The sequence below is a fragment of the Sporosarcina contaminans genome (assembly GCF_042679045.1).
In the GTDB taxonomy this organism is placed as follows: domain Bacteria; phylum Bacillota; class Bacilli; order Bacillales_A; family Planococcaceae; genus Sporosarcina; species Sporosarcina contaminans.
Genome location: NZ_JBHTLT010000131.1, coordinates 1 through 56,862, shown reverse-complemented (window position 1 = coordinate 56,862; position 56,862 = coordinate 1). Strand labels below are relative to the sequence as shown.

Genomic DNA, 56,862 nt, shown 5'->3' with positions numbered 1-56,862 from the left:
GTTCATAGATAAATTGATTTTCATTCATTCGAAGCACCCTCCTCGATTAATTGATTGACTCCTTCAGTAAAGCTGCGCCATTCTGATAGTTGCTCATGTAAGTATTCACGTCCGGCTTCCGTCAGTTGATAATACTTTCGAGGCGGACCTTCAGAAGACTCTTGCAAATACGTTGTAAAATAGCCTTCTTTCGTTAATCGACGCAGCAAAGGGTAGACGGAACCTTCCGAAATGGAGATCCGATCTGAAATTTTTTGAACTAATTCGTAGCCATACCGATCTTGTTTATCTAACAGCACGAGTACACATAAATTTAAGACGCCTTTTTTAAATTGGATATTCACCATATAGCCTCCTTTCGCTACTATATATAGAACGGTACTGACTTATAGTAAGTAGTAACATCAATATATCATATGGTATTGTTCATTGCAAGGTACTGAATTTATTTATTTTCGGAACTTTATACATCTTCAAACGTAGTAGTAAGTAGACTTTGGAGGTGCATCTAATTTGTTTGGCAAGCCAAAATATCGTAATGAATTTTGGACAGACGAGTTGATGGATGCAGCAAATAATGTAGGGACTACTTTACCCTTATTGCAAGACGAGTTTGATGATAAACAGTTGGTCATCCTTTTCAGCCGATTTCAAAAGGTCGAAAAAGACAAAGCGCTGTTTATGATTAATGAAATAAATTATGAAGCGATTCAGCAAGAGGTAAAGAAAGTGGAGAAAAAATACAAGTGGAAAGAGTTCTTCAATAGAAGCCCACTTTCGGAATATATTGACATAGAAAATAGGGTTGTAACAAATGTGGAAAATGCGTTATTATGCACAAATAGCGTAAAAGAAGCAAATGAATTTTTGAAAAATATATGATGGAAAATGGAGGGATATGTAATGGAAACCGGATATTTTGTAGGATGGGGAACTCTATCATTAATCAATGCGGGAATTGCACAAGGAAAAAACAGAAGTGGGTTGAACTGGTTTTTGCTGTCGCTAATATTGGGCCCTATTGCAACTTTTTGTCTAGTATTAGCAAATAAAAGATAATTCTTTATTGACGCTCTATATGGTAAACTATTTCTGAAGTCGAAATAGTAAGTAGGGGGAGAAGGAAATGTCCAACGTCGTAAATATTATCTATGCACAAAACGAAAAAGTTACAGGAAATGCAGCAGTACAGCAATATGTCGATCAGCAACAAGCAGCTTTTTGCTCTGTATTAATCGGCGATGTTCAATACGTTGTTTTAAAAGAGCAGAAGAAACCTTCACTTGAAAAAGTACGATCTATAGCGGGTGACATCGCACGCCATCTATCTGAACAAAAAATAGTGGAAGCTGTAGTGAGCAGTGAAACATTAAAAACAGCATTTGCTAATTTGGACAAAAATAACGTCTCTACAGCTTTTGCTGAAGGTTGGGATTTAGGCAGCTATCAGTTCCTGAATTACAAAACGAAAGAAGAACGAAGCAAGACAGAATTGCAAGTGGATGGGGAAGAGGCAAAATCATATGCTGAAATTGGCAAAATCCGTGCTGCAGCAACAGCATTTTCCCGCGACTTAATGAATGAAGTTTCGAATGTATTAAATCCTGAAACGTATCCAGAAGTGCTAAAAATGCAGCTTGAGGATAAAGGGATTGAAGTGACCGTTTTTGATCAAGAAAAGATCGAAGAAATGGAAATGAACGGAGTCCTTACTGTCGGAAGAGGCAGCAAGTACAAACCATCTTTTGTCGAGCTGCGATATAAGGGTGATGAAACAAAACCGCTATTGGCACTTGTCGGTAAGGGAGTCACTTTCGACACTGGCGGTATTAGCTTAAAGAGCGGCAAAGATTTAAGCGACATGAGAATGGATATGGGAGGCTCAGCTGCAGTTGCAGGTGCAATGCAGTTATTGGCTGAAACAAAAGCGCAGGTGAATGTCGTGGCGCTAATTCCAATGGTGGAAAATACGATAGACAACACGGCTGTCCTTCCAGGTGAAGTGATTCATTATAAAAACGGCCTAACTGTTCAAATTGGCAACACTGATGCGGAAGGGCGCCTTATTTTAGCGGACGCTTTAATTCGCGCTGGTGAATTGAATGCCGAATATATTGTAGACATTGCTACATTGACTGGAGCAATTGTCAATGCATTAGGAACTGCCCTTGGCGGTGTGTTTGGCGATGAAGAGCTCTCTTATGCGATGAAGAAAATAGGTGACGAAAACGGGGACTTCGTTTGGCCGATGCCATTAGTAGAAGAGTATGACAAAACATTATCGAGTGATTATGCGGATATGAACAATATTAGCTCATTGAATTTTGGTGGTTCCATTACGGCGGCCCTCTTCCTTCGACGCTTCGTTCCTGAAGGCAGCAAGTGGCTGCACGTCGATATGGCTGGAATGATGAGCAAGTCAAAACCATCCGGCTATTATGCAAAGTCGGCGACGGGATATGGCGCACGTTTGTTAGCTGATTATGCGGTGAAGATTTCAGAGTAAAAAATTGTTGCTGGGGCGGTTATAATGTTGCTCCAGCATTTTTTGATCGGTAAAAGTTATTGACGTTCATATGATACATGGATAAAAGAACAGTTATGGAAAACGATTTGTTTGTCCATAACTGTTCTTTTTTAGGTAATCCTTTTTTATTTTTGTATGCGGAATCCTATTAAAAGCATAACAAAGCCCAACAGTAAGAAGTATAATGGCATTGCTAGTATTGTACCATTTTGAAGTACGCTCATCCCATATGTTGTAGCGCTTACGAGTAAATAGTAGCATAGACTAAAGATCGCCCCGGCAGATCCGATAACATCCTGAAAATCATTTAGAGCCAAGCTTAAACAATTTGGCAAAGCTGTTCCTATACCAAATAAAATAATAAACACACTGGTTATCATGATTGGTAATTGTAACGTTGGTAAGAGCGGTGTAGAACAAGCGAGTATTGTTCCACTGATCAGAATGATTAATCCATGCATAATAATTTTCTCTGGTTTTATTTTGCTAACAAGTCGATTGGACAACATTGCACCTGAGATAGTAGCGGTTGCAACGATTATTCCTAAAAAGCCAAACATTGCACTCGTTAACGAAAAATATTGAATGAATATAAAAGGTGCCTCAGTATAGTAGCTGAACAATATACCGTTTAATCCACCAATTAATATACCGTAGTACCATAGGCGCTGATTTGTTATCATACGCTTTATAATTGGAAGCAGAAGTTGCAATCTAATAGTAGCAGGCTTGGTTTCAGGTAATCGTAAAAATGCGTAGCAAAATAATGCAATGCTCATTGCGACCAACACCCAAAATACAACTTTGAAACCAAAGTAGTATTCAGCAAAACCGCCAATTAATGGGCCGATGGCAGGCGAGAAAGCGAGTACAGCTGAAATTTTGGCAAATAATCTATGACGATGTACACCAGAAAAACTCTCTCGTAAAATCGTTTGTGTCACAATAGATCCAACACTTGCACCAAAAGCTTGAACAAAACGTGCAACTAATAAAACCGATATCCCATTGGATGCCAGACAAAGTAGATTTCCAATAAAATAGAAAAATAAACCGACTAGCATTGCCTTTCTACGGCCAATTCTATCGGATAATCTTCCAAAGAAAAATACTCCGAAGGCAAAAGCGATAAAGTACACACTCATCGTAAGTTGTGCATTACTTGTTGAAGTGTTAAATTCTTTTGCAATCGAAGGTAGAGACGGACTGAAAATGGTTTCACTAATTTGTGGAAAGCCTACTAGTAGAATTAATAAAAGTAAGCTTGGTGTATTGTTTTCGATGCTTTTCTTCAAAATAACCCTCTCCTAAAAAATCGTAATAGGTTTGAAAGAAAAACATCGTAGCTTGGGAAATGGTGGCTTTATGAGCTTGCTTTTTTCTAAATCACTCATAAACTCACATCCTTTATTAAAAATACATACAAAATTATACTATATTTGAATGCCATCTTATATAAAACGTAGTCAATAAAGTCATAATTTGAAGGATGTAATTAATCGAAAATCCAGCTATCACAATGTGGCTGGATTTTTTGATGTTGGATGTTCAAATGTTTTGATTTTACTTTTCACAATAGTGTATAATGCACAGTATAAATAATAATGTACGTCATACAGTATAAAGGAGAAGAAAACGGATGGACCAAATTATCGATTCGCTTTCAACTGAATTAAGAAGGGGAAACTTGACGTTGGCGGTTTTAAGTCAATTACGAACGCCTCAATATGGATATTCACTTGTGCAATTGCTTGCAGAACTTGGGGTGGAAATCGAACAAAGCACACTATATCCTCTGCTTCGGAGGTTGGAAAAACAAGAGTTAGTGGTGAGTTTTTGGGATACGTCCGGTGCAAGGCCACGAAAATATTACGAATTAAGCCAGGAAGGAGAAATTGTTTTTCAACAAATTAAAGAAGAATGGATAAAAAATACAAAAAAACTTTATGAAGTTTTAAAAGAGGAGGATGATGCAGATGGATTTAATTAAACTGTACATTCAGGAAGTCACTCGGAGGCTGCCAGATAAAACCCGAAATGACATTGCGCTGGAATTAGAATCAACAATCTATGATATGTTGCCTGAAGATTATTCAGAAGATGATGTCAAACGGGTACTTGAAACATTGGGGAATCCTGCTGTTTTAGCAAGTCAATATAATGAAAAACCAATGCATTTAATCGGACCGAAGTATTATGAAGCGTACACTACATTACTAAAGCTATGCTTGCCGATCGCAGCTATTTGCTCATTTATCGCCATTGTTGCGGTGAAAGTTTTTAGTCCAGTCGATGAGGGTGCAGTATTGGAAACGATGCTTGTAATTATGGGAGAGGGGATTTGGAATGTCATCAATGTGATTATCCATACATTTTTTTGGATAACTGCAGTCTTTGTGATTGCCGAGCGTGCAGACGGGGTTAAGAAACATTCCCCTTTATCATCGAATTTTCGACCGTGGACACCTGAGGATTTAAAGCAGAGTATCTATGTTCCGAAATATAAGATGATTAAAAGCTTTGAATTGTCTTGTGGCTTAGCTTGGACAGCGATGTGGGGAACGACTTATTTTTATGCCAATCATTTAATAGGCATATATGAAAATGGCGATAATGGCTTGCGAATGGTAACGACAGCGTTCAATCAAGAAGTACTTCTATCCTTTTGGCCGTTAATCGTTTTGTTGATTGGATTAGAAATTGCTTTAACAATTAATAAACTGATTAAAAAACAATGGACATATAAGCTATCAACATTTTTTACAATTCATCAAGTCGCATCGCTTGTTATCTTAGTTATCATTTTAACGCATGCGAATCTCTTTACACCTGAATTCCTTAATCAAATGGGTGAAATTTTTACAACAAGCCCAACAAGGATTGAGAATAGCATCATTTGGGGTACGATCACGATCTTTGTAATATTTGCAGTTTGGGGAATGATTGACGTGTATAAAAGAGCGGCAATTAAAAGTGATCTAAATAGACTTTGAAATTATTGTTTATAGTGATATTCAATGATGATCATAAATAAGTGATTCAGTGAAGATAAGCCGTAGTAGAAAAAAAGGATTTTATTAATCCCGTGTCGGGTTGCTGACCCAATAAGGCCGTTAGTTGGTATATTGACTGGCGAGCATGATCGATTTACTGGCGTAGGTATCATGAATACTGGCGTGCATTGCAGATTTACTGGCGCAGATAGTCTGCATACTGGTGTGCTTTACGCTTGATGAAATAAGGCTTCTTGTCACTGTTTAAAATCGGGTATAATCTATTTTAGCTGCAGGATTTATAGTGGTTTGTGAATAGATTTAAGACACAAAAAAGCGGGCAGGAAAGTTACTCTTCCACCCGCTTTATTTATTTCAGAGACAAACAATCACTTGCCGCTCAAACGTACCTTTCCTTGCAACACAACGGTCTACGATGTTAAATCCGGCTTGTTCGATCATGTCGTCAATCGTTTCGATCGTCACAACGACTAATTTTTCTGTTATCCGTCTAGCATCTTTTAGAATGCCCAATTGCCCTTCGGCTGTAATATGGGTGAATAAGTTGTAAGGCATGTCAATAATCGCCGCATCATATGTATCGGTCACTTCGGAAATGGGACCTTTTACAACTTCACAATCCAAACCGAAGTGGGACAAGTTTTTCCTCGATCCTATGCACACTAACGGGTTAATGTCTCGGCCGACAATATCAATGCCCATCGAGCGGGCTTCGACTAAAACGGTTCCGATGCCGCAGCAAGGATCAATTGCCTTTACACCTTCAGGATGGGGCACGGCGATATTGGCAACCGCACGTGCAACACGGGTACTAAGCGCTGTCGAATACATATGAGGCTTCTGCTGATGGAACCGCCAATAAGGAACACTTTCCTCTACACTTCCAAAGTAGTATACGCCATCCAAAAGTACGAAGCCGTAATGCGTTTCGGGATGATCCAAGTCAGCTTCTCCTGTAATTTTTTCGCCAATCGCCTTTTCCATTTTACGCCTTTTGTTGTGGCCGATTTTTTCTGTGTCTCCTAAATCTATTGTATTCAAGCAAGTGACCCGGAATGTTTTGTGAGAAACAAATCGTTCTGCTTCAGACATAAGCTCTTCAAAGCTGTTACAAGTAATTAAAACTTCAAGCCGTTCTTTCATGAAAGGGCTGCGACTCGGATCGATTGCTGTTTTACTTATGAGGACGTTCGAATCGCTATCGTATCCGAAAAACGACCTCATCTCTAATTTGCAAAGGTCATGTTCATCTTTGTGCCTGACATACGTGTAAATGAACTCTTTGCTGTCTGTTTTAAAAGATTGCTTCAATTCATCGCCTCAATGACTGTTTCCAATTCAAACACTGTTTGATACGTAACGTCAATTGCAGTTTGCAATGAAACTTCTGGATTGAAAGTAGGCAGCCGATCGAGCGGGATATTAATTTCCCATAAACCGTCTTGGGGTGAGAAAAGGGCACTGTACGTTTTCTCACCTAATTTTTCATCCAAATAGGATTTAATTACTGCTTCCCATTTTTTTTGGAGCTTTAATCCGAATAGGGCAGTATATGTTCCAAATAAATCATCGACTTCAAGGGCGATGCCATCGACTCCGATCATGTCAAAATGATCCGATTCGACATAGAGGAATTCATCCATATTGTCCGATAAAAAGGAGATTGGCTGTTCCATAAAGGCCGCCGTTTCCTCTTTTTTCAGCTCTTCCGTTTCCTTCACACATCTTTCAATCAATGTAAATGTCCATCGTTTATCAATGACGTTGCTGTCGGCATCCATAACATTTTGTTGTTTAGCAAATTCTTGTTCGATCGGAAATAATGCAATTTGTTCATCACGGTCAAATTGGTTTATATATTGCTGCAATTGTTTTGAAATCATGTTTGCACTCCTTTCATTTACTATTATACATATCCGCGGGAGGATCCGCTCATTCTTCTTCCTCTGGATACCACGGGTTTAAGTGGATGAGCACTTCATCTACATCCTGATGTTTTTCTAAAATCGCATTACGGATTTCACTCGATATGTCATGGCCTTCTTGAATCGTCAAATTGCCTGGTACACCAACCCGCACATCGACTAAAATATAATGCCCATGTTCGCGAGCGCGAAGCCTGTCAATTCTCTTCACTTCCGGAAAGGTGCGAATTAAAACCGAAAACTCTTTTAAACGTTCTGAGCTAACGTTTTTCTCCATTAATATATCGATTGATTCTTTTCCGATTTCATATGCTAAACGCAGTACTAAAATCGAAACGATGACACCAGCAAACGGATCGCCGTACGATAGGAATGCTATGTCATATGCATCTCCAATTAAAGCAAGCCCTATACCGAGCACTGCAGCTAATGAAGCGTACACATCCGCCAAATGGTCATATGCGGTTGCGATTAATCCTTTACTGTTCGTTTCTTTTCCGACCCGCATTGTATAGACATAAAGCAATTGCTTCCATACGAGAGAAATAATTGCGGTAATCAATGCAATTTTGCTCGCTTTTGCTGGCTCCTCGAAAAAGGTGGAAATCGCTTCAATGCCGATGTAAATTGCAGCTATGATTAGGATGATCGCCACAATTCCAGAGCCGATCACTTCTGCTTTGCCATGTCCATAAGGATGGTCGTCATCAGCAGGCCGCTGCGAAATGCGCATGGAAGTAAGCGCAGCTGCCGATGCAACGACATCACCGGCATTATGGAAGCCATCTGCTAACAGCACGGGACTATTGAATAAAATTCCGACGATAATTTTCAACACAGTGAGAACAATATTACTCATTAAACTGATCCAGATGGCAAAAACGGATGCAATGGAATGCTTTTCTTTATTCATCTTCTAACCTCCAACATATTTTTCCCAGAGGAAACAAAATCCCTTGACATATAGCTGTCAAGGGATTGGAAATTTAAAAATAATAAGGTTGATTCGTTGTTGTTCAATGTCATCACTCGTTTTCATTCGATATGATTAGCATAGCACCCCATAAAGCTTTGAGCAAGAAAATGGCTATTGAAAGTAAATAAGATGAGTTTGACTAAAAAGTAACGGGTAACTTTTTTATAGAAGAAATAGGGGAGTTCCATTGCAATGAAGGTAAATATTCATTATAATACAATAAAATGAATAAAAATACATAACGGAGGTTGATGATACATGAAGTTATGGGGTGGACGTTTTACAAGCCGTGCGGATGAAATTATGGAGCAGTTCAATACATCATTGCCGGTTGACCATCGTTTATATAAAGAAGATATTGCTGGTAGCCTTGCGCATGTGACGATGTTAGTGCATAGCGATCTTTTATCACCCGAAGAGGGAGATTTATTAGTTCAAGGTCTTGAATCGATATTGACCGATATTGAATCGGGAAAATTGAAAATCGAAGGCGACTTTGAAGATATTCACTCATTCATAGAAATGCATCTAACGGAGCGAGTAGGCGAGACAGGCAAGAAGCTACATACTGCCCGCAGCAGAAATGATCAAGTTGCTGTTGATATGCGCTTATACGCAAAAAATAAAGCAACGGAAGTGATTGATAGCCTTCAAACGTTAATCGACTCTTTGCATGAAAAAGGGAAGGCGAACAATGTCATAATGCCGGGCTACACTCATTTGCAGCGTGCACAAGTCGTGACATTTGGACATCACTTAGGGGCTTACGAGCAAATGTTCAAGCGAGATAAAAAAAGAGTGGAAAATGCATTGGAGCTATTGGATGAAAATCCTTTAGGATGTGGAGCACTTGCGGGGACAACGCACGCAATCGACCGCCAAGTAACGACGGAATTGCTTCGTTTTGCAAAGCCGGTCGATAATTTTTTGGATGGGGTTAGTGACCGCGATTATATGCTCGAGCTTATGTCTAATTTTTCGATCATCATGATGCATTTAAGCCGTTTAAGTGAGGAATTGGTATTATGGAGCAGCCAAGAATTCAGATTCATAACGATGGCGGATGCGTATTCAACAGGCAGCAGCATAATGCCGCAAAAAAAGAATCCGGACGCAGCAGAACTAATCCGCGGCAAAACGGGAAGAGTGTATGGCTCGTTATTCTCTTTATTGACAACTTTGAAAGGGCTGCCGCTTACGTACAATAAAGATATGCAGGAAGACAAAGAGCCGTTTTTCGATGCGCTTGATACAGTATTGGACTGCATGGAAATAATGTCGAAAATGATTGACACACTGACAGTAAATGCTGATCAGATGAAGGCGGCTATTAAAGCAGGATTTTTGAATGCGACAGAAGTGGCCGATTACTTAGTAAGCAAAGGTACACCATTTCGTGATGCACATGAAATTGTCGGCAAGATCATTATATATTGTGAGATGGAGAAAAAGGCAATTGAGGATTTGACAATAGAAGAATTGAGCGGATTTAGCAGCGCCATTGAGGAAGATATATATGCATATATCGAATATGAAAGTATTTTAACAAAAGGGAATAAGAGCCTTATGAAAGGCGAATGAAAAAAGGAGCTGATCAGCTCCTTTTTTTATCCCATTATATGATAGCCCGCATCGACGTAAATCACTTCGCCAGTTACACCGCTCGATAAATCACTTAACATGGCAATTGACATTTTTGCAACTTCTTCTTGTGTAATATTTCGCTTCAAAGGAGCTTTTTCTTCAATTTGGCCCAAAATGGTGTTAAATGAAGGAACGCCCTTTGCAGATAGGGTGCGTACTGCTCCAGCTGAAATGGCATTTACCCGGATGCCGTCTTTTCCGATATCGTTTGCAAGATAGCGGACGGAAGCTTCAAGAGCTGCTTTTGCAACTCCCATAACATTGTAGCCATCAAGAACACGTTCTGCACCTAAATAACTCATTGTTATGATAGAGCCGCCTTCCGCCATATAACGACGTGCTTCACGAGCAGTTGCAATTAAGGAATAAGCGCTCGAATCTTGCGCAAATGCATAACCGCTTCTCGTCGTCTCTACAAAATCGTTTTTCAAATCTTCTGCATGGGCGAAAGCGACTGAATGGACGATGCCGTGGATCGTGCCAATTGTTTCGCCAATTAATGTAAATGCATGTTGAATGCTTTCATCTTCATTTACATCGCATTGTACGACCATTTTTGGTTCATAGCCATGGCTTTCCAACGCTTTTTCAAGCTTCGCCAGAGAGCGTTCTTTCCTATATGTGAAAATGACGTTAGCTCCGACTTCAAACAGCGACTTGGCAATTCCCCAAGCCAAACTTCTTTCATTTGCCACTCCCATGACAACAACATTCTTATCTTTCAGTTTCAATAAATCCATTGCAGTACCCTCCCTATTCAGTCGTAATGCGTTCGAGAATTATATAGCTGCTATTATGACCTGTTACCAATATGATTATAGCATAATCGGGCAATGAAGTTAATATGCATTTAAATCAATTCGAAAAGGGGCAATGTGAATAAGCTATTAGTCTTTGGTGAATAAATCCATAGCCAATCAAGCAGGTACGTGTCACTGTATATAGGATGAATAATGAGGAGGGGCAGTAATACGTAAAAATTTTTGTGGAATATCCTTAGTCCCCTCTACAGTCTTCTAAAAACTTCATTTTTACTCCATTCGTACTAAATTCAAATTTTAATAATAATACAGTTGACTTTATAAATATACATGCGTATACTAACCATATTGAATAAAGGGGTGGGCAATATGAAAATAGGAATCATTGGTGCTTCCGGCTATGGCGGGCTTGAATTGATCCGTTTGCTACATGAACACCCGGAAGTCGGACAAATCGATTTATTCACTTCTTCGGAGGAAGGAACGATTTTTTCAAACAAATATCCGCATTTGACAGACTTATACGATCAGCCGCTAAACGAGATTGATTTCGATCGGCTTGTTACTTACGACGTCATATTCGCGAGTACACCCGCAGGGGTGACGAGCAAGCTTTTCCCTCCGCTACTTGATAGAGGGCCGACGTTGATTGATCTGTCAGGCGACTTTCGTTTGAAGGATTTGTCTGATTATGAAGCATGGTATAAAAAAGCCCCCGCTCCGATCGAGGCAATCGAGAAAAGCGCCTATGGCTTAACCGAGTGGAATGCAAAATCAATTCGGGAGGCACAGCTTATTGCCAATCCCGGATGCTATCCGACAGCAGCACTCTTATCCATATTGCCGCTTTTAAAAGAACGGCAAATAGATGTGTCTCATTTAGTCATTGATGCGAAAAGTGGAGTGTCCGGCGCAGGGAATGCGCTTAGTCCGATGACACACTTCAGTGAGACAAATGAAAACCTATCAATTTATAAAATCCATCAACATCAACATATTCCAGAAATAGAGCAAGCAATGGAAATTTTCGGGGGCATGAAATCCCCAATTACATTTACGACACATTTGACACCTATGACAAGGGGTATTATGACAACGACCTATGCAATGTTGGTAGATGGGATAACTGAGGTTGACCTTATTTGTAATTTGAGAGAAACCTATCAACATATGCCTTTCGTTCGGGTGATTGAAGATATAGCGAAATTCGGAACGAAGCAGGTGTACGGGTCAAACTACTGTGATCTTCACGTTAAGGTGGATGAAAGGACGAATCGCGCGACGATTGTTTCTGTTATCGATAATTTAGTGAAAGGGGCTGCAGGGCAAGCGGTTCAAAATATGAATGTTCGATTTAACTTCGACGAAAAGGCAGGGCTTGAACAAGTTCCATTATTCATTTAACTTCATTCAGAAAAATGTCCTCGATGAAGCACCATGAAAAATGAAACGCAATCGTACCAAGTAGGAATTGATAAGAGGAGGAGAGCGATCTTGACAATTGCAGTTCAGAGGATAAAACGAATATCGCGTATGAATATCGTTTCGCCTAAAGGATTTAAAGCTGTCGGCATTCACTGCGGCTTAAAGCATAAAAAATATGATTTGGCTTTATTAGTGAGCGATGTACCTGCGAATGCGGCCGGTGTGTTTACAACGAATGCAATTCAAGCTGCTCCGTTAGTCATCACAAAAGAACTTATTCAAAGTACCGGAAAAATGCAAGCGATCATTATCAATTCCGGCAATGCAAATGCGTGTACAGGAACAGCTGGTATGCAAGATGCATTGACAATGCAACTAAAAACAGCAGAAAAGATTGGCATATCTCCTGATTTAGTCGGTGTAGCATCTACAGGCGTCATAGGAGAGAAGTTGAATATGGAACCAATTGTAGCTGGCATAGCGTCTTTTGAACCGACGAATACGCTCGAAAGTTCCATTCAGTTTTCACAAGCGATATTAACAACCGATACGGTGACAAAAAATACATCATACCGCGTTGAAATTGATGGCAAGGAAGTGGTCGTTGCCGGAACAGCGAAAGGTTCAGGGATGATTGAGCCGAATATGGCAACGATGTTAGGTTTCATTACGACGGATGCAAATATTGAAGCGACCCATCTTCAAGAGGCGTTGAAAACTGTGACAGATGTTACATTCAATGCGATTACAGTGGATGGCGACACGTCAACGAACGATATGGTCATCGTCATGGCAAACGGAATGGCGCAAAACGAACAGTTGACACCTTCTCATCCTGAATGGGAGATCTTCTTGAATGCTTTGCATGCGGTATCGCAAGATCTTGCGAAAATGATTGCAAAGGACGGGGAAGGTGCTACGAAATTGATTGAAGTTGAAGTAAATGGCGCTATTTCGGATAGCGAAGCGAGGAAGATTGCAAAAACAGTTGTCGGTTCTCCGTTAGTTAAAACTGCTGTTTTTGGATGCGATGCAAATTGGGGCCGCGTCATTGCCGCGGTAGGCTATAGCGGGGCGACGGTAAATCCTTCAGACATCCACATACAAATTGGCCCGACTACTGTCGTTCATGGAGGGGAGCCAGCAAACTTTTCTGAAGAGGAGCTGCTCGTCTACTTAAAACAGCCTGAAGTGAAAATCATCGTAGACTTAAACATAGGAGATGGAATTGGATTGGCATGGGGGTGCGATTTGACTTATGACTATGTCCAAATTAATGCAACGTATCGCTCATAAACGTGTTGTCATCAAATTAGGCGGTAGTATGATCGATTCATTGGAAGAATCATTCTTCGCACGATTGCGCCAAATGCGCAATGACGGGATGGAAATGATTATCGTTCATGGTGGAGGACCTTCTATCAATGCCGCTTTGGAGAAAAAGGGGATTGTTTCCACTTCAATCGACGGCATTCGGGTTACATGTAGCCAATCAATTGAAGTTGTCAATCAAGTACTAATCAGTGAAGTGAATACTGCGCTTGTCCATCAGATGAATGAAGCCGGCATTGAATCGATTGGTCTAAGCGGCTTTGATGGCAAACTTCTGTCTTGCAAAATGTTAAATAAAGAAACGTACGGCTATGTTGGAGAAATTGAGTTAGTCAATCACTTTTTAATTGATAAACTTCTTCAAGCAGACATTGTACCTGTTATTTCTTGCATCGGCACTACAGCGGACGGTCACCCCCTCAATATTAATGCCGATACAGTTGCAAGTAAAGTGGCGCAATCAATCGGTTCGGAGTTACTTTACTTCGTATCGGATACTCCAGGCATAACCATTAGCGGTAATGTACAGCAAAAAGCGTCACCGTCGGCAATCTATGAATGGATTGCTGCTGGGGAGATTTATGGTGGAATGATTCCGAAAGTGAAAGCGGCGTTAAGCTGCATTGAGGAAGGGATCCCTTCCGTTGAAATAACAGATCAGCAATTGAAGGGCACAATGATTTCACATGAAGAGGTGTGCGTATGAGTGCATTATTTAACAATTATGCGAGACGGCCAATCCATATCGTAAAAGGAAGTGGAACGACGGTCATCGATGATAAGGGAAAAAGCTATCTTGATTTTACAAGCGGTATTGCAGTGTTAAGTTTAGGCCATTCACATCCTGTAATCGTCAATGCGATTCAAGAGCAAAGTGAAAAGCTTATGCATATTTCCAATCTGTTCGAGAGCCCTGAACAGGAACAGCTGGCCCAATCATTAATAGAAGGAACGCATTTCGCCCACGCTTTCTTCTGCAATAGTGGTGCAGAAGCGAACGAAGCGGCTATTAAATTGGCTCGTAAGCATACCTCAAAGAGTACGATTATAACGTTTGAACAATCTTTTCATGGGCGTACATTCGGAGCCATGTCAGCAACGGGCCAAGATAAAGTGAAAAGTGGATTTGGGCCATTATTGCAGACATTTAAGACATTGCCGTTTAATGATAGCCATGCATTGGAGGAAGCAGTAGATGATAGCGTAGCAGCCATTATGCTCGAAATCATCCAAGGTGAAGGGGGCGTCAATGAAATCACGCCAGAATTTGCGGCTACAATTTCTTGTCTATGCAAGGAAAAAGGCATTTTGCTTATCGTCGATGAAATTCAAACTGGTATAGGACGTACAGGAACAAAATACGCATACGAACAAACGATTTTACAGCCCGATATACTTACACTTGCGAAAGGATTAGGCGGTGGTTTTCCAATCGGTGCCATGATCGGTACAGCGAAGCTATATGAATCGTTTGGACCTGGATCACATGGCACAACATTCGGAGGGAATCCTTTGGCTATGGCCGTTGCCTCGGCGACGATCGGGCAAGTGTTCAATAAGCAGTTTTTAGAAGATGTCAAAAAGAAGTCTGTCTTTTTAGTTAGTAAACTATGTGAAATATTACCTGAAAACCAATTTGAACTTCGAGGAAAAGGCCTTCTATTAGGAATTAAGTGCAAGGAAGAAGTTGCCTCGATTATACAACAGGCGGAAGAAAACGGTTTGCTTCTTGTGCAAGCAGGCTCAAATGTTATTCGGTTATTGCCACCGTTGACAGTTACAGAAGAGGAAATGGAACAGGCGGTTTCAATCCTATCTTCTCTTGTCTTAACGGCTCAATATAAATAATGGAACTGTTTGGCAGTTTGAATTAAGGCGTTCAGCGAATCGCTATTCAAATTGGATTAAACTAATTCCAACTAAAAGCGGATCTCACGGACTGGGGGGATCCGTTTTTACTATGTTAAAATGGAAGGCATAGACAAACACAAAAAGATGAACAGTAAATTGACTGTCCGAAAAGGAATCTCTATGATATGCTCGTTAAATGTTAGAGATCGTTTTAGCAGAACCTATAGCTTTCAAAAGACTTACGAATATTTTACATGATGAAGTTTTTACTCAGATTGAGTTTTGGGCTGTCAGATGGAAGTGATAGTGTTTGATAGGGTGATCAAACTATGCTGAAGGACAAAACAAGGTCAAGGTATCATTCAATCAACAAGGAGACGATTATGTGGAACGACAAAACAATACATTTACATCAAGAAAAATTCCGTGGTCAAATAAGATCATCCTTTTAATTGCAGGGATTATTTTTATTGCCTCGACGTTGCGCTCACCATTAACATCGGTAGGGCCAATTATCGCTCCTATTCGTGACGGGTTGGGCATGTCAAATGTACTTGCCGGATTTTTGACGACAATCCCTTTATTAGCTTTCGCACTAATTTCACCTTTTGCTCCAAAGCTTTCGAAACGGTTTGGAATGGAGCTGACATTATTCTTATCTCTTTGTGTTTTAACAGTTGGCATTATCGTCCGTTCCATTGGTTCGTTGCCTTTCATGCTAATCGGAACATTTATGATCGGCATTGCAATTGCGTTTGGCAATGTGCTGCTGCCGGGATTGTTAAAGCTGAATTTTCCTTTACATATCGGATTGATGACAGGAATCTATTCGATATCCATGAACATTTCAGCAACGATCGCTTCTGGAATTAGTGTGCCGATTGTTGAAAAGACATCATTCGGCTGGCAAGGAGCATTAGGCATTTGGGCAATCCTATCATTGATCGCTATATTGTTCTGGCTTCCTCAATTAAAAAGTAATACATCCCAAAAGCAATTGGACGTTCAACGCAAAGAGGAGAAAGAAGTATCACTTTGGCGTTCACCGCTTGCGTGGGCAGTCACTTTTTTCATGGGACTGCAATCATTGCTCTTTTATACGACTTCAGCATGGCTCCCAGAGGTAATGGGAGGGGCGGGGATGGACGCACAAAAAGCTGGCTTAATGATTTCCTTATTACAGCTATCTCAATTGCCGATGACGTTCATCATACCAATTATTTCAAGTAAATTGAAAGATCAGCGAGTCATCGTAATCGGTACAACACTGTTATATTTCATCGGCTACATCGGAGTTATGTTCAGCAATGCCGCCCTATTTCCTGTATGGATGATTGCAATTGGCATCGCTGGCGGTTCGTCATTCGGACTTGCGATGATGTTTTTTACTTTACGGACAAACACCCATATCGAGGCAGCTGAATTATCTGGCATGGCACAATCGATCGGTTATTTATTAGCTGCAATCGGACCGGTTCTATTCGGCCTTTTACATGATGTCACTTCAAATTGGACAAGCTCTATGATAATCTTCATCATTGCATCCCTCTTTATTTTTGTGAGTGGAATGAAGGCAGGAGCAGACAGAAAAGTGGTCAATTAATCAATGAATCTTGTACGAGTTAAAATTTTATTGTAACTTTAACTATAGATTTCCGTCTCATTCTATGAAACTGTTTATATGAAGGAGAGATTTACATGAGAAAATTTGGCACAATCACAATGGCCGCATTATTGGCGGGAACGACAGTCGCAGCCTACACGGTAAATGCTGAAGAACAAGTGAATGATGAAAAGCATGCCGACGCATCAATGTTTTTGAGTGCCGGAGGGACGATTGAGAAAATTGAAACGCGTGATAAGGATTTGATGGTCACTGTAGTCGGAGATGAAGAAATAATCACCAACTTCCGCATCAATGAAGATACATTGTTGTTTAACACAAATACAACCGATGCTATGAAAGCCTCTGACCTTAAGGAAGGCATGCATGTTGAAGGTTTCTATGATAAAAACAAGCCAATGATTATGATCTATCCGCCTCAACCGACTCCGGAACTTTTCTTCGTCAGCGATGAAAAAGAAATAGGCTCCGTGAAAGTTGGCAAGTTTGACGAGGATTATTTAAGTTATGATAAGGAATTGAAATTGAATATTGGTGATCAAACCATCATTGAAAATCAACAAGGTGAAAAAATCGGCAAAGAAGAGCTTAAAGACAATGAATTGATCGTATTCTATTCGGTGACGACTAGAAGCTTGCCGCCACAAACATCACCGAATAAAATCATCGTATTAAACGAAATGAAAGAAGATGCTGCAGAAAAGCCGGATGAGGGTTCAGATTCCGATTCAAGCGAAATGGAAGCTGTACAAACAATCATTGAAAACGACCATCACATGAAGGATGGCGTAAAAATGATACCGTTGCGAAAAGTGGCAGAAGAATTAGGTTATCGCGTTGAATCTCAGCCTAAGTTGAATGGAGCACTTATAACAAAAGGAAACCGTTCATTTACGATTACTCGTGGAGAAAAAATGTACGGATTCAATAAAAGCGTAAGGCAATTCCAAGTTGCTCCGGAATTGCTTGAGAAAAATAAAACATACGTATCTGAAGATTTCTTAGTCCTGCTAATGGGTGACAATTAATTAAATAATAAAAACCCCGAAACGATGGGACGGCTTGCAATGCAAGCTGCGTTTCGGGGTTTTTCAATAATTTACCGTTGAATAATTAAATCGTTCCGTTAAATAATAGACCGTCTCCCTCTAATTGGATAATTTTTAAATGGCGGCTATTTTTAATGTAAATACTCTTGTAGATCTCTACCGAATTTTGATCTTTGAAAAGGATAACTCTTTTATTTTGATTATCTGTCAAGATTTCAGATGTAAGTTGATCTGCATCGATCGTTTCCTCAATTTTATTATATTCCTCATAGGATGATAGGACAGGATCATCTTGATTTTCGATCGTTTCTGTTTCGTTTCCTTCAACTACCTTGCTGTCATCTGTATCATTTTCTTCGACGACGTTGTTGCCTTCTGTTTGCTGTTCTTCAACACTATTTTCTACGATAGGCGACTCGTTAGACTGTTCGTTTTCCTTTGAAGCACAGCCAGAAAGAATGAGAAGTCCAATCGCTAGTATGTATACCTTTTTCATTGTTACACCTCTACTATGAATTATTTTGACATAGCGATCTTACATGAAAATAGAATGAGATGCAAATTGTTGAACATGAGCAAGCCAACTCCCATACAATATACAAGAGGATGTGGAGAGCAATGGATGAACAGTTTTGGAATCGGTCGAACAAACCGTACACTTTAGGAGATCTTTTCAAAGGGAAGGATCTCGAAATTGTCACAGCTACTCTTCTCTTATTTGGAAAACTAAAAGTAGATTATGTATCTCTTTTTCGTGAAGAACCAGTTATAGCTGTTACGTTGCTTGGTACATTTAAAAAGAATAAAACTGAAAATGAAATGGAGAACTTTTTGAGAGAGAACGGAGCTTTAACGTTAGAGGAAGTCTTCAACGGGATTCTTCAACAAGTGGATATTGATTAGGAGGGGGAAAAATGTCGGAAAGTCCGCAATTTGATGCAAGGCAATTTATTAATAAAGTTTTATTGATCATTTTCCTTCTTTTGCTTATCTTTGGTTCTTCAAATTTGAGAGGTTTATCAAGTGTTTAAGTTTTCAATGGAGCCAAATATGGAAAGAATATTAAAGAGTTGCTTACTCCCTATGGAGCAGGCAACTCTTTAATATTAAGATAAACGTTCCTTGAAATCCTCATAGCCGAATTCTTTAATTACTTTTGGACCGTTTTCTACAGTATTCAATACGATGGATGGCAAATTGACACCGTTAAACGTATTATTTTTCACCATTGAATAGTGAGCCATATCACAGAAAACAAGCTTGTCATTAGGTTTTAGTGGTTCATCGAAAGAATAATCCCCGATGACATCTCCCGCAAGACAAGTCGGACCGCCAAATCGGTAAGTGACCGCTTTTTCATTTGGCAAGCCTGCCCCAACAATTTCAGGTCGATAAGGCATTTCTAAGACATCTGGCATATGGCAAGATGCGGAAGTATCCAAAATAGCAATCGGCATGCCATTATGCATCGTGTCTAAAACAGTTGCTACTAAAAATCCGGTATTCAAAGCAACTGCTTCACCTGGCTCTAAATAGACGTCAAGGTCATATTTATTTTTCATGAATTCAATCGATTCAATGAGCGTCTCGATTTTATAGTCAGGTCGGGTAATATGGTGCCCGCCTCCAAAATTGATCCACTTCATATCTTTCAAATACTTGCCGAACTTTGCATCGACAACTTCAATTGTCCGAGCAAGCGTATCCGAATTCTGTTCACACATCGTATGGAAATGAAGCCCGCTAATGCCGTCCAATTCATCGGGCTCAAAGTTTTCCAAAGTGACGCCAAATCGGGAAAACGCAAAGCAAGGATTATAAAGATCGACTTCAATTTCCGAGTACTCTGGATTAATGCGAATGCCGCATTCGATCTTTTTAGGGTATCCCTTTACACGATCCTTGAATTTCCTCCATTGATCAAAACTATTGAAAACGATGTGATCCGAATAGGATAGGATTTCATCGAACTCAGCATCCGAAAAAGCGGGGGAGTACGTATGGACTTCTTTTCCCATTTCTTCAAACCCTAATTTCGCTTCCAATAGACCGCTCGATGTTACACCGTTTAAATACTTTCCAATTAGCGGATACACGGAATACATCGAAAAACCTTTCTGTGCCAATAAAATCTTGCAGTTCGTTCGGTCGATTATCGACTTCAATAGCTCCAAGTTTTCAATGAGCAGTTTTTCATCGACAACATAAGAAGGGGAAGGGACAGCAGTCGGATCGAAATTCAATTTCATTTGTCGCATGCCTCCCATTAATCGATTAACTCTGGGTTGAAATCTTCTTGCCAAGGCAAACCGTATTCGTTCAATGCATCCATGAATGGATCCGGATTAAATTCTTCCACGTTATAGACGCCGGGCTTTTTCCATTCGCCTTGCAATAAAAGCATGGCGCCAATCATCGCTGGAACTCCCGTCGTGTAGGAGATTGCTTGCGAACCGACTTCACGGTAGCATTCTTGGTGATCGGAAACATTGTAGACGTAATACGTTTTCTCTTCACCGTCTTTCACACCTTGGAAAATACAGCCGATATTCGTTTTACCTTTCGTACGAGGTCCAAGGGAAGCCGGATCAGGGAGAACGGCCTTCAAAAATTGCAATGGAACGATTTCTTGTCCTTCGAAATTGATTGGTTCAATCGAAGTCATGCCGACATTTTCAAGCACTTTCAAATGCGTTAAATATTTTTCGGAGAACGTCATCCAGAAACGGATTTTCTTAATGCCTTTAATATTTTGTGCAAGCGATTCTAACTCTTCGTGATAGAGAAGGTAGACATCTTTTGGACCGATTTCGGGAAGATCGTAAACACGTTTTTCGGAAAGCGGCGGAGTTTCGATGAATTCGCCGTTTTCCCAGTAGCGGCCATTTGCCGTAATTTCACGGATATTGATCTCCGGGTTGAAATTCGTTGCGAAAGGATAACCGTGATCACCCGCATTCGCATCGACGATATCGATCTGGTGGATTTCATCGAAATAATGCTTTTGCGCATAAGCGGAGAAGACGCCCGTTACGCCTGGGTCGAATCCGCAGCCAAGAATTGCGGTAAGGCCGGCTTCCTCGAATTTTTCGCGATATGCCCATTGCCATTTATATTCAAATTTTGCTGTATCGAGAGGCTCATAGTTTGCTGTATCTAAATAATGCACACCTGTAGCAAGACAAGCGTCCATAATTGTCAAGTCTTGGTAAGGCAATGCAACGTTGATGACGATGTCAGGTTTAAATGAATTAATTAGCTCTACCAATTCATCGACATTGTCTGCATCGACTTGCGCGGTTTGGATTTTAGTTTTTCCGCCATCCAATTTTTCCTTCAAGGCATCACATTTGGACTTTGTCCGACTTGCAATGCAAATTTCTTCAAACACATCAGGCACTTGTACACATTTATGCACAACAACACTTGCAACGCCACCTGCTCCAATGATTAACGCTTTACCCAATGAAAACACCCCCAAATAGTAGTAGACATTCCGAACGCAACTTATGCACCCGGATGTATGGATAACAATAATTCTCGTAATAGTTTACATGCGACTGCTGTAGATACACCGCTTTGGTCATAAATCGGCGACAGTTCATTGATATCGCAAGCGACAATTTGCAAATCGCTTACCGTTAAAATGGCTTGCAATAAATCCATAAAACTGACGCCACCCGCTTCTGGTGTTCCTGTGCCAGGAAAGACGGAAGGATCTAAAACATCTAAATCGATCGTCAAGTAGACAGGTTTTCCTTTTAGGCGTTCTACGATATCTTCTAACCCATCAAAATTAAATTTGTTTGTGAAAACATGGTCTTTGCCCCATAGAAATTCTGAACGATCACCTGACCGGATGCCAAATTGGAAGATTTTTTCGTCCCCGACAATGTCCCAAACTCGGTGAATAACCGTTGCATGGGAAAGCTTTTCATCTAAATAGTCGTCACGCAAATCTGCATGTGCATCGAATTGAATAATATGCAAATCAGGATACATGTCTGCAACTGCTCGCACGGCGCCTAATGTTACTAAATGTTCGCCGCCGATCATACAAGGAATTTTCCCGTCTTGAACGACCTGCTTCGTATAGGTTTCAATCTGATGCAAAGCTTTTTCTGTATTGCCGAAACTTAATTCCAAATCACCGCCATCATAAACGGCAATATCTTCAAGATCTTTGTTTTGATACGGACTATACGTTTCAATTCCGAATGACTCACTTCGCATGGCCTTGCTCGCAAACCGGGTGCCAGGGCGGAAAGATGTCGTAGAATCGAAAGGGGCACCAAATATGACGATGTTCGATTCATCGTACTCTTGATCGCAGCCGATAAATGTTTCGATATTTTTATTCAGCATCTTTCAAAAGCTCCTTTACATAGTTAGGCAAAGCGAATGCCCCTACGTGAATATCCGTGTTGTAATATTTTGTTTGTATTCCGAGTTCATTCCAAGCTTCCGCTTTCAAATCCGATACTGGGTCATATTTTTTTGAAGCGAATCCAAAAAGCCAATGTCCTGAAGGATATGTCGGTATATGCACTTGATATACACTGCAAATAGGGAAGAACCCAAGGATACGTCTGTGAGCTCGTTGCATGCCCAAAGCGTCTTCCGTATAGAAGGGGCTTTCGTGTTGATTGACTAAAATACCGTCTTCAGTTAAGGCTTTGTAGCAATTTCCGTAAAACTCTTTCGTAAAAAGGCCTTCGCCTGGACCAAAAGGGTCTGTTGAATCGACGATAATTAAATCATACTCATTTTCCTTGGACCGTACGTATTTCAAACCATCCTCGTAATGCAAATGGACACGCGGGTCGTCCAATTTTGCTGCTGTTTGAGGTATATACTTTTTGCAAACTTCAACGACTAACTGGTCGATTTCAACCATATCAATCTGTTCAATTGTTTCATATCTTGTCAGCTCGCGAATCGTTCCACCATCACCAGCACCAATTACTAACACTTTTTTGATATTCGGGTTCGTCGCCATCGGAACGTGGGTAATCATATCATGGTAAATGAATTCATCTTTTTCAGTTACCATTACATAGCCGTCCAATGTGAGCACTTTACCGAACTCCGTTGTTTGGAAGACATCAATTTTTTGGAACTCACTTTTCCCGGTATAAAGATGTTCATCTATCCTCATAGAGAACCGGACATTCGGTGAGTGATCTTCTGTATACCAAAGATTCATTGCTCCGACTCCTTCAACACATTGATATATTCAATATTGCTATCTTCCGTCCCTGTCATAAAGCTTCCTTTATCTTTGCAGTATTGTATATACGATAAAATCTCTTTCGTAATCATTTCACCTGGTGCCAAAATTGGAATGCCCGGCGGATAGGCCATGACAAATTCACTTGCAATTCGTCCTGCACTATCATGGATCGGCAACTTTTCTTTCGGTGCATAGAAAGCAGCTTGTGGAGTTGCAACGACTTGAGGTGTAATGTATTCATGATCGAATAAACCGCTTTTGTCTTTTTGATAGCGACGCTTTATTTCTGCAAGAGCAGAAACTAAACGCTCCAAATCCAAGCGTCGATCACCGACCGAAATGTATGCTAACAAATTGCCGATATCTCCAAACTCAATTTGAATCTCATATTCATCCCTCAAAATATCATAAACTTCTACACCTGCGAGACCGATATTTAGCGTATGGACGGACAGTTTTGTTATATCGAAATCATAGATTGTATCCCCGTTGCATAACTCTTTTGAAAATGCGTAATAACCGCCGATCTTATTGATTTCATCCCTCGTATATTGCGCCATTTCAGCCACTTTCCGAAAGATTTCTTGACCGTTCAAAGATAAATTTTTCCGTGAAATATCAAGGGAGGAGAGCAGCAAATATGATCCACTAGTCGTTTGGGTCAAATTGATAATTTGGCGAGTATAACCTTCGCTTATTTCATTATTAATGAGTAAAAATGAGCTTTGTGTTAAGGAGCCCCCGGATTTATGCATGCTGACGGAAGCCATATCTGCATCCGCTGCCATAGCAGAAATCGGCAAAGCATCATTAAAGTAAAAATGTGTACCGTGTGCTTCGTCTACTAACACTAACATGCCATGTTCATGGGCAAGCTCTGTCAATGCTTTTAAGTTGGAACAAATTCCGTAATATGTCGGGTTGTTAATTAAAATCGCTTTCGCATCGGGATGATCAAGGATCGCCTGTTTCACATCTTCAACTGCCATCCCTAAAGGAATGCCCAATTCACGATTCACGCCCGGGTTTACATATACTGGGACGGCTCCGCTCAAAATTAGAGCGTTGATCGCACTGCGGTGCACATTGCGCGGCATGATAATTTTCTCTCCCGCTTTGCATGCAGTCATAACCATTGATTGGACGGCGGACGTTGTGCCATTCACCATGAAAAAAGCATGCTTTGCTCCAAAAGCTTCAGCTGCTAGTTGTTCAGCCTCTCGAATGACGGATACAGGGTGGCACAAATTATCCAAAGGCTTCATGGAGTTAACATCGACCGCCATCGCCTTTTCGCCTAAAAAAGCGGTCAGTTCCTCGTTGCCTCGACCTCGTTTATGGCCAGGAACATCGAAGGGAACGACACGCATTTGTTTAAAATTGTTAAGTGCCTCCATAATAGGGGCTTTATGTTGTGAAAGATTTTTCATGACAAACGCTCACTCTTCGTATATATTGGAACCGCTAAAAATTTCAATCATCTCTTTGCGCAAATTATTCGTGATGCGTAGCCTTTCCTTAGGAGGAATTTCGTACACATCTGTATTGAATAAATAATTTTGCAAATTGATGTCTTTAATTAGCAGTTTTGTATGAAAAATATTGGATTGATAAACATTTACATCGATTGCATCGTATTTTTGCAATGTTTCCTGATCGATATAATCTTGAATCGACGTCATTTTATGGTCAATAAATAATTTTTTCCCTTTATCGTCTCGCGTAAAACCACGCACACGATAATCAGTCGTTATAATATCCGAATCAAAGCTGCCGATGAGATAATCTAAAGCATTCAACGGAGAGATTTCCCCGCATGTTGAAACTTCAATATCAACGCGAAACGTAGCGATCGAATTATCTGGATGGTACTCAGGGTACGTATGGACGGTGACATGGCTTTTATCCAAATGCCCGACGACAGAATCGCGAGTTTTCAATATTTCGATTTCTCCGCGGTTACACGATTCATCAATCAATGCAACTGGCAGCGTTTCTTCCGTAATAAGTATGGTGACACTTGCCCCTTGAGGGTCATAATCTTGCTTGCTGACATTTAAAACATGGGCGCCGATAATTTCTGTTACATCGTACAAAATATTCGTCAATCGTTCCGAATTATATTGCTCATCGATATAGGCGATGTAATCTTTTTGCTCTCGCTCACTTTTTGCATAGCTCACATCATAAATGTTGAAGCTAAGTGTCTTTGTGAGGTTGTTAAAGCCGTATAACTTCAGCTTATTGTCCAACCCTAACACCACTCCTTTTAAGGTATCGTCTAGCTTTAGGCTGCAGTCGAAAGCAGCGCTCCGACAGTCAAGCAAAGCACTAAAGCGCCTAACTCTACTAACTGCATCCCAACACTTTTGGTGTAAAATCAATCTAATTATAAAGTAAAAAAATCCCTAGTCAAGATAATTTAAAATAGAAATTATTGTAGCTTTATACGTTATAATAATTGTAACACAATATCAAGTAATAGAATCATTCAGATAACTGAGAGTAGATCTAAAATCTTCCGTTTCGTCAATGATCAACAATGCTTTGGAGTCCATATAACTTTTAAGTTACAAGTTAGGCGCAATAAAGCTGTATGAATACGATAAGGGCATAGATTGAATGCATCAATAGTTTCAAAAATGATCACGCTACATAAGTCGCATTAAGTATACCTAACAATTCTTTTACAGCAGCTTATCGGAAAATCGTCGATTGTTTTCTCAGTGCATAGCTATTCAAACGTTCTATAATGTTCATCATACATTGTTTATATGCAAAACGTTCAAATTTTACAAAGGAGTGAAGTGAAATGTACGAGCAAAAGACGAAAGAAACAGATGATAGTGTTGTCGAGTTTATTGAAGCTATTGAAAGCAAGAAAAAGAAAGAGGATGCGTATAGGCTCCTTGATATTTTTACTGAAGAGACAGGTTATGAAGCAAAAATGTGGGGGCCGAGCATTATCGGTTTCGGTTCTTATCATTATATTTATAAAACCGGACATGAAGGGGATGCCCCGTTAGTTGGTTTTTCACCGCGCAAAGCGAAAATCAGCCTTTATTTTGCAACAGGAGACCAAGAAAGAGAAACTTTGTTAAAGGATTTTGGAAAACATACTTCTGGGAAATCATGTGTTTATATTAATAAGGTCGATGATATTGATATAGATATTTTAAAGAAATTGATCCATCAATCTGTTGCGTTTTTGAAAAAATTGTATCCTGCCAGTGAATAAGAGCCCTACAAAAGCATGTGGAGAGTTTGTACTCTCTATATGCTTTTTTAAGTGAATGTAAAGGATGTTTATACGTTGTTATGTGTTTTACGCGAGTTTTCTGTTTAGCATGTTTTCATGAATGGTTTGGAAGTGGGAGCTCATGAACGTTTATGGGAATTAGGAAAATAAATGAGCTATTTTTCCAAGCCTCATTTTACCGAGCATTACGGCATACAATAATTGAAACCAGGCCCTGAATGGAGGGAAATGAATGGATATATTGCGGAAAGTCGAACATTTCCGTGAAGAAGAGAACAAGTTGAAATGGGAAGGTACTTTTGCCGATTATTTGCACATTTTAAAAGAACGGAAAGAAGTTGCCCAAACGGCGCATTCAAGAGTGTATGAAATGATTAAAAGCCATGGTATAACGAAGGAAAATGGTTATACAAAGTTCCGTTTTTTTGAAAATGATATTTTTGGACTCGAAGATACGATTGAGCGGCTCGTCAATGAGTATTTTCATCCGGCTGCGAAAAGATTAGATGTGCGAAAGAGGATTTTATTGCTTATGGGACCTGTCAGCGGTGGGAAATCAACGATCGTCACATTATTAAAAGAAGGTTTGGAACGATACTCAAAGACGGAAGAGGGGGCGGTATACGCTATAAAAGGGTGCCCGATGCATGAGGATCCTCTCCATTTAATACCAGAGCATTTACGAGATGATTTTTATGATGAATTTGGGATACGTATTGAAGGAAGTTTATCGCCTTTAAATACGATGAGATTGGAAAAAGAGTATGATGGGAAAATTGAAGATGTCCTCATCGAAAGGATTTTCTTCTCAGAAGATAAGCGTGTCGGCATTGGAACGTTTACGCCGTCAGATCCTAAATCGCAAGACATCGCGGATTTAACGGGAAGCATCGATTTCTCCACCATCGCCGAGTATGGATCCGAATCTGATCCGAGAGCATATCGATTTGACGGGGAATTGAATAAGGCAAACCGTGGAATGATGGAATTCCAAGAAATGCTCAAGTTGGATGAAAAATTTCTTTGGCATTTATTGTCGCTAACCCAAGAAGGCAATTTCAAAGCTGGACGATTTGCGTTAATTAGTGCGGATGAATTAATTGTCGCACATACGAATGAAACCGAATATCGAGCATTCATTTCGAATAAAAAGAATGAAGCTTTGCACTCACGGATTATCGTGATGCCAATTCCGTATAATTTAAAAGTGAGTCAAGAAGAAAAAATATATGAAAAAATGATTAAGGAAAGTGATATGGCGCATGTGCATATTGCACCGCATGCTTTAAAAGTTGCGGCGATATTTTCAGTATTGACAAGGTTGAAAGTTTCCAAGAAACAAGGGATCGATATTGTAAAAAAGATGAGATTGTATGATGGGGAAAGTGTAGAAGGGTTTAATTCGGCAGACTTAGAGGAGTTAAAACGTGAGTTTCCGAATGAAGGTATGGACGGCATTGATCCACGGTACGTGATCAACCGGATTTCTTCAGCGATTATTCGTAAAGAAGTGGATGCCATTAATGCACTGGATGTATTGCGTTCTTTGAAAGAGGGGCTTGATCAGCATGCGTCCATTTCAAAGGAAAATAAAGAGGACTATTTAAATTATATTGCCATTGCTCGGAAAGAGTATGACGAGATTGCGAAGAAGGAAGTTCAGAAAGCTTTCGTTTATTCGTATGAAGAATCCGCGAAGACGTTAATGGATAATTATCTTGATAATGTGGAAGCATTTTGCAATAAACATAAATTGAAAGATCCTCTTACGGGTGAAGAAATGAATCCGGATGAAAAATTAATGAGATCGATTGAGGAACAGATTGGCATATCGGAAAATGCGAAGCGGGCGTTTAGGGAAGAGATTTTAATCCGTATTTCGGCATATGCAAGGAAAGGAAAACGCTTTGAATACAACTCACATGAACGGTTAAGAGAGGCGATTCAGAAAAAGCTTTTCGCAGATTTAAAGGATGTCGTTAAAATTACAACGTCTTCCACGACACCAGATGAAACCCATTTGAAAAAGGTCAATGAAGTCGTGGCAAGGTTAATTGATGAGTATGGCTACAATTCTGTTTCTGCGAATGAGCTATTAAAATATGTAGGAAGTCTTTTGAACCGATAGCAAAAAAATTCGCAATTAGACGGTTTTTGAGAATCGCAACAGATAGGTGACAACAGTTCAATAGTGTTCCAGTCCTTGCATATACTATAAAAATGAGTGGACTGGGGTAGGTGAAATGAAATGCAGGATGAATCAATCGAGTCTTTTGTCGTTTCACAGGAAAACTGGTCGCTGCACAGAAAAGGCCACCAAGATCAAAAGCGTCATTTGGAAAAGGTCAAGGAAGCGATCCGGAAAAACCTTCCGGAATTAATTAGTGAAGAAAGTATCGTCATGTCAGATGGCAAGGACGTCATTAAAATTCCGATCCGGTCATTGGATGAATATAAAATTCGTTACAACCATGACAAATCAAAGCATGTAGGGCAAGGCAACGGAGATAGCAAAGTAGGAGATGTCGTTGCAAATGATGGAAAGCCCGGCGCTGGCAACGGAAAACAAGCTGGTGATCAGCCGGGTAATGATTATTATGAGGCAGAAATATCAATTGCTGAGATAGAAGAGACGCTATTTCAGCAGCTTGAACTGCCGAATATGGAGCAGAAAGAACAAGTGGACATCGTGCATGAAGATATCGAATTCAACGATATCCGAAAAAAAGGCCTCATTGGGAATATTGACAAAAAGCGGACGATCATTGCTGCCATTAAAAGGAATGCAATGGAAGGCAGAGCAAATATCATGCCGATTTACAATGATGATCTGCGCTTTAAAACGTGGGATGATGTGCAGAAGCCACACTCAAATGCTGTTGTTCTAATGATGATGGATACAAGTGCCTCAATGGGCAATTTTGAAAAGTATATGGCGAGAAGTTTCTATTATTGGATGACAAGATTTTTGCGGACGAAATATGAACAGGTTGATATTGAGTTCATTGCACATCATACAAAAGCGCAAGTTGTTTCAGAACAAGATTTCTTTTCGAAAGGGGAAAGCGGAGGAACGATTTGTTCAACCGCTTATGAAAAAGCATTGGAATTGATCAAGAAAAAATACGACCCGTCCCGCTATAATATTTATCCGTTTCATTTTTCTGACGGAGAAAATATGACTTCTGACAATGTGAAATGTATGTCGTTAGTAGAGGAGTTAATGGGACTATGCAATATGTTCGGATATGGGGAAGTGAATGAGCGCGGGCGGTATTCAACATTAATGTCATCTTATAATAAAATCGATAATCCGAAGTTTCGGCATTATGTATTAAGAGAGAACAGGGATGTGTATTATGCATTGAAGGCCTTTTTCCAAAAAAGCATGGAGCTTGGAGGAACGGTATGATGGAACAAATGGCACTGACGAAGGCGATTCAAGAAATCACAGAGATTGCAAAATCTTTCGGGCTAGATTTTTATCCGATGCGCTACGAAATATGCCCTGCTGATATTATTTATACATTTGGAGCCTACGGGATGCCGACACGTTTTTCACATTGGAGTTTTGGGAAGCAATTTCATCGAATGAAGCTCCAATATGATTTAGGATTAAGCCAAATTTATGAATTAGTTATCAATTCGAACCCATGCTATGCATTTTTGCTTGACAGCAATACATTAGTGCAAAACAAGCTCATCATCGCCCACGTATTAGCGCATTGCGATTTCTTTAAAAACAATGTCCGCTTCTCAAATACGAGGCGTGATATGGTTGAAAGCATGACAGCTACAGCCGAACGCATTGTGCAATATGAATTGATCTACGGCAAAGATGAAGTAGAAAAGTTCATCGACGCAGTGCTTGCAATACAGGAGCATATAGATCCCTCCATTATAAGAACGGATCTTGAAGAGGAAGAAGAGCAAACAATAGAAAGAATTGAAAAAAAGAAGACGCCTTACGATGATTTATGGGAGATGGATTATAAGAAAAAAAGCGAGCCATCGTTTGAAAATAAAAGAAAAAAGATTCCTCCCGCACCCGAAAAGGATTTGCTCCTTTTCTTATTGCATCATAGTACAGAGCTCGAGGAGTGGCAACGCGATATTTTAACGATGATTCGTGAGGAAATGCTTTATTTCTGGCCGCAAATGGAAACAAAAATTATGAATGAGGGCTGGGCCACCTATTGGCATCAACGCATTATGCGGGAATTGGATCTGTCATCAGACGAGACGATCGAATACTCAAAGTTAAATGCAAATGTTATTCAGCCTTCTCGCACATCAATTAATCCGTATTATTTGGGGCTAAAGATTTTCGAAGATATCGAGAGGCGCTACGATCATCCGACGGAAGAGATGAAGGAATTCGGAGTAAAACCCGGTTCTGGGAGAGAAAAGATTTTTGAAGTGAGAGAGATGGATTCGGACATTTCATTCATCCGAAACTATTTAACGAAAGAATTAATTCAAAGTGAGGACTTATACGTTTTTGAAAATAGAGGAAGCCAATATACAATTTCGGATAAAGATTTTGAAGAAGTGAGAAATCGTTTAATCGCGCAGCGGGTAAATGGCGGCTTCCCATATATCGTCGTCCATGATGGGGATTATGTGCGGAATGGTGAATTGTATTTAGTCCATAAATATGAGGAGACGGAATTGGATATCCCTTATTTGGAAAACGTTCTTCCATATATACATCAACTTTGGGGAAGGATTGTCCATCTGGAAACGTATATCGAAAATAAGCAAATCATTTTTTCGTATGACGGCAAAAAAGTGCATCGCCGATATGCTTAAAAAAATGTTCAAGCTATCACTTATTGTGATGGCTTTTTTGTTGCAAAACTAACATTGGGCAATTATGTTTTATAAAAGTTGGTCGGATAGTTGAGGGAATGACCAGGCTGCTGACACACGACATTACTTCAGGATATCCAAATAACAGTAATCGAACTGTTTAGTACGAATAGTCGCTTACGCTAATGGTACAAACGTAATAAATAGTGAAAAACTTGTTTGGTAATGACAAAAACATATTTCATTCGAAATACGGGTATGAATAAGGGAGATTGAATCTTTTATAAGATTTATTCGTATGTATAGTAAGATCTGAAAGAGGGTGAACAGGATGAATCAACAATGGATGTCTGACGAGGAATTCGATCAAATTTTTGATGAAAAGTCTGCTGAAATTAATGAGCAGCTTAGCCGTGAAATATTAGTTGCGATGATTGGGGATGTGAACGCCGGCAAATCGTCGACAATTAACCGGCTAATGGGCGCGGATGTTGCACAAGTTGGTGCAAAGCCTGGTGAGACACAAGCAATCAATAAATTTGTTTATAAGGAAAACATCATCTTTGTAGATACGCCTGGATTAGACGATGTGTATAATGAACATTCTGCGGAAACGATGAAATTTTATAAGCATGCAGATGTCATTTTATTCTTCTTGAATGCAGCCGGGACAGTTTTATCGGAAACCGAACTGATGTCATTGAAGAAAATAGCGAAAGTGAATAAAGATATCATCATTGTCTTAAATAAAATCGATGCGGCGGACGATATTCCGCATTTGGTGAAATATATACAAGATCATACGAACTACGATTTCCCTGTCGCTCCGATTTCATCACGAACAGGCGAAAATATGGGAATGCTTCAAAGGGAAATATTGGACATATTGGAACTGAAAAAAAAAGACATACTAATGGCCGCAAATATGGCAAACAAAAGCGCCATCGCAGATAGATGGATCCTTGGCGCCGGCGCTTCTGCTGCGACAATTGGCGCAGTCCCGATACCGGGGTCTGATTTTGTGCCGCTCACCGCTTTGCAAGTGAGCCTTATGCTGAAATTATCCACTCTGTACGGTAAACCGATCACAAAAGATCGTGCAAAAGAGCTCATAATCGCCACGATCGTTGGAAACATTGGGAAGACTGTTTTTAGGCAAATCGTAAAAGTTGTGCCAGGAGCAGGGATGGTTGCTGGCGCGAGTGTAGCAGGCGCGATGACGATTGCACTTGGACATGCTATCAAATATGCGCATGAAAAGAATATTGATTTATCGCCAAAAACGTTGAAGCCGATCTATCAAATGTTTTTGAAAAGAGGAAACAGAAAGAAAGAAGACTAAAGTGGCGTTTCTCCTTCAGTAAATGAGATCAGTAGAATTGTAGTCTGGCAACATAACCAATAATTACATCTATCATTTTTAGGAAAATAGATTAATACTGTTAAACGAGGGTATTAGTTTATGGGAAGCAATTACTCTCAAATTCTATACATCTCAGAGGAGGAAGTTTATTAATGGTCAATCAACCAGCAAAGTATCGTAATTTCATAGCAGGAGCAGCTTCTGCGGCATTAATTGCATCTGCTGTAGCACCAACTGTTGCAAGTGCAGCAAGTTTTTCTGACGTGGCGGATAATAATACACATGCACCTGCAATTGGTGCGTTAACAGAAGCAGGAATTATTACCGGCTATGCCGATGGAACGTTCAAACCGGACAAAACACTATCACGCTCTGATGTTGTGAAAATGATGGGGAAATGGCTTGTTTCTTTAGGCTATGAAGTACCGACAGATTACAAGACGAAACCTAGATTTAAAGATCATACATCTAAAACAAATGATGAACTATTAAAATACTCTGCGATCGTAAAAGATAATGGTGTATTCAAAGGCTATGAAGACGGCACATTAGGTGCAGGAAATGAAATCACACGTGAAAACATGGCTATCGTTTTAGTACGTGCCTATGATTCTATTAACAAAACAGATCTTGTAACAACTGTGAAAAGCAAAGAATTTGACAAAGATGTTATTGACTTGGCTAAAGCGAAAGCTGAAGCAAGACCGTACATCGATGTATTGGATTACTTCGACATTACAAATCCAAAGGCACCGCAATTCAATCCTAAAAATTCAACAACACGCGGTCAGTTCGCTTCATTCCTCTATAAAACTTCCACGTTGAAAGTAGAAGATGAGGTGGATACAGAAGCACCTAAACTAGTATATAACGGAGACAAAACGATCGAAGTTGAATATGATGCAAACTTCACTCTTCCAGTCGTTACTGCAACAGATAATAAAGACGAAAAAGTTGAAGTTACATCCGTTATTACAAACGCAGCAGGCGAAAAAGTGAACGCAATCGATACAAAAGTTCCGGGAACTTATACAGTAACATACAGCGCTGTTGATCAGGCAAATAACAAAGCTGAGAATTTAATACTTACGATTATTGTAGCTGAACCTGCTACACCAGCAGTTGAAAAAGTTGCTGCGGTTAGTGCGACACAGGTGAAAGTCTCTTTCAATTATGATGTAGATCCTGCATCGTTATTTGAAGATAACGGTACATTGAAAGCTGATCGCGTTGCAATAAGTGCAATCGATGGACAAGGTGCTCTTAAAATAACCAATGCACAATTAGAGGATGAAGGTAAAAGCTTACTTTTAACTGTAGATAAAGCCGTTTCTAAACGCTATAAAGTCGTTGTTCAAAATGCGAAAACAGCAAAAGGCGAATCAATAGAAAAATATGACGAAATCGTCAGCTTTGCAGCAGATACAACTGCTCCTACAATAACGAATACGGAACAAATTTCTGCAACAAAAGTGAGAATTAACTTCTCTGAGCCCGTAAAAGCCCATACTGCTCAACTTTCTTATACGGATGGCCAAGAGGTTAAAGGGGCATCTGTCAAAGTTGAACAAGGTGCAACTTCTGTAATCGTTGACTTGGGAAATTCAAAAGTAGAATTCAACAAAACAATTAACGTAACTTTCATCGGCTTGGAAGATATGGCAGGGAACTTACTTTCACCAAACCCAACTACTGTGCAAATTGTAAAACAGCAATTAGATGGCATTAAACCAACAGTTTCTTCTATTGCACAAACAGGAGTAAAAACATTTAACATTCAATTCACAAAAGATCTTGACGCACTTAAGGCAGCAAATGTTGAAGTTTCTGGCGGATATACTGTTGATTCAGTAGAGAAAGTATCTGATCGTGAATATAAAGTGACTGTGAATAAAAACCTGAGAGGCGTTCAAAACGTTGTTGTTAGCAATTACAAAGATCTAAGTGGTCAAGCAGGTGAAAAAGTGACAAAAGTTGTTACTTTTACTGAAGATACAGTTGCACCGAAAGCGGTATCGACTGCTGTAACGGTTGATAACGGCAAAGAGTATTTGGATATTACGTTTGATAAAAATGTTGTTTTGGATGAAAATTCTACAGTGCAAGCTACAGGAACTTATGTATCCAAAAACATTACTCATTCATTAAACGGAAAAGCGGTTAAAGCCGAATATAAAAATGCTCAAACAAAAAATATAGTACGTGTTACATTAAGCGATTTGATCGGTCAAAATGATGATGTCAAGGACGCTGTATATTCTGTTAACCTATCATTCGGTTCGATCACAAGCCAATCAGGCGTAGCGATTACTGGAATGAAAAATGTAAGCTTCATTCGTACAGTTGATACTACATTGCCTACAGACGCTAAAATAGCAGTCGATGAAATTGTACAATCAGCTGAAGATAATAATATTGTTATGATTACGTTCGATAAAAACGTAGATGCAGCTTCTGCTACAAATCTGGCAAACTACAATATTGATTCTGCAGTGATTGAAAAAGCGACTGTAAAAGCAGATCAACTAAATGTCGTTGAATTGAAGTTGAGTGAAGGAACTAATCATTTCTCTGGCCCACGCAATGTCGTTGTTGAAAATGTTAAAGCAGCAGGTTCCGCAGTTCTGATGGATAAATTCACTGGCAAAGTGAATTTGAAAGAAAATGTGGCACCTACTGTAATAAGTGCGGTAATTACGAAAAATAGCGAAGTGACATTGACGTTCAGCGAAGCTGTAACAGTTGATGCAGGTGCATTTGAATTATTCGTTGGAGATTCAAAAACTCCGATTGCAGGGACAACTGTAGCAAAAGTTGACCCGGCTGCTAAAACAGCTGTCATTCAATTGGCTGAGGGACAAACATTCACTCAGGATCAATTTAATGAAGGTATTTACGTGAAAATGGCAAAAGATAAAAACGTTGTTGACACGGTGAAAAATCCATTAAAATTTACTGAAATAAAAGCTTTAAACTAATTGCTTTCAAAAGTAAAATCCCTCGCGACTAAAAATCGCGGGGGATTTTACTTTTGGAAAATTATGCATTCCAAACTTTGGATAATTGATTGTTCTTTAAATTATGAAAGGCTACCGACAGTTCCTACACCAATAATCTAACAGTTATTTTGTCATCATTATTTCCTTACTGTCGTATCCTTTAAATGTGATTTGCAAACGGATCATTTTAAAATCATGAATTTCAAATGCTTCTGATATTCTCTTAATCAGTTCCGTTTCATCCATATCAGGATTTATTTCATGGTTGCTGAAAACTTCCATGAGTTTATTGACCGCTTTTTCACCATGTAAATAGACATTATCAATTTTATTGACATATTCAGCTTCTGAACGCTCCTTTTTCTCTGAGAAGCTAACATTCAGCGCTTCTTTTTGCTCTTTTGTATCTATTGTTACAGTAATCATTGTAATGCCATATGTATCTACAACTTCATTTGCTTTTTCTTCAGGAAGTATATTTTTACTGCTGCATGCAGTTAATAAAAATAAAGCAATTATGAATAAAAAAAATAGGGATTTACGCATCTGTAATCATCCTTTCCAAACGACTATGTTTAACATAACCTGAGGATGAGGTCGATATACATGACGGACGGCAAGGCTCGTAATTAGGTGAAACTTCATGAACAGCTATCCGTATAGTACATTACCGGAATGCACTGCATGGAAAGGGGGATACATATGAAAACAGAACAGTCTATGACGTTGAAAGACTGGATACTGACGATCGTTCTATTATTTTTGCCGATCGTCAATATCGTTATGCTCATCATTTGGGCAACTGATAAGCAAGACCCAAGGAATACATTTTCAAAAGCCTATTTAATTGTATCTGCAGGAGCGATTGCACTCGTCTTTACGATTTACATGTTACTATTTTTCTTATTTCTAATGATTGGCATTTTCGCGGCATAATTTTTTATCGTAAGTTTTTATTGATCATTTGATTTTGAATAAATTGTGACGAATCGTTATTTTGACAATTGAATTTCCAAATTTAAAACACCAATCGTTTATTTTACAGTAGGTGAAATGATATGATATAGGAAAGGATTGATTGAAAGAGCCAACAAGGAGAGTTAACAATGACGAAAGAAATGGAAATTTCATATAGGGAAGAGCAAGCGAGGATCGATAAAAAAGAGGCAGGATCTTTCATCGCGGACTTGAAATCACTTTTCAAAGGCCCGGTACTCATAGCGAATGCTTTGCCTGTTTTTGTCGGTTTTTGGCTTGCCCTCTATTTTACGGATGGATCATTATTAGCGAATAGCCAGTTATTTTGGTTAACAATTATCGGTAGCACTGTTTTAATGGGTGGTGCTTTAGTTCTGAATAACTGGTACGACGTCGACATTGATACAGTAATGAAAAGAACACAAAAACGTCCGACCGTTACAGGTCATTTTTCATTGAAAACGGTTTTGACAATCGGTATTGTACTTTCTGTAATTGGTATGGTCATGCTGTTTTTTACGACGATTGAGGCCGCGGTTTATGGCTTTATCGGATGGTTTACGTATGTCATTATGTATACGATGTGGACAAAGCGTAAGTATACACTTAATACAGTGATCGGCAGTATTTCAGGTGCCGTTACACCATTAATCGGCTGGGCAGCGATCGCGCCAGCTTATCATATAGTACCCGTAGTATTGTTCCTCATATTATTCATATGGCAAATGCCTCATACATTTGCAATTGCGATTCGAAAGTATGACGAATACAAAGCTGCAGATGTTGCGATGTTGCCTGTTGTCCGTGGCATTCGGATGACGAAACGGCAAATGTTCGTTTATGTCGCCTGTCTATTGCCTTTGCCATTTTACTTAGGGTCGCTTGGAATGGCATTTGTCATATTGGCTACTCTGTTGAACATAGGATATGTAGCGATGTCCATTGGTGGTTTTTTTACAAAAGATGATTACCGTTGGGCAACAATGATGTTCTTTTACTCGGTAAATTATATCGCTATTTTGTTTTTGTTGATGGTTGCAGTTACATTGCCAATTTTTTAGGGGGATCATTGGATGAAGATGCGAAGGAAAAAGAAGAAGGAGTCGAGAAACGAACGGTATACGTTTTTTGATTTCATTTTGGATGCGCTTTTTTTCATTCCAGATATTTTGTTTTTTCTATTCCGGCTTATTCTTTATCCTTTCAGAACTTTAGTAAGATGGATTTTAGAATTATAAATGTATTAACGAACCCATGCCTTGAACGAAGGTATGGGTGTTTTTTTGTGGATTATTTCGAAAAAGTTCATTATATCTACTTATTTAGAATGTTCAGTTGATAATGAAAGCGCTATCATTTATAATTCTATTAATCGACGATGTAGTTGAAATGAAGGGGGAGATTGGATGGATAGAATGGGTAGGAAATTGTGGTTAAGCATTGCATTTGTTTGTTTAACAATCATTTTAGTAGGCTGTGGAACAGGTGGTTCATCGAGCGGCAGCAGTTTGGATGTCGATGCAGATGGCAAAAAGAAACTGATTGTCGGTACGGATGCTACGTACCCTCCGATGGAATACATGGATGAAAAAGGAAATATTGTAGGGATTGATATTGATATTGTGAATGCTATCGCGGAAGCTGCCGGCTTTGAAGTAGAATATAAGAATTACGGATGGGAGCCGTTATTCCCGGCGCTTGATAATGGGGAAGTCGATTTTGCAGTATCTTCTATTACGATTACGAAAGAACGGAAACAGTCTTTTGACTTCACTGAACCATATTTCATAGCCAATCAGTTGATTCTTGTCCCAGAAGATTCAGATGTTGAATTGTTCGATGATTTAGCGGATAAGCGTGTTTCTGTCCAAATAAACACTACAGGGCATCATGTTGTTGCGGATTTATTAGGAAAGACAAGTTCAAAAATTGTTGCAGCAGAAACAATGCCTCTTGCTATCAGTGAAATGATTAATGGGAATGCTGATGCTTCTGTTGGAGATAATGCGGTTATCCTTGATTACCAGAAAAATAATCCCGACGTGGATTTGAAGACAGTGGAAGATGACAGCTTTGAAAAAGAATATTACGGTTTGATGGTGAAAAAAGGAAACAAGGAAGTACTGGATTTATTAAATGAAGGAATCAAAAAAATCAAGGAAAATGGAAAGTTGAAGGAAATCACGGGCTTTGATATGGAATGATTGTTGAATGATAAGCAACAGCCATAGATATCAAGGAGGTGATGATCATGGAGTTTTTAGGTATAAGATTTGAAATGCTAGAAAATATTTGGAGTTACCGAGAGTTATTCATTCGGGGGATTTGGGTCACTCTCGGATTGACAGCTGCAGGTTATGTTGGCGGCTTCATTTTGGGATTGATCGTCGGGTTAGGGAAGTTATCTAAAAGTAAATGGTTTTACTATCCAGCAAAGTACTATGTCGATTTTTTTCGTGGAACTCCATTGTTGGTACAAATTCTATTAATCCACACAGCACTGATTCCTAGTCTTTTTGGTCACTCCTTAGGTTATTTTGTTTCTGGGGTATTAGCACTTACGTTAAACAGTGCTGCTTACAACGCGGAAATTTTTCGTGCTGGAATTCAATCAATTGATAAGGGGCAGATGGAAGCTGCCCGGTCGCTTGGAATGCCACATAACACTGCCATGAAGTTGGTTATATTACCACAAGCGTTCAGAAGGATGATTCCGCCTTTAGGCAATGAATTGATAGCATTGTTAAAGGATTCTTCGCTTCTAATGGTCATAGCGGCAAGTGATATTCTGTATGCAGGCAAGGTGGTGGCAGGTGTCTATCAAAGATTTTGGGAACCCTATTTAACTGTTGCTGCTCTGTACCTAATATTGACATTTGCATGCGGGAAACTCATCAATTATATCGAGAACAGGTTTAGCAATAGTTACGTCCCTTCTTCAAGAAGATCTATTTTTACAATGAGACGTTCAGAACCAGGGGGCGGATTGCGATGATAAAAATAAGAAATTTGCGTAAATCGTTTGGGCAATTGGATGTTCTGAAGGGCATTGATTATGACATTAAAGAGAAGGAAGTCATATGTGTGATTGGCCCGAGTGGGTCGGGAAAGAGCACATTTTTAAGATGTTTGAACCTTCTTGAAGAAATTACTGCGGGCGAAGTATATATAGATGGTGTAAAAATCAATGACCCAAAAACGGATATAAACGGCATCCGGAGAGAAGTCGGGATGGTCTTCCAACAATTCAACTTGTTTCCTCATATGCGGGTAATCGATAATATTACGATTTCACCGATCAAAATTCGGAAAATGGCCCAACGAGACGCAGAGGAATCGGCACGGCAACTTCTTGAAAAGGTGGGGCTTTCCGAAAAGGCGAATGCCTATCCAGAACAGCTCTCAGGAGGACAAATGCAACGGGTTGCGATTGCAAGGGCGCTTGCCATGAAACCTAAAATTATGTTATTCGATGAACCGACATCGGCGCTTGATCCTGAGATGGTAAAAGAGGTTTTGGATGTTATGAAACAACTTGCCTATGAAGGCATGACAATGGTTGTCGTTACACATGAGATGGGTTTTGCAAAAGAAATGGGAGATCGGGTGTTATTTTTGGATGGAGGGCTTTTAGTAGAAGAAGGAAAGCCGGAAGAAATTTTCACTCATCCTAAACACGAACGAACGAAAGCATTTTTCAGCAAAGTATTATGAAAAGCTGTTAAGTATTTAGGGATGAATTGTATTTCACATAAGTTAAGGACGATATGAAAAGTTCATATCGTCTCAGCTTGTTGACAAACGCTCGCATACTGCGTTGCTCGTCTCGCTTGTCCCCTCATGAACCTAAGTTCTATTCGGGTCTTCGCTCGACTTCGCGCGGGCTTGCACGATGCAGGTCATGCAGTCGTTGCGACAGGACGTCGCGCACTTAGACTGCCTTCCACGTGACAAGCGTTTTCAAGCCAAGCTGGGCAAACACCTATCTCATGACTACAAACCTCAAAAGGACTGTAGACAAAGTAAAAAGAAACTTGTCTACAGTCTGGGACGATATGAAAAGTTCATATCGTCTTTTTCGTCATTTTGTTCGCGGGGGCATTAAGTAAAGCGACGCCTCCGATAATGAGAATGATCCCTAATATGACACCTATGCTAATTGGGTCCTCGAATAGCAGCACGCCTATTATAGCAGTCAAGGCAGTTCCTACACCTGACCATATTGCGTACGCTAAACTAAGGGGCAAGTGTGCCAAAGTTTTACCGAGAAAGAAGAAGGCGCATCCATATCCTATCGCAACAATCATTGAAGGAAGTACGATCGTGAAGCCTTCTGATAGTTTTAAAAACATTGTTGCAATAACTTCAGAAATGATTGAAATGCATAAGAAAAGATATCCTTTCATTTATGACGACCTCCTATATTCCACTGTTTAACAGCACAACGCCACCAATGATTAGCAATATGCCTGTTGCTTTTTTAATATTGATGTTCTCTTTATAGAAAACGATACCGACAAGTGCAGTCAGTGCCGTCCCGACACCAGCCCAAATTGCATAAGCTAGACCTAAAGGCAATGTTTTAAGCGACAAGGATAACGTGTAAAAGGCGATTGCGTATCCGACAATTACTGCGAGTGAAGGCAATATTTTTTTGAAGCCTTCCGTTTTTTTTAGCATTGAGCTGCCGATGACTTCTGCCACAATGGCTATGCTTAATAATAAATAGGCATTCATTCGGAATCCTCCAATAACGACTGTAAGTCATCAAATAATTGTTTCTGGGCGCTATTATCGATTGGCGCGATTTGAAATAACTGTGCGTAGCATAATCCGTCCACTGCCAATTGAATGAGCAATATCTTATTAGGTGGCAATCTGTCATTTTCGAGATGCCGCAAAGTCCTTATATTTCTCTGAAAGAGCATATCGTAAATCGGACGACAAAACAGATTGTGCCAAAGTTGCGGCATTGTATTCACCATGCTTCAATAGATCTTCTTGATTGGCTCGAATAAATGCTCTCGTCCAACGTCCTTTTTCAATCGGATCTTCAGCTGCATATCTATGAAAATTCTCATCAATTGTACTAAAAAATAAAGCAGCAATGTTCTATAATAAATCTTTTTAGTAGGGAATTGATAAAGCAATCCGCCTTTACGAATCCCTGCTTCTTTGGCGACAGCCTCCAATGTTAGTGACTCCAAACTTTGTGTTAGCAAAATGCGTTAGGCTGCCTCTACTAATAATTGTTTTTTATTTTTACTTTTTGGATTCATAGAGAATTTTCCTCCTTTCCCTATACCGTCTGGACGGTGTTATTTTACTGATCAAAATAGATTATTGCAATCATTAAAGGTTTTTGATGACAGTTTGTTGAAATGTTAGAGGATGTATTTGAATTGGGAGGCGTACATATTGTTTATTTATGAGGAATTTGGAATGTTGGATAAGCCAATTCTGTTGTTTATCCATGGAGGGGGTGTCGGCGGATGGATGTGGGACGGTCAAGTAGACTATTTCAAAGAATACCATTGCATCGTCCCGACTTTAGCTGGCCATAGTAGCCGGAATGATGAAACCGCATTTTCAATCGAGAAAAGCGCACTTGAGTTAATTGAGCTGATTGAATCTATAAAAGGTGATCGACCTGTCCACTTAATCGGTTTTTCAATCGGTGCACAAATCGGTCTAACAATGGTCTCACTAAAACCACGATTGTTTGAGACTGCAGTCATTAATAGTGCACTCATCATTCCACAAAAATCATTACTGCCATTCATTACTCCTACTGTCAAACTATCTTTTCCGTTAATTAAAAATAGAACATTTGCGAGAATGCAGGCGAAAGAGCTTCATATGGAAGGGGAATGGTTTGAAAAGTACTATGAGGAAACATTGAAAATAAAAAAAGAGACGCTATGTACAGTACTACAAGAGAATATGTCTTTCACTCTTCCTATTTCGTTTTCGGAAAGTACAACAAAAATGCTCGTAACTGTAGGTGAAAAGGAAAAAGGGATCATGCAGAAGTCAGCTGACCAAATCACTTCTGCCAATCAAAATTGCTGTAAGCTTGTCATCCCTCGTATTGGCCATGGCTTACCAACAGCTTTGCCTTCTTTGTTCAATAAGATTGTTGCACTTTGGATTGAAGAACAACGGATATTGGATGAGGAAGCAATACAAAATGAGTTGCTATGAAGAAAAGATTTACTTCATTTCGAAAGGGGAACGATCTTGAAAATAATTCGTTTAGAAGAACTTGAGGGAAAGTCATTAACGCAATACGATTCGAAAATGGTGATGCGCAAAATATTGATGACAGAGCAGCCGGTACATGTAGGGATTGTTGACTTGGAAATTGGTGGAGTGATCGGTTTTCACGAGGCGACTGTCCCTCAAGTTCTTGTTGTTATTGAAGGTGAAGGAATCGTTAGAACAGGAATGGACGATGGTGAACGAGTGGAAGCTGGAGAGGCGGTATTTTGGCAGAAGGGAGAATGGCATGAAACAGCGACAAAGTATGGAATGCGAGGAATTATTATTGAATCTGAAGGTCTTAATCTGTCTTCGTTGATCGGAAATATAAAGTGATTAGTGAAGCGGCTGGAGAGATCCACGCCGCTTCACTTCCATCGTTTAAGGCCATCGATGCTGTTTATTTTTAGCGGCTTTCTTTTCGGAGTTTGTCTTTTTTAACTCTGCAAACTCTTTTGCGATTTCTTCCATCATGTTTTTTGGACTAATTTTCTGCTTCTTTGGTGTTTGCGGCAACGAATTTGAATTGTTGCCGCCAGTTTTATGTTCATCTCTTCCCATTTAAATCCTCCTTTCCATTATCCTTCGCTTTACTTTGGCGCTTTTTCATCTTTTCATGCGAATTCGGGCACCTTTCATAGGTATATGAATATGATGAACAGAAAGTATAAAAAGATGTGGAGGTATGTTTGAATGAACAATCCAAATCAAAACTATTGGGAAGGAAATTGGCAAAATCCTCGATATAGAAGAATTTCAATGGAGCAAGCTAACTCCATTGCGCTGCAACGTGTTCCTGGCCATATCGTAAAATCAGAATTGGAATTTGACGATGGCATACTGCTTTATGAAGTGGAAATCCGAACAGATCAAGGTTTGAAATATGAAGTGAAAGTGGATGCAATTACCGGCCAAGTGCTACGGGTAAAGCTTGATTGATTCTATTCTTTTAACCAAAAATTCTGTTTTACTGCCTTCTACATAGGGTATGCATGTAAGAAGCATATTAAGAGGAGGTAGGGATACATGTCCATTGCAGAAGAATTGAAAAAGCTAAAGGAATTTTCATGTAATACCCGCTGTGTGTTAAGTGTGTATTTGAACACGAATCCAGCCGATCCAGAACAGCAAAAGAGCGCCTGGAAAATTCAACTGAAAAATGGATTAAAACGGATTGATGAGTATCTTCAAGCATCGGACGATCAACAAGAGATTCAAGCATATAAAAAAGTAAAAGATAAAGTTATGAAGGAAATTGAAGACCATCAAAACGACTTGAACAAAGGAGTCGTTATTTTTGCGTCAGCAGAACCCGAGCTATGGTCTGTTCATTATGTGCAAGTCCAAGTGAAAACAAACTTTTATTGGGAAGATCATCCAATCGTTGAACAAATGGAGTATATGCTGAAAGCGTATCCTCAAGCAGGTATTATTTTACCAAGTTTTGGCGAGGTACGAATTTTAGATACTGCAATGGGTTTTATTAATGATGAAAAAAAGTATTCATTTGATTCCGGACTGGAAGTTTGGAGAGAGCAAAAAGGGCTTAATTCTTCATTTCAAAGAGGCACGGGAGGAAGCCATACAGATGACTTGGATCAGCGTTTGAAAGAGAATTTGGAACGCTTTTATAAGGAGATGGGCTCGATCGTCGATAAAATGAAGAAAGAGCGACAATGGAAAGAAGTGTATGTTGTTGGAGAAGCTGAATTAGCAAACTCATTTTCGCGTACGATGCGCGACAAACCGACCAATAGTATATATAAAAATTTGAATAATGTGGAACCGAAAAAAATTCTCCATCAAGTATTCGAAAAATAATATTTCGCGTACCGCTCCCGCAGAGGAGCGTTTTTTTTATCTTATGGAATGTTCCTTTTGTACAGAAGTTATTTGTTTATCATACGATAGAGAAATAGCAAGTAAGGGAGGGAGTGAGTAAATGGGTCTGTTTATTAATAAGAAGCATGAGAATTTATTTAAAAGTGACAAACAAATCGAAGAGATCAATCAAACGGTGTATCGGTCGGATACTTTAAGTGAAGCGATAGAGGAACAGAAAAAAGCTTTTGATTTGATGAATGTACAATATAGTGAGCTGGAAAAGAAATTAGCGCGGCAAAGGCGGATGCAATCCGATCGTTGGGAGAGCACGAAAATGCGTTTTGCCGAACTAATGGAAAGCAATGAGGCACGTTATCGGTTCGAAGATGATGCAGTACAGACAATGAAGCGATTGGATAAAAGGAATGAAGAATTGCAAAAGACTCTTATGGAAAAAGTGGCATTACATGAAGCTTTATCAGCAAAAATTGATGTTGTGAACGAGTCGAATGCAGAAATAGCATTGCGATTGGAGCGTTTTGAGGAAGAGCAAAAAGAGCTTTTGTCCAAGATGGATCTTTCTATGAGAAAACAAGAGAAAATGGTTGAATCCTTGGAGGCATACAAAAATTCGCAAGAGACGATTGCTGAACGGGTTGAGCAACAAGAGGGCCTAATAGATAAGCTGCTTAGACAAATGGACTTCTTGCGGGCAACTCTATTTGAACGAACACATTTCATTGCGGAAAAAATCGATAAAAGCTATCAGCTAACATCTTCTTATTTCCGCCATGGCAAAGACAAGACAGATTTGCCAAAAACGAAATAGCCCCATGCATGATTATACTTGGATGGCAATATAGTAAATAGAAAAAGGGGGAAAGTAAATTTGGCAGAACAAGAACAGGGGAACAATATTCGTAAGGAGGCAGAATCAACTCCCAATCAAGTAGTGACAACGAAAGAACAAAACAATGAGCAAAAGCAAACATCGGTCGGATTAACGGAAAATGTTGGCGCTATGCTCTGCTACATCTTTGTCATTGGACTCGTCTTTCTCTTCATAGAAAAAAAGAGTCAGTTCATTCGTTTTCATGCCTTCCAAGCAGTATTCACAGCTGTCGCCATCTTTTTGATCAATATCGTCTTTAGTTTTATTCCTGTCGTTGGGTACTTCGTAAGCCTGCTGTTAAGTCCATTGTCATTTGCGCTCATGATTTTCATGATGTATCAAGCATACCAAGGCAAGGAGTTCAAGTTGCCATTCATCGGTGATCTATCGGAAAGCCAAATACAAAAGGCATAAAATGCAAAAGCTGTCTCTCGTACAATCGAACAGACAGCTTTTTGAATACATTTTTTACATACTGCCAAGCACAATGACGATCATCCAAAACAGGAATTTGAGCAATAGCGTAATGGCTCCTAATATAATGCCCGCTACTGCCATGCTTTTTCCATTCGAATTTTTCGTCCCAATAAACCCAAAAATGATCGCCATAGCTCCTAAAAAATAAGGCAAAATAAAAATCAGATTTAAAACAATCCCTAAAATTCCTAACACAAGGGAAGTGACAGCCATCCCATTTGTTTGTGGGTTGGTTGTCTGTTGTTCATCTAACACATCCTCACCCCCTACCGTACTCTATGCAAAGGTGACAATAGATTTGAATGAAAAAGTTTAAATCTACTAGCAGCCGTCCGAAAAAAATTCAAAAAATAAACATTAAATGATATAATGTGTAAAATAGAAAAAATTGGAGGGATTGGGATGATTCATTTTGCAGCACCGACGGTTGAACAGTATTTCAGGACGTATGTCATTACAAATTTTGCAGTAAGTGCAGATGAGACAAAGCTCATTTTCAATTCTAATTTGAATGGCAAAATGAACTTATGGGCAATTGATTTGCAAAAAAATGGTTTCCCTTATTTATTTGCCCAAAAGGATGAAGCGTGTAATTTCATAAAAATCGATCCGGAAAATCGTTACGTATTGGCGGGCTTTGATAAGGACGGGGATGAGAACTATCAAATTTATGCCATTCCATATGAAGGCGGTTTGCCAGAACCATTAATAACTGGGGATACAAGTGAAAAGTATTATTTTAGTCATTTGAGCAATGATGGCAAACGCGTCTATTACATAACTTCCGCAAATAATCCGATGTATTTAAATACCCATATGAAAAACTTGGAGACGGACATTGATACATTGATCAACATTGGAGAAACGTCTCCTACGGAACTAGCTGCAGTGTCTGAGAAAGAGGAGCGATTCGTTTATACAAGAGCTTTCGCAAATACGTATGTTGTCAGTTTCGTAAAAGCCGGTGAGGAGATTCATTATTTGACTCCGGATCATGAAAAAGTGCATGTAGCTTACGACCCTGTATTTATTGAAGAACAGACGATCTTTTTTGTAACGGATTATGAAGAAGATCATACGTATATTGCGAAATATGAAGTAGAGACGAAAAAGTTTTCAAAAGTAGCTGCTGTTGAAGGAGAAAGCGTTCAAACAATCAAGTGGAATAAAGAGAAAAAAGAACTGTTTTTCTCTACATCGAAAGGGGTTCAAGACAATCTTTACCGGTACGGAATGGAAGATGGAGCGGTAAGTAAAATTGCTCTGCCGGCAGATGTGATCGAGCAACTTCATATTGCGAAATCCGGCAATCTCTATTTGTTAGGACGCAGTGCAACTTCACCTTTGAATATATACACTTTACAAGATGGGTCGGAGTGGAAGCAGTTGACGGAAAACCGTGTATTAGGTATTGATCCGGAGGAGATGGTTGATCCAGAAGTGATTGTTTACCGATCTTTTGACGGAATGGAGATCGAGGCACTCCTTTTCAAAGCGAAGCCTGAGCAAGCAAATGGCTACACGATTTTTTGGCCGCATGGCGGTCCGCAAGCATCAGAACGCAAAATGTTCCGCTCGATGTTCCAATGCTTGTTGAACCGAGGCTATCATATTTTTGCTCCAAACTTTAGAGGGAGCACAGACTATGGCTCTGCATTCACAAAGTTAGTTGAACAAGATTGGGGAGAAGGGCCGAGGCTTGATTGTATAGCCGGCATAGAATGGCTCTTCGACAATGGCATTACAGACCGTGATCGCCTATTTTTAGTAGGTGGAAGCTATGGAGGCTATATGGCATTGCTTCTGCACGGACGTCATGCAGACTATTTCAAAGCTGTCGTTGATATTTTTGGCCCATCCGATTTGTTTACGTTTGTTGAATCCGTGCCTCCGCATTGGAAGCCGATTATGGAACGTTGGTTAGGTGACCCGGTACGCGATAAGGAAAGGTTCACTAGAGATTCGCCAGTGACGTATTTGGACGGCATGACGAAGCCGATGTTAGTCATCCAAGGCGCAAAAGATCCGAGGGTCGTAAAAGAAGAATCCGACCAGATTGTTGCCAAGCTGAAGGAGAAAGGGCGAGATGTAGAATATTTAGTGTTGGAAGATGAAGGGCACGGGTTTTCGAAAAAAGATAATGAGATTAAAGTGTATAATGTAATGTTAGACTTTTTGGAGAAGCATCAGTAAGTAAAAAACTCCTGCCGTTGAATATGGCAGGAGTTTCGTGTGTTTTAAAAACTTCAAAGAAGAAATATTGGTTTGTAATTCAATCCCAATCTTGTCTTTGCAAATCTTCCGCAACCAATTGCAAGTCGTCCGCTGTTATTGTAAGCACTTCATAATTTGTCGTGTCTGCAAACTTCATCGCCATTTTTTTCATGAATTTTGGCGAACCTTCATTTTCCTCATCGTAGACAATTAGTAAAGCATCTGAATTGCGCAATAGAAATTTATCTCGTTCAATGAATTGCCATGGAGCCTCGTATGGACGCTTCGTCAATGCAGTCGTAAAGTCTGCATTGGAAACAATGAATTGATAAGCATCTTTTTTGGTTTCATTCCAATTTTTCTCCTGTTCCAAGAACGGTGTAATGACTGCATACTTCAGATCGGGATATGATTCCTGCAATTCGATCACTGTTTCTGCAGCCCAAGTTTCAACTCCAGGCTGCCCGCTAATGATTACCCATTCCAAGCCGCTTTCAATAAGCGGCAGAAGGCGGTTTTTAAGCGCCTTTTTGATTATGGGAATCCCTTCATGCTTATTGTTGAAAATGCCTAACTCATGCGCCTTATAGCCTGTTATAACAAGTCTCTTTATCATTGTTCCTGCCTTTCCAATATCTCGTGTATAGCAGTTTGAGATAGTTTGGAAATGACCATATCATCCATGGGCGGGTTATGCAAGCCCGCTCGTACATCGCGATAATAGCGCTGAAGTGGATTAGTTAACTCCAAGCTTTTTGCTCCTACAATACGCATCGCTTGATCGACGATCCGGATGGCGGAATTTGTAACAACCGATTTAGCTGCGCCTAATTCCTGTTTTATAAATTTGCGCCGTGCTGGATCATCATAAGCAGAAGCAACGCTGTATAGGAAATGTCGTGCTTTCATGAGCTCGAGATCAATATCTCCAATATGATTTTGTACGTTCGGGAGCTCGGAAATTGGACCTTTAATGCTATTCGGGCGATAGGTTACAGCGAATTGTACGGCGTAATCTCTTGCGGCTTGTGCAATGCCCAAATAGCATGCAGGTATATGGAGAAGCCAGCCGTTTGCTTTAGCTCCGCGCGGCCCTGTACTGAATTCTACAAAGCAGTCATTGGTAACTTTCACAGCATCTAAAACGAGATCATGGCTTTCAGTGCTTCTCATTCCAACCATATTCCAAGTCTCTTTTATAGACAAGCCGTCGGAGTTCCGGTCGATTAAAAAGAAACCTATGCCATTCTTTTCCTCAATCCATGCCGATACTAAGAAATGAGTTAAAACAGGGGACATCGTAGTAAAGTTTTTTTGTCCGCTAAGGATCCAATCCCCATCTTTTTTCACTGCAGTCGTTTGAGGTCTCCCACCACGAGTCGGGCTGCCCGTTTGTGCTTCGCTGACCGCACGATTGACAAGCGCGCCGTTAACAATTTCATTGGCAAACTGCTGCAGTTTCTTTTCATCCCAAAGTTTGTATTCATACAATTCGCCTACGACGCCTTGATGCCAACCGATTGATAATGCAGTAGCGCCGTCGTACGAGGAAAGTGTTTCTTGCAGCAGAACCATATCAGAAACGGATATTCCTTCCCCTCCGTACGATTGCGGCAATGTTAATTTTGTATAGCCTATTTCAATTAGTTTTTGGATATTCTCTTTTGGAAATGAAGCATTGCGATCGTTTTTTTCTGCTGATTCTACAATTAGATCCTTTATATCCTTTAATTTTTCAAGCCATTCTCTTTGCAATTCAGACGTTATGAATAACTCTTTTGACATACGAACACATCCTTTTCTTCAGTTCCACGGCATAAATCTTTCTACCAATTATACAGAACTTTTCATATTTAATCATCCATATTGGTTTAATAGGTATTATATATTGTATCAATCTTTATTATGAAAATATAGGCAACATCCTATTAATACATGTTGACTTGTTGTAATAACAAGATACGATAGGAAAAAGGGGGAATTCGATGAAAATCATACGGTTAAAGCCTGAGCATGCATCCGATTATTATCAATTAAGAATAGAGGCATTGCAAAACAGCCCGGAAGCTTTTGCGAGCAGTTACGAAGAGGAAGTTCGTCAATCGGCGGCCAAATATGAAACTCGTTTCGGAATGGATGACTCTTATACATTTGGTGCTTTCCAGGATGGATGTTTAGTAGGAAGCGTCACGTTATTGAAGGAACAGCTAAAGAAATTATCCCATCGGGTGAATATAGTTGCAATGTATGTAAAGCCTGAATATAGAGGGTTTGGAATTGCAGCTGCATTGATGGAAAAGGCGATTCAAACTGCAAGACAAATCGGTGAAGTTGAACAAATCCATTTAACAGTCGTATCGACAAATACGAGAGCAATTAAGCTGTACGAGAAAAATGGGTTTACGCTGTATGGGACAGTGAACCAGTCGCTCAAAACGGGGTCGAATTATGTAGACGAGTTATTGATGGTTCGTTTTTTATAAGATGATTAAATAACTGAATAATTAAAATATGAAATTTTTACTCACAATACGTTATACTAATTCAATATCCAATTATGTATAAAGTGAGTGATTTAATGAAGCAACGAGAACAATGGACTTCCAAAATTGGATTTATTTTATCTGCTGCTGGAAGTGCAATCGGTTTAGGGGCCATTTGGAAGTTTCCGTACATGACAGGAATGAACGGCGGAAGTGTTTTTTTAATTTTATTCATCTTATGTACATTCCTTATCGGCTTGCCTATCTTATTGGCGGAATTTGTAATTGGCCGTCGCGGTCAGCATGACGCAGTAACATCATTGAAAATACTGTCTCCTACCGGGAAATGGCATTGGATCGGCTGGTTAGGTTTAGCAAGTTCGTTCATATTGCTTTCGTTTTACAGTGTTGTCGGTGGATGGATTCTCTCTTACTTGGCAAGAGCAATTACCTTCGGGCTTAATCGCTCCGATTATGGAGAAATGTTCAATTCAATCATAGCTAACCCTGTTGAAGTCCTAATCGCGCAAGCGGTATTCATGATTTTGACTGTTTGGATCGTCCAAGGGGGCATAAAGGGCGGGATTGAACGGGCAAGTAGCTATATGATGCCATTATTGTTTATTTTCTTTATCATATTGTCTGTTAGATCAGTTACGTTGGAAGGGGCGATGGAAGGGATTCGTTTTCTATTTGTTCCTGATTGGTCTTATTTAACAGGCAAAACATTTCTGCTTGCTCTTGGACAAGCATTCTTTTCACTAAGTGTCGGTGTGACAGCAATGATGACATACGCATCTTATTTATCTAAGGAAGAAAAATTAGGGCAGTCCGCTTTCAATGTTTCTGTCTTAAATATTATTATTTCAATATTGGCGGGAATTGTCATTTTTCCGGCGGTTTTTGCATTAGGACAATCGCCGTCTGAAGGACCCGGACTAATCTTTGTCGTATTGCCTGCTATTTTTAATGAAATCCCTTTCGGCGCATTTTTCATAATTATATTTTTTATATTAATGTTATTTGCTACGTTGACATCCGCGATAGCCATGTTGGAAATTGTTGTTTCTACTGGCATACGCAATCATTATGAGGGAAGAAAAAGAATGGCTATTCTATCCGGATTACTTATTTTCATCGTCGGTATTCCGAGTGCATTATCATTCGGCATATTATCAGAAATGAAAATGCCCGGTGGAACATTCTTTGATTTTGCGGATATATTAACGAGCAGATTTGGCATGCCGATCGGAGCGCTTTTAATATCATTATTTGCCGGTCATATGCTGACAACTGCTGACACAGAAGATGAGCTTCGAATGAACCCGGCTTTGCATAAGACGTGGAGATTCATCGTTCGATATTTAGCGCCAGCTGCAATCATACTAATTTTTATAGCATCTTTTATGGGGATGTAAAAAGCGTACCAAGGGATTCGTTCCTTGGTACGTTTTATGTTTTAACTAGAAAAATCAGGATGGGTGATTTAAACTGGCTGAGTTTATTTGCATTTTGATAGAAAATCGTTAGGGTGAATGGTCCACTAATTATGCACTTGCAGTTTGTTGCCGTTAAGATCATAAAAGTAAAAGTAATGGTGCCCATTATCTTCTTTAATTGGTTCGACTTGCACGTCAAGAAACGAAAGTTGCTCATGTAGTTTCGCAATATTTGAAGTGGTAAACCCTATCGAAAATGCTGGTTGTCCATTGATCGTAAAATGCCCTCGCGATTCTTTGTCGGCCGTTACCAATACTAATAAAGGCCCGGATGACAATTCCATTACAGATAGTTCATCAGTGTGAAATCTCTTTGAAAATCCTAAATGATCCGTGTACCATTTTATAGATGCTTGGAGGTCGATTACAGGTATTCTAAAATAGTGGATATGATCTAACAACGCTTCCGCCATATACTTGCCTCCCTTAATGGAAATAGTCACTCCCATATAAATACGCCATTTCTTATGAAAAATCCTTTATTAAATTTTGACATTACACATATTGGTTTAGGTAGACATTTTAGCTTCTATCGAATATTTTTATATAAATTTAAAGCAGTCCGTACAAATTGTTTATTATATCCTGTCATGTCATGTATTTTGTCCGCCCAATCGTTTACCGAATTATATGTTGGCTCTTTCATTAATCCGCTATTGCAGCTGAAAAAGCTTTCCCAATTGCTAAACTCCCAATGAGCAATTTCACTTCCATAAGGCACTCTGCACTCTACTAAAGGCTTGGTTTATTTGATTTTGATTATATTCTGCTGCTTGGTAAAAATCTCTCGTGTCAATTGGTTGTAGGTCATATAATTGCATCGAGGTTTTGCCGTTAGGTCTATGGTAGAGTATTTGTAAAATAGGCCCATCCTGTTTCACTTGAATAGTTGCAGCAGGAAAAAAATTAGGCAGTTTTTCTTCGGTAAATTCCTCATGCTCCTTGTCGATTAAAATAGGGCATATCCATTGATCTCCTAAATCACATAAATACCGATTTCCCGCTTCGTCCAAGGCAATTATAGCAACATGAGCACTTTTGCTATCCAAGTGACGGCCAATCGGGTAAGCTTCAATAGTAGCATTATGGAGTTCGTGCAGTAACCATATTGACAAGTCAAAGCAGTTTCCAGCAATGCCGTATTGCTCTCGATGTTCTTTCATTAACGATACATCGCGTTGCTTTTTATTTGCGCCCTGCTTATAAAACCAGAGCTTTGTCAGTCTTTCCATAGGGAAGTCATTGAATTGATCCCACACGTCTACAATTTGTTTTGGTGCATGCATCGTAACACTCGCTTTCAATCATTTCTATTACAATCATCGAATTCGTCATTTAAAGAGCTTGCCCACCAAGTGTCTGTTATGCCGTTCATATAATTTTTTAGTAATTTCCTTAAAGGGAAGGGCTGTAAATTGTTTTCATCAAGTTTTTCGACATCCGACCAAAAAAATTCAATATGATCTTCCTGAGACTTTGGGTTTTGATCGTCTTGTAATGCATCGCAATTTACTTCAAATAGTTGATCCACTTCACATTGTAAGATTCCTTTAGCCATCCATTTATGTTCTACTACACCAAGAAATTTAGTGATCGTACAATCTATGCCTAATTCTTCCTTCCATTCTCTTATGAGTGTAACCTTCGCGCTTTCACCAAATTCAATATGCCCACCAGGTAGAAATGTGTTGTTTTGCCCGATTGCATGCGCGACCAATAGTTTTCCGTTTCGAATAAGAACACCTCTTGATAGATGATGAAATGAATTCGCCATAGTAATCTCCTAACCTTTAAATGATTGCTCGAACTATATGGCGTTCGGATGTAATGGGCAACCCCTCTGTAACTGCGTTATCTTGAAATATTTTGTCAATGAAGTGTATACAGTTATCGAAAATGAAATCATATACAATTTGTGTTTGCCCAAAACAACATAGCCTAATTACATCAGTCGGCGAGTGCAAATATTCAATGCTGTTAAACGTTTCAATCTGAAAATCTGAAAACTTGCTCGCTTGAAGGCGCTGCTTGATGGCATGTAATGTTCCGTTGTTATTTCGTGTAAAAAGGTTAGGGAACAGCATTGGCAATTCTCGCCCTGAATCATCTCCGGGATGAAGTCCAAGGACAATGCCGCCTTTTTTAACGACTTGATGTAAAAGAAGGTATGCAGAAGTAGGGCCTTTCCGTATGTATGCGCAATCAAACTCTTCCTGCTTAAATGGAAGTCCATGTTTTGAATTCCCCACAACGAAAGACAAATTGCTTTTCTTATTTTCATTTGCTTTGTCTATGAAACGATCTGTAATGTCAAAGCCGATCACTTCTTTGGCAACAGCACTGCAATTCAATGCAAACTCGCCATGACCGCATCCGACGTCTAATACCTTTTTGTTTTGAATTTTGTCCATGACTTCCTTATCGAAGATCGATTCCCCGTTCGGCACTGTAAGAGTCGAATGCCAAGGGTAAGTATAGGCGCCATGCTGTTCACTAAGCTGCCTATACCATTCTAATGAATGAGGCTTAAGCCAATTAGGGTGGTTTGTAGGATCAAATCGTTTAACCATAATGATTCCCCTATTAATTAGCAGTATGAGTGAATATTTTTAATAATGCACTTTCATTATATAGATAGATATAATATAAAGCTATTATTATCGTTTTTTCGAATGAGTTTGTCGTTTTGTGCGAGTGAAATAGGTATTTAATCTGGAAGAAACACAATTTTGTTTGAAAGGATAGTTGGAGAAGGAAAAGCAACTGGTTAAATGACTTAATTATAAATAAATTTACTAAACAATCCGCTAGTCCCTATCTCACTAATGCCATGAAACCATATTCTACTAAGGAACCAATGAAAAGGGGAGTTTAGACGAGATCGAATTGGTTCCTACATTGTTAGTGCCTATTTATACTATAAAAATAAAGGAGGTGAGAACAATGAGTAGTGTATGGGGAAATAGAGACTTTCGTGGTCACGGTAACAATCAATCGGAATCTCGTAGCCGTTCCAATTCAGATTCTCGCAGCCGGGCTGAAAATGATTTTGAAATTGACAACGATTTAAGGACTGATGTTGATACAGATGTAGACAATCGGATTCAAGACAAGAATACAAACGTAGCAAGAGTCACTAACAGTGGTAACGCAAAGATTTGGTTGGATATTGATGTTTGTTCTGATTCGGACTCCCGTTCCCGTGTACGTGCTGAATCGGATGCTGATGCTGATTCAGATCAAGACCAAGAGCAAAACCAACGATTTGAAGACTAACTTCTGTGAGGAGATAGTCTGCATTTGACTACAACGGTTCTATAAAACAGTAAAAGGAGGTGATCGAATGAGTAGAATACAGAGAATTAGGAGAGAACAAAGAAACAATGACTTCAATGACTTTAGAGACAGTCAATCGGAATCTCGTAGCCATTCCAATTCGGATTCTCGCAGCCGTGCTGAAAACGACTTCGAAATTGACAACGATTTAAGGAATGATGTTGATACAGACGTAGACAATCGGATTCAAGACAAGAATGTAAACATTGCGAGAATTACAAATAGTGGTAATGCTAAGATTTGGTTGGATATAGATGTTGATTCTGATTCCCGCTCCCGTTCTCGAGTTCGTGCTGAATCGGACGCTGATGCTGATTCAGATCAGGAGCAAGAGCAAACCCAACGATTTGAAATCTGACATCTGTGAGAAGGTGGGATGGTCGATAACACCTATCCTGCCTTTTTTCTTTTAGAAAGGGGGGAGGTAATCGTGAGTGATTATCGAAATAGAAGTGAAAACAGCTCTACGATAAAGGAGATGGACTTCACCAAATCCCAAATTGGTCAAAGTGGAAATTCTGACGTAGATGTAAATGTTAATGTGATGGTTGATACATCATCCCTTGCTTACGCATATCTATGTTCTATGCTGGCGACCAATAAAATGACCAATCAAGAATTCGAAACTGCTTTGGAGAAATTAGAGGAACTCACAATTCGTAAACAAGAGAAAGATAAATATAGAAAAGATTCTTTAGGCGTTGAGAATATAGATCGCTATCGACAGAAACGCCGCCAATATTTTTGGTGAATACATGCGTAGGTTGTTGCAGAAACAATAAAACTACTCGTTGTTGCAATTCAAACTTGGTGTGTTTTCGCCCCTGTAAGATGTACCCGGTTGGGTACTTTTTTTGTTTTGAGGGATGATGTTGTTTTACTCGATTCACAAAATATTTGGAATACCTCACTCGAATTCATATTATCAGAAATAAATTTGTAGAAGAATTGCGTATGATTGTTGAAGACTTTTATTAGATTGATCTATAACATAATCTCTGATACTATGTCAAGAAATTGGACACATTAAATTGAGAGTCATAGCTATTTGTATAATCAAGCTAACGCGCTTTGCTTGTTGGCCATGTCATAAGCGAACAGAGT

At 39.5% G+C, this 56,862-nt stretch carries 64 protein-coding genes (1 of these 64 only partly in view); 37 read left to right on the top strand and 27 right to left on the bottom strand.

Translation table 11 applies throughout. The features are described 5' to 3' along the window. Positions 1–28, bottom strand: the 5' portion of a protein-coding gene (locus ACFQ38_RS17565; RefSeq protein ID WP_336823611.1) for a DUF4097 family beta strand repeat-containing protein. It extends 1,004 nt beyond the left edge of the window; 28 of the gene's 1,032 nt are visible here — the first part of the coding sequence; its start codon is at positions 26–28; the stop codon falls past the left edge of the window. Further along, on the bottom strand, positions 21–344 hold the full coding sequence (locus tag ACFQ38_RS17560; protein WP_336823612.1) for a PadR family transcriptional regulator: 324 nt from the start codon (positions 342–344) through the stop codon (positions 21–23). Before ACFQ38_RS17560 ends, ACFQ38_RS17565 begins: the two co-directional genes overlap by 8 nt. Before the next feature lie 169 nt (positions 345–513). Here ACFQ38_RS17560 and ACFQ38_RS17555 point away from each other — a divergent pair, with 169 nt between their 5' ends. The 3 genes from ACFQ38_RS17555 (at position 514) to ACFQ38_RS17545 (ending at position 2,506) form a co-directional block, all read left to right on the top strand. Then, complete coding sequence (locus ACFQ38_RS17555) at positions 514–882, top strand: hypothetical protein (protein WP_381482558.1); 369 nt, start codon at positions 514–516, stop codon at positions 880–882. Between the two features lie 21 nt (positions 883–903). Beyond that, positions 904–1,059, top strand: coding sequence for a hypothetical protein (locus ACFQ38_RS17550; RefSeq protein ID WP_336823614.1), 156 nt, complete (start codon positions 904–906; stop codon positions 1,057–1,059). A 67-nt stretch (positions 1,060–1,126) separates the two neighbouring features. Then, a complete protein-coding gene (locus ACFQ38_RS17545) occupies positions 1,127–2,506 on the top strand; it encodes a leucyl aminopeptidase family protein (protein WP_336823615.1) in 1,380 nt (459 codons plus the stop codon). 146 nt (positions 2,507–2,652) lie between these two features. Here the strand turns inward: ACFQ38_RS17545 and ACFQ38_RS17540 are convergent, their stop codons facing one another. After that, positions 2,653–3,825 carry a multidrug effflux MFS transporter gene (locus ACFQ38_RS17540; protein WP_381482579.1) on the bottom strand — a complete coding sequence of 391 codons (1,173 nt, stop codon included), beginning with the start codon at positions 3,823–3,825 and terminating at the stop codon, positions 2,653–2,655. 341 nt (positions 3,826–4,166) lie between these two features. On the opposite strand from ACFQ38_RS17540, the gene ACFQ38_RS17535 reads away from it, so the two are divergent. Together ACFQ38_RS17535 and ACFQ38_RS17530 are read left to right on the top strand one after the other, a co-directional pair. Beyond that, the gene (locus ACFQ38_RS17535; RefSeq protein WP_336823617.1) at positions 4,167–4,517 is read left to right on the top strand and encodes a PadR family transcriptional regulator; all 351 of its coding nucleotides are present in this window, start codon (positions 4,167–4,169) and stop codon (positions 4,515–4,517) included. Next, on the top strand, positions 4,504–5,520 hold the full coding sequence (locus ACFQ38_RS17530) for an HAAS signaling domain-containing protein (RefSeq protein ID WP_336823618.1): 1,017 nt from the start codon (positions 4,504–4,506) through the stop codon (positions 5,518–5,520). Before ACFQ38_RS17535 ends, ACFQ38_RS17530 begins: the two co-directional genes overlap by 14 nt. A 375-nt stretch (positions 5,521–5,895) precedes the next feature. Here ACFQ38_RS17530 and ACFQ38_RS17525 read toward each other — a convergent pair whose 3' ends face one another. The 3 genes from ACFQ38_RS17525 to ACFQ38_RS17515 are packed head-to-tail and all read right to left on the bottom strand — an operon-like array spanning position 5,896 to position 8,379. Beyond that, entirely contained in the window at positions 5,896–6,852 is a 957-nt protein-coding gene (locus ACFQ38_RS17525; RefSeq protein WP_381482555.1) for a TRM11 family SAM-dependent methyltransferase, read from the bottom strand. Next, positions 6,849–7,424: a branched-chain amino acid aminotransferase gene (locus ACFQ38_RS17520; RefSeq protein ID WP_336823620.1), complete on the bottom strand. Its 576-nt coding sequence runs from the start codon at positions 7,422–7,424 to the stop codon at positions 6,849–6,851. Before ACFQ38_RS17520 ends, ACFQ38_RS17525 begins: the two co-directional genes overlap by 4 nt. 49 nt (positions 7,425–7,473) lie before the next feature. Further along, complete coding sequence (locus ACFQ38_RS17515) at positions 7,474–8,379, bottom strand: cation diffusion facilitator family transporter (RefSeq protein ID WP_336823621.1); 906 nt, start codon at positions 8,377–8,379, stop codon at positions 7,474–7,476. Between the two features lie 321 nt (positions 8,380–8,700). On the opposite strand from ACFQ38_RS17515, the gene argH reads away from it, so the two are divergent. Then, positions 8,701–10,023, top strand: a complete 1,323-nt coding sequence (gene argH, locus ACFQ38_RS17510; RefSeq protein ID WP_381482552.1) for an argininosuccinate lyase — start codon at positions 8,701–8,703, stop codon at positions 10,021–10,023. 26 nt (positions 10,024–10,049) lie between these two features. Here the strand turns inward: argH and ACFQ38_RS17505 are convergent, their stop codons facing one another. Next, entirely contained in the window at positions 10,050–10,826 is a 777-nt protein-coding gene (locus tag ACFQ38_RS17505; protein WP_336823623.1) for an SDR family oxidoreductase, read from the bottom strand. Positions 10,827–11,216: 390 nt separating this feature from the next. Here ACFQ38_RS17505 and argC point away from each other — a divergent pair, with 390 nt between their 5' ends. The 6 genes from argC (at position 11,217) to ACFQ38_RS17475 (ending at position 18,107) form a co-directional block, all read left to right on the top strand. Beyond that, on the top strand, positions 11,217–12,251 hold the full coding sequence (gene argC / locus ACFQ38_RS17500; protein ID WP_336823624.1) for an N-acetyl-gamma-glutamyl-phosphate reductase: 1,035 nt from the start codon (positions 11,217–11,219) through the stop codon (positions 12,249–12,251). Between the two features lie 129 nt (positions 12,252–12,380). After that, positions 12,381–13,568 (top strand): bifunctional ornithine acetyltransferase/N-acetylglutamate synthase, encoded by a 1,188-nt coding sequence (gene argJ / locus ACFQ38_RS17495; protein WP_381482577.1) that lies wholly within the window; start codon positions 12,381–12,383, stop codon positions 13,566–13,568. Then, complete coding sequence (gene argB / locus ACFQ38_RS17490) at positions 13,531–14,310, top strand: acetylglutamate kinase (protein WP_336823625.1); 780 nt, start codon at positions 13,531–13,533, stop codon at positions 14,308–14,310. Before argJ ends, argB begins: the two co-directional genes overlap by 38 nt. Next, on the top strand, positions 14,307–15,452 hold the full coding sequence (locus ACFQ38_RS17485; protein ID WP_381482549.1) for an acetylornithine transaminase: 1,146 nt from the start codon (positions 14,307–14,309) through the stop codon (positions 15,450–15,452). Before argB ends, ACFQ38_RS17485 begins: the two co-directional genes overlap by 4 nt. A gap of 388 nt (positions 15,453–15,840) precedes the next feature. Continuing rightward, positions 15,841–17,058, top strand: a complete 1,218-nt coding sequence (locus ACFQ38_RS17480) for a CynX/NimT family MFS transporter (protein ID WP_381482547.1) — start codon at positions 15,841–15,843, stop codon at positions 17,056–17,058. Between the two features lie 95 nt (positions 17,059–17,153). After that, positions 17,154–18,107 carry a stalk domain-containing protein gene (locus tag ACFQ38_RS17475; protein WP_381482545.1) on the top strand — a complete coding sequence of 318 codons (954 nt, stop codon included), beginning with the start codon at positions 17,154–17,156 and terminating at the stop codon, positions 18,105–18,107. Between the two features lie 85 nt (positions 18,108–18,192). Here the strand turns inward: ACFQ38_RS17475 and ACFQ38_RS17470 are convergent, their stop codons facing one another. Further along, complete coding sequence (locus tag ACFQ38_RS17470) at positions 18,193–18,624, bottom strand: hypothetical protein (protein WP_336823629.1); 432 nt, start codon at positions 18,622–18,624, stop codon at positions 18,193–18,195. Positions 18,625–18,746: 122 nt separating this feature from the next. On the opposite strand from ACFQ38_RS17470, the gene ACFQ38_RS17465 reads away from it, so the two are divergent. Further along, a complete protein-coding gene (locus tag ACFQ38_RS17465) occupies positions 18,747–19,031 on the top strand; it encodes a hypothetical protein (RefSeq protein WP_336823630.1) in 285 nt (94 codons plus the stop codon). A 203-nt stretch (positions 19,032–19,234) separates the two neighbouring features. Here the strand turns inward: ACFQ38_RS17465 and nspC are convergent, their stop codons facing one another. The 6 genes from nspC to speD are packed head-to-tail and all read right to left on the bottom strand — an operon-like array spanning position 19,235 to position 25,613. Continuing rightward, on the bottom strand, positions 19,235–20,371 hold the full coding sequence (nspC, locus tag ACFQ38_RS17460; protein WP_381482575.1) for a carboxynorspermidine decarboxylase: 1,137 nt from the start codon (positions 20,369–20,371) through the stop codon (positions 19,235–19,237). A gap of 23 nt (positions 20,372–20,394) precedes the next feature. Continuing rightward, positions 20,395–21,594 (bottom strand): saccharopine dehydrogenase family protein, encoded by a 1,200-nt coding sequence (locus tag ACFQ38_RS17455; RefSeq protein WP_381482541.1) that lies wholly within the window; start codon positions 21,592–21,594, stop codon positions 20,395–20,397. A gap of 41 nt (positions 21,595–21,635) precedes the next feature. Then, positions 21,636–22,493: an agmatinase gene (gene speB, locus ACFQ38_RS17450; RefSeq protein ID WP_381482539.1), complete on the bottom strand. Its 858-nt coding sequence runs from the start codon at positions 22,491–22,493 to the stop codon at positions 21,636–21,638. After that, positions 22,483–23,334 carry a polyamine aminopropyltransferase gene (gene speE / locus ACFQ38_RS17445; RefSeq protein ID WP_336823633.1) on the bottom strand — a complete coding sequence of 284 codons (852 nt, stop codon included), beginning with the start codon at positions 23,332–23,334 and terminating at the stop codon, positions 22,483–22,485. The genes speB and speE overlap by 11 nt, the downstream gene beginning before the upstream one ends. After that, positions 23,331–24,791, bottom strand: coding sequence for an aminotransferase class I/II-fold pyridoxal phosphate-dependent enzyme (locus ACFQ38_RS17440; protein WP_381482537.1), 1,461 nt, complete (start codon positions 24,789–24,791; stop codon positions 23,331–23,333). The genes speE and ACFQ38_RS17440 overlap by 4 nt, the downstream gene beginning before the upstream one ends. Positions 24,792–24,800: 9 nt before the next feature. Next, positions 24,801–25,613, bottom strand: coding sequence for an adenosylmethionine decarboxylase (gene speD, locus ACFQ38_RS17435; protein WP_336823635.1), 813 nt, complete (start codon positions 25,611–25,613; stop codon positions 24,801–24,803). Positions 25,614–26,173: 560 nt separating this feature from the next. Here speD and ACFQ38_RS17430 point away from each other — a divergent pair. The 6 genes from ACFQ38_RS17430 (at position 26,174) to ACFQ38_RS17405 (ending at position 35,773) form a co-directional block, all read left to right on the top strand. Beyond that, positions 26,174–26,599 carry a DUF1801 domain-containing protein gene (locus ACFQ38_RS17430; protein WP_381482535.1) on the top strand — a complete coding sequence of 142 codons (426 nt, stop codon included), beginning with the start codon at positions 26,174–26,176 and terminating at the stop codon, positions 26,597–26,599. Positions 26,600–26,852: 253 nt separating this feature from the next. After that, positions 26,853–28,748 (top strand): PrkA family serine protein kinase, encoded by a 1,896-nt coding sequence (locus ACFQ38_RS17425; RefSeq protein WP_336823637.1) that lies wholly within the window; start codon positions 26,853–26,855, stop codon positions 28,746–28,748. A gap of 120 nt (positions 28,749–28,868) precedes the next feature. Then, entirely contained in the window at positions 28,869–30,032 is a 1,164-nt protein-coding gene (yhbH, locus tag ACFQ38_RS17420) for a sporulation protein YhbH (RefSeq protein WP_336823638.1), read from the top strand. Continuing rightward, the gene (locus tag ACFQ38_RS17415; protein WP_381482573.1) at positions 30,032–31,432 is read left to right on the top strand and encodes a SpoVR family protein; all 1,401 of its coding nucleotides are present in this window, start codon (positions 30,032–30,034) and stop codon (positions 31,430–31,432) included. The genes yhbH and ACFQ38_RS17415 overlap by 1 nt, the downstream gene beginning before the upstream one ends. A 331-nt stretch (positions 31,433–31,763) precedes the next feature. Next, complete coding sequence (locus ACFQ38_RS17410; protein WP_336823425.1) at positions 31,764–32,774, top strand: GTPase; 1,011 nt, start codon at positions 31,764–31,766, stop codon at positions 32,772–32,774. Between the two features lie 173 nt (positions 32,775–32,947). Then, positions 32,948–35,773, top strand: coding sequence for an S-layer homology domain-containing protein (locus ACFQ38_RS17405; protein ID WP_336823424.1), 2,826 nt, complete (start codon positions 32,948–32,950; stop codon positions 35,771–35,773). 144 nt (positions 35,774–35,917) lie between these two features. Here the strand turns inward: ACFQ38_RS17405 and ACFQ38_RS17400 are convergent, their stop codons facing one another. Then, on the bottom strand, positions 35,918–36,340 hold the full coding sequence (locus ACFQ38_RS17400; RefSeq protein ID WP_381482532.1) for a YusW family protein: 423 nt from the start codon (positions 36,338–36,340) through the stop codon (positions 35,918–35,920). Positions 36,341–36,496: 156 nt separating this feature from the next. On the opposite strand from ACFQ38_RS17400, the gene ACFQ38_RS17395 reads away from it, so the two are divergent. The 6 genes from ACFQ38_RS17395 (at position 36,497) to ACFQ38_RS17370 (ending at position 40,486) form a co-directional block, all read left to right on the top strand. Further along, a complete protein-coding gene (locus tag ACFQ38_RS17395) occupies positions 36,497–36,730 on the top strand; it encodes a hypothetical protein (protein WP_336823422.1) in 234 nt (77 codons plus the stop codon). A 170-nt stretch (positions 36,731–36,900) separates the two neighbouring features. Next, a complete protein-coding gene (gene cyoE, locus ACFQ38_RS17390; protein ID WP_336823421.1) occupies positions 36,901–37,833 on the top strand; it encodes a heme o synthase in 933 nt (310 codons plus the stop codon). A 12-nt stretch (positions 37,834–37,845) separates the two neighbouring features. After that, on the top strand, positions 37,846–38,010 hold the full coding sequence (locus ACFQ38_RS17385) for a hypothetical protein (protein WP_336823420.1): 165 nt from the start codon (positions 37,846–37,848) through the stop codon (positions 38,008–38,010). Between the two features lie 168 nt (positions 38,011–38,178). Beyond that, the gene (locus ACFQ38_RS17380; RefSeq protein ID WP_336823419.1) at positions 38,179–38,976 is read left to right on the top strand and encodes a basic amino acid ABC transporter substrate-binding protein; all 798 of its coding nucleotides are present in this window, start codon (positions 38,179–38,181) and stop codon (positions 38,974–38,976) included. Positions 38,977–39,023: 47 nt separating this feature from the next. Further along, positions 39,024–39,767, top strand: a complete 744-nt coding sequence (locus ACFQ38_RS17375; protein ID WP_381482528.1) for an amino acid ABC transporter permease — start codon at positions 39,024–39,026, stop codon at positions 39,765–39,767. After that, complete coding sequence (locus tag ACFQ38_RS17370) at positions 39,764–40,486, top strand: amino acid ABC transporter ATP-binding protein (protein WP_381482526.1); 723 nt, start codon at positions 39,764–39,766, stop codon at positions 40,484–40,486. Before ACFQ38_RS17375 ends, ACFQ38_RS17370 begins: the two co-directional genes overlap by 4 nt. Before the next feature lie 350 nt (positions 40,487–40,836). Here ACFQ38_RS17370 and ACFQ38_RS17365 read toward each other — a convergent pair whose 3' ends face one another. The 4 genes from ACFQ38_RS17365 to ACFQ38_RS17350 are packed head-to-tail and all read right to left on the bottom strand — an operon-like array spanning position 40,837 to position 41,979. Next, positions 40,837–41,178 carry a DMT family transporter gene (locus ACFQ38_RS17365; protein WP_381482524.1) on the bottom strand — a complete coding sequence of 114 codons (342 nt, stop codon included), beginning with the start codon at positions 41,176–41,178 and terminating at the stop codon, positions 40,837–40,839. A 13-nt stretch (positions 41,179–41,191) separates the two neighbouring features. After that, the gene (locus ACFQ38_RS17360) at positions 41,192–41,509 is read right to left on the bottom strand and encodes a DMT family transporter (RefSeq protein WP_381482522.1); all 318 of its coding nucleotides are present in this window, start codon (positions 41,507–41,509) and stop codon (positions 41,192–41,194) included. After that, entirely contained in the window at positions 41,506–41,700 is a 195-nt protein-coding gene (locus tag ACFQ38_RS17355; protein WP_381482571.1) for a hypothetical protein, read from the bottom strand. The genes ACFQ38_RS17360 and ACFQ38_RS17355 overlap by 4 nt, the downstream gene beginning before the upstream one ends. Before the next feature lie 60 nt (positions 41,701–41,760). Next, positions 41,761–41,979 (bottom strand): TetR family transcriptional regulator, encoded by a 219-nt coding sequence (locus ACFQ38_RS17350; protein ID WP_381482569.1) that lies wholly within the window; start codon positions 41,977–41,979, stop codon positions 41,761–41,763. A gap of 211 nt (positions 41,980–42,190) precedes the next feature. Between ACFQ38_RS17350 and ACFQ38_RS17345 the strand changes: the two genes are divergently transcribed. Then, positions 42,191–42,976, top strand: a complete 786-nt coding sequence (locus ACFQ38_RS17345; RefSeq protein WP_381482520.1) for an alpha/beta fold hydrolase — start codon at positions 42,191–42,193, stop codon at positions 42,974–42,976. A 36-nt stretch (positions 42,977–43,012) separates the two neighbouring features. Further along, positions 43,013–43,369 carry a cupin domain-containing protein gene (locus ACFQ38_RS17340; RefSeq protein WP_336823413.1) on the top strand — a complete coding sequence of 119 codons (357 nt, stop codon included), beginning with the start codon at positions 43,013–43,015 and terminating at the stop codon, positions 43,367–43,369. A gap of 45 nt (positions 43,370–43,414) precedes the next feature. Here ACFQ38_RS17340 and ACFQ38_RS17335 read toward each other — a convergent pair whose 3' ends face one another. Further along, complete coding sequence (locus tag ACFQ38_RS17335) at positions 43,415–43,594, bottom strand: hypothetical protein (RefSeq protein ID WP_336823412.1); 180 nt, start codon at positions 43,592–43,594, stop codon at positions 43,415–43,417. A 132-nt stretch (positions 43,595–43,726) separates the two neighbouring features. Between ACFQ38_RS17335 and ACFQ38_RS17330 the strand changes: the two genes are divergently transcribed. From ACFQ38_RS17330 to ACFQ38_RS17315, 4 genes are all read left to right on the top strand, one after another. After that, complete coding sequence (locus ACFQ38_RS17330; RefSeq protein ID WP_336823411.1) at positions 43,727–43,972, top strand: PepSY domain-containing protein; 246 nt, start codon at positions 43,727–43,729, stop codon at positions 43,970–43,972. Between the two features lie 87 nt (positions 43,973–44,059). Beyond that, positions 44,060–44,854 (top strand): VLRF1 family aeRF1-type release factor, encoded by a 795-nt coding sequence (locus ACFQ38_RS17325; protein WP_336823410.1) that lies wholly within the window; start codon positions 44,060–44,062, stop codon positions 44,852–44,854. 121 nt (positions 44,855–44,975) lie between these two features. Continuing rightward, positions 44,976–45,686 carry a hypothetical protein gene (locus ACFQ38_RS17320; protein WP_336823409.1) on the top strand — a complete coding sequence of 237 codons (711 nt, stop codon included), beginning with the start codon at positions 44,976–44,978 and terminating at the stop codon, positions 45,684–45,686. Positions 45,687–45,746: 60 nt separating this feature from the next. After that, positions 45,747–46,163 carry a DUF4870 domain-containing protein gene (locus tag ACFQ38_RS17315; protein WP_381482516.1) on the top strand — a complete coding sequence of 139 codons (417 nt, stop codon included), beginning with the start codon at positions 45,747–45,749 and terminating at the stop codon, positions 46,161–46,163. Positions 46,164–46,217: 54 nt separating this feature from the next. Here the strand turns inward: ACFQ38_RS17315 and ACFQ38_RS17310 are convergent, their stop codons facing one another. Beyond that, entirely contained in the window at positions 46,218–46,481 is a 264-nt protein-coding gene (locus ACFQ38_RS17310) for a DUF4190 domain-containing protein (RefSeq protein WP_336823407.1), read from the bottom strand. Between the two features lie 147 nt (positions 46,482–46,628). Here ACFQ38_RS17310 and ACFQ38_RS17305 point away from each other — a divergent pair, with 147 nt between their 5' ends. Next, positions 46,629–48,419 carry a S9 family peptidase gene (locus tag ACFQ38_RS17305; protein WP_336823406.1) on the top strand — a complete coding sequence of 597 codons (1,791 nt, stop codon included), beginning with the start codon at positions 46,629–46,631 and terminating at the stop codon, positions 48,417–48,419. A 79-nt stretch (positions 48,420–48,498) separates the two neighbouring features. Here the strand turns inward: ACFQ38_RS17305 and ACFQ38_RS17300 are convergent, their stop codons facing one another. Both ACFQ38_RS17300 and ACFQ38_RS17295 read right to left on the bottom strand, forming a co-directional pair. Then, positions 48,499–49,056, bottom strand: coding sequence for an SLOG family protein (locus tag ACFQ38_RS17300; protein ID WP_381482513.1), 558 nt, complete (start codon positions 49,054–49,056; stop codon positions 48,499–48,501). After that, the gene (locus ACFQ38_RS17295) at positions 49,053–50,225 is read right to left on the bottom strand and encodes an acyl-CoA dehydrogenase family protein (RefSeq protein WP_381482511.1); all 1,173 of its coding nucleotides are present in this window, start codon (positions 50,223–50,225) and stop codon (positions 49,053–49,055) included. Before ACFQ38_RS17295 ends, ACFQ38_RS17300 begins: the two co-directional genes overlap by 4 nt. A gap of 200 nt (positions 50,226–50,425) precedes the next feature. Between ACFQ38_RS17295 and ACFQ38_RS17290 the strand changes: the two genes are divergently transcribed. After that, complete coding sequence (locus ACFQ38_RS17290) at positions 50,426–50,923, top strand: GNAT family N-acetyltransferase (RefSeq protein ID WP_381482509.1); 498 nt, start codon at positions 50,426–50,428, stop codon at positions 50,921–50,923. A 95-nt stretch (positions 50,924–51,018) separates the two neighbouring features. Further along, positions 51,019–52,341, top strand: coding sequence for a sodium-dependent transporter (locus ACFQ38_RS17285; RefSeq protein ID WP_381482507.1), 1,323 nt, complete (start codon positions 51,019–51,021; stop codon positions 52,339–52,341). A 125-nt stretch (positions 52,342–52,466) separates the two neighbouring features. Here ACFQ38_RS17285 and ACFQ38_RS17280 read toward each other — a convergent pair whose 3' ends face one another. From ACFQ38_RS17280 to ACFQ38_RS17265, 4 genes are all read right to left on the bottom strand, one after another. Then, positions 52,467–52,835, bottom strand: a complete 369-nt coding sequence (locus tag ACFQ38_RS17280) for a VOC family protein (RefSeq protein WP_336823401.1) — start codon at positions 52,833–52,835, stop codon at positions 52,467–52,469. A 291-nt stretch (positions 52,836–53,126) separates the two neighbouring features. Continuing rightward, complete coding sequence (locus ACFQ38_RS17275; protein WP_381482505.1) at positions 53,127–53,708, bottom strand: hypothetical protein; 582 nt, start codon at positions 53,706–53,708, stop codon at positions 53,127–53,129. 14 nt (positions 53,709–53,722) lie between these two features. Continuing rightward, positions 53,723–54,196, bottom strand: a complete 474-nt coding sequence (locus ACFQ38_RS17270) for an NUDIX domain-containing protein (RefSeq protein ID WP_381482503.1) — start codon at positions 54,194–54,196, stop codon at positions 53,723–53,725. A 16-nt stretch (positions 54,197–54,212) separates the two neighbouring features. Continuing rightward, positions 54,213–54,992 carry a class I SAM-dependent methyltransferase gene (locus ACFQ38_RS17265; protein ID WP_381482501.1) on the bottom strand — a complete coding sequence of 260 codons (780 nt, stop codon included), beginning with the start codon at positions 54,990–54,992 and terminating at the stop codon, positions 54,213–54,215. Between the two features lie 373 nt (positions 54,993–55,365). Here ACFQ38_RS17265 and ACFQ38_RS17260 point away from each other — a divergent pair, with 373 nt between their 5' ends. The 3 genes from ACFQ38_RS17260 (at position 55,366) to ACFQ38_RS17250 (ending at position 56,509) form a co-directional block, all read left to right on the top strand. After that, complete coding sequence (locus ACFQ38_RS17260) at positions 55,366–55,698, top strand: hypothetical protein (RefSeq protein ID WP_336823397.1); 333 nt, start codon at positions 55,366–55,368, stop codon at positions 55,696–55,698. A 67-nt stretch (positions 55,699–55,765) separates the two neighbouring features. Next, entirely contained in the window at positions 55,766–56,116 is a 351-nt protein-coding gene (locus tag ACFQ38_RS17255; protein WP_336823396.1) for a hypothetical protein, read from the top strand. Between the two features lie 72 nt (positions 56,117–56,188). Next, on the top strand, positions 56,189–56,509 hold the full coding sequence (locus tag ACFQ38_RS17250) for a hypothetical protein (RefSeq protein WP_336823395.1): 321 nt from the start codon (positions 56,189–56,191) through the stop codon (positions 56,507–56,509). Positions 56,510–56,862: the final 353 nt, after the last annotated feature.

Excerpts from the sequence above, each read along its gene's own strand:
- ACFQ38_RS17365 (WP_381482524.1), bottom strand. The coding sequence starts at position 41,178 with ATGAAAGGATATCTTTTCTTATGCATTTCAATCATTTCTGAAGTTATT.
- ACFQ38_RS17280 (WP_336823401.1), bottom strand. The coding sequence starts at position 52,835 with ATGGCGGAAGCGTTGTTAGATCATATCCACTATTTTAGAATACCTGTA.
- ACFQ38_RS17400 (WP_381482532.1), bottom strand. The coding sequence starts at position 36,340 with ATGCGTAAATCCCTATTTTTTTTATTCATAATTGCTTTATTTTTATTA.
- ACFQ38_RS17375 (WP_381482528.1), top strand. The coding sequence starts at position 39,024 with ATGGAGTTTTTAGGTATAAGATTTGAAATGCTAGAAAATATTTGGAGT.
- ACFQ38_RS17300 (WP_381482513.1), bottom strand. The coding sequence starts at position 49,056 with ATGATAAAGAGACTTGTTATAACAGGCTATAAGGCGCATGAGTTAGGC.
- cyoE (WP_336823421.1), top strand. The coding sequence starts at position 36,901 with ATGACGAAAGAAATGGAAATTTCATATAGGGAAGAGCAAGCGAGGATC.
- ACFQ38_RS17370 (WP_381482526.1), top strand. The coding sequence starts at position 39,764 with ATGATAAAAATAAGAAATTTGCGTAAATCGTTTGGGCAATTGGATGTT.
- ACFQ38_RS17385 (WP_336823420.1), top strand. The coding sequence starts at position 37,846 with ATGAAGATGCGAAGGAAAAAGAAGAAGGAGTCGAGAAACGAACGGTAT.
- ACFQ38_RS17260 (WP_336823397.1), top strand. The coding sequence starts at position 55,366 with ATGAGTAGTGTATGGGGAAATAGAGACTTTCGTGGTCACGGTAACAAT.
- ACFQ38_RS17255 (WP_336823396.1), top strand. The coding sequence starts at position 55,766 with ATGAGTAGAATACAGAGAATTAGGAGAGAACAAAGAAACAATGACTTC.
- ACFQ38_RS17270 (WP_381482503.1), bottom strand. The coding sequence starts at position 54,196 with ATGGCGAATTCATTTCATCATCTATCAAGAGGTGTTCTTATTCGAAAC.
- ACFQ38_RS17520 (WP_336823620.1), bottom strand. The coding sequence starts at position 7,424 with ATGATTTCAAAACAATTGCAGCAATATATAAACCAATTTGACCGTGAT.
- argB (WP_336823625.1), top strand. The coding sequence starts at position 13,531 with ATGACTATGTCCAAATTAATGCAACGTATCGCTCATAAACGTGTTGTC.
- ACFQ38_RS17505 (WP_336823623.1), bottom strand. The coding sequence starts at position 10,826 with ATGGATTTATTGAAACTGAAAGATAAGAATGTTGTTGTCATGGGAGTG.
- ACFQ38_RS17330 (WP_336823411.1), top strand. The coding sequence starts at position 43,727 with ATGAACAATCCAAATCAAAACTATTGGGAAGGAAATTGGCAAAATCCT.
- ACFQ38_RS17545 (WP_336823615.1), top strand. The coding sequence starts at position 1,127 with ATGTCCAACGTCGTAAATATTATCTATGCACAAAACGAAAAAGTTACA.
- ACFQ38_RS17325 (WP_336823410.1), top strand. The coding sequence starts at position 44,060 with ATGTCCATTGCAGAAGAATTGAAAAAGCTAAAGGAATTTTCATGTAAT.
- ACFQ38_RS17395 (WP_336823422.1), top strand. The coding sequence starts at position 36,497 with ATGAAAACAGAACAGTCTATGACGTTGAAAGACTGGATACTGACGATC.
- ACFQ38_RS17530 (WP_336823618.1), top strand. The coding sequence starts at position 4,504 with ATGGATTTAATTAAACTGTACATTCAGGAAGTCACTCGGAGGCTGCCA.
- ACFQ38_RS17335 (WP_336823412.1), bottom strand. The coding sequence starts at position 43,594 with ATGGGAAGAGATGAACATAAAACTGGCGGCAACAATTCAAATTCGTTG.
- yhbH (WP_336823638.1), top strand. The coding sequence starts at position 28,869 with ATGCAGGATGAATCAATCGAGTCTTTTGTCGTTTCACAGGAAAACTGG.
- ACFQ38_RS17275 (WP_381482505.1), bottom strand. The coding sequence starts at position 53,708 with ATGCATGCACCAAAACAAATTGTAGACGTGTGGGATCAATTCAATGAC.
- argJ (WP_381482577.1), top strand. The coding sequence starts at position 12,381 with ATGAATATCGTTTCGCCTAAAGGATTTAAAGCTGTCGGCATTCACTGC.
- ACFQ38_RS17440 (WP_381482537.1), bottom strand. The coding sequence starts at position 24,791 with ATGAAAAATCTTTCACAACATAAAGCCCCTATTATGGAGGCACTTAAC.
- ACFQ38_RS17550 (WP_336823614.1), top strand. The coding sequence starts at position 904 with ATGGAAACCGGATATTTTGTAGGATGGGGAACTCTATCATTAATCAAT.
- ACFQ38_RS17405 (WP_336823424.1), top strand. The coding sequence starts at position 32,948 with ATGGTCAATCAACCAGCAAAGTATCGTAATTTCATAGCAGGAGCAGCT.
- ACFQ38_RS17265 (WP_381482501.1), bottom strand. The coding sequence starts at position 54,992 with ATGGTTAAACGATTTGATCCTACAAACCACCCTAATTGGCTTAAGCCT.
- ACFQ38_RS17535 (WP_336823617.1), top strand. The coding sequence starts at position 4,167 with ATGGACCAAATTATCGATTCGCTTTCAACTGAATTAAGAAGGGGAAAC.
- ACFQ38_RS17305 (WP_336823406.1), top strand. The coding sequence starts at position 46,629 with ATGATTCATTTTGCAGCACCGACGGTTGAACAGTATTTCAGGACGTAT.
- ACFQ38_RS17465 (WP_336823630.1), top strand. The coding sequence starts at position 18,747 with ATGGATGAACAGTTTTGGAATCGGTCGAACAAACCGTACACTTTAGGA.
- ACFQ38_RS17290 (WP_381482509.1), top strand. The coding sequence starts at position 50,426 with ATGAAAATCATACGGTTAAAGCCTGAGCATGCATCCGATTATTATCAA.
- ACFQ38_RS17475 (WP_381482545.1), top strand. The coding sequence starts at position 17,154 with ATGAGAAAATTTGGCACAATCACAATGGCCGCATTATTGGCGGGAACG.
- ACFQ38_RS17295 (WP_381482511.1), bottom strand. The coding sequence starts at position 50,225 with ATGTCAAAAGAGTTATTCATAACGTCTGAATTGCAAAGAGAATGGCTT.
- ACFQ38_RS17485 (WP_381482549.1), top strand. The coding sequence starts at position 14,307 with ATGAGTGCATTATTTAACAATTATGCGAGACGGCCAATCCATATCGTA.
- ACFQ38_RS17515 (WP_336823621.1), bottom strand. The coding sequence starts at position 8,379 with ATGAATAAAGAAAAGCATTCCATTGCATCCGTTTTTGCCATCTGGATC.
- ACFQ38_RS17470 (WP_336823629.1), bottom strand. The coding sequence starts at position 18,624 with ATGAAAAAGGTATACATACTAGCGATTGGACTTCTCATTCTTTCTGGC.
- ACFQ38_RS17285 (WP_381482507.1), top strand. The coding sequence starts at position 51,019 with ATGAAGCAACGAGAACAATGGACTTCCAAAATTGGATTTATTTTATCT.
- ACFQ38_RS17415 (WP_381482573.1), top strand. The coding sequence starts at position 30,032 with ATGGAACAAATGGCACTGACGAAGGCGATTCAAGAAATCACAGAGATT.
- argC (WP_336823624.1), top strand. The coding sequence starts at position 11,217 with ATGAAAATAGGAATCATTGGTGCTTCCGGCTATGGCGGGCTTGAATTG.
- ACFQ38_RS17355 (WP_381482571.1), bottom strand. The coding sequence starts at position 41,700 with ATGCTCTTTCAGAGAAATATAAGGACTTTGCGGCATCTCGAAAATGAC.
- ACFQ38_RS17320 (WP_336823409.1), top strand. The coding sequence starts at position 44,976 with ATGGGTCTGTTTATTAATAAGAAGCATGAGAATTTATTTAAAAGTGAC.
- ACFQ38_RS17430 (WP_381482535.1), top strand. The coding sequence starts at position 26,174 with ATGTACGAGCAAAAGACGAAAGAAACAGATGATAGTGTTGTCGAGTTT.
- argH (WP_381482552.1), top strand. The coding sequence starts at position 8,701 with ATGAAGTTATGGGGTGGACGTTTTACAAGCCGTGCGGATGAAATTATG.
- ACFQ38_RS17410 (WP_336823425.1), top strand. The coding sequence starts at position 31,764 with ATGAATCAACAATGGATGTCTGACGAGGAATTCGATCAAATTTTTGAT.
- ACFQ38_RS17380 (WP_336823419.1), top strand. The coding sequence starts at position 38,179 with ATGGATAGAATGGGTAGGAAATTGTGGTTAAGCATTGCATTTGTTTGT.
- speE (WP_336823633.1), bottom strand. The coding sequence starts at position 23,334 with ATGAATCTTTGGTATACAGAAGATCACTCACCGAATGTCCGGTTCTCT.
- ACFQ38_RS17360 (WP_381482522.1), bottom strand. The coding sequence starts at position 41,509 with ATGAATGCCTATTTATTATTAAGCATAGCCATTGTGGCAGAAGTCATC.
- speB (WP_381482539.1), bottom strand. The coding sequence starts at position 22,493 with ATGCTGAATAAAAATATCGAAACATTTATCGGCTGCGATCAAGAGTAC.
- ACFQ38_RS17425 (WP_336823637.1), top strand. The coding sequence starts at position 26,853 with ATGGATATATTGCGGAAAGTCGAACATTTCCGTGAAGAAGAGAACAAG.